The organism is Vibrio sp. 10N.261.55.A10 (assembly GCF_041470825.1).
Lineage (GTDB): Bacteria > Pseudomonadota > Gammaproteobacteria > Enterobacterales > Vibrionaceae > Vibrio > Vibrio crassostreae_C.
In genome coordinates this window covers 1-57671 of record NZ_JBFRNC010000045.1, presented here as the reverse complement: position 1 = coordinate 57671, position 57671 = coordinate 1, and the positions used below count along the sequence as shown (strand labels likewise).

Annotated in this window: 58 protein-coding genes (1 of these 58 running past the window's edge); 36 read left to right on the top strand and 22 right to left on the bottom strand. The window is 45.0% G+C overall.

Annotated elements, in window-relative coordinates; all coding sequences use genetic code 11:
* Both glnD and map read right to left on the bottom strand, forming a co-directional pair.
* Window positions 1-1647, bottom strand: partial view of a bifunctional uridylyltransferase/uridylyl-removing protein GlnD gene (glnD, locus tag AB4274_RS14440; RefSeq protein ID WP_372112407.1) — the 5' portion only. It extends 975 nt beyond the left edge of the window; only the first 1647 of its 2622 coding nucleotides appear in the window; the start codon lies at window positions 1645-1647; its stop codon lies beyond the left edge, outside the window.
* 138 nt (window positions 1648-1785) lie between these two features.
* Window positions 1786-2664 carry a type I methionyl aminopeptidase gene (gene map, locus AB4274_RS14435; protein WP_017060743.1) on the bottom strand — a complete coding sequence of 293 codons (879 nt, stop codon included), beginning with the start codon at window positions 2662-2664 and terminating at the stop codon, window positions 1786-1788.
* 457 nt (window positions 2665-3121) lie between these two features.
* Between map and rpsB the strand changes: the two genes are divergently transcribed.
* From rpsB to AB4274_RS14330, 21 genes are all read left to right on the top strand, one after another.
* Window positions 3122-3853, top strand: coding sequence for a 30S ribosomal protein S2 (gene rpsB, locus AB4274_RS14430; protein ID WP_009847420.1), 732 nt, complete (start codon window positions 3122-3124; stop codon window positions 3851-3853).
* A gap of 138 nt (window positions 3854-3991) precedes the next feature.
* Window positions 3992-4837, top strand: a complete 846-nt coding sequence (tsf, locus tag AB4274_RS14425; protein WP_010436487.1) for a translation elongation factor Ts — start codon at window positions 3992-3994, stop codon at window positions 4835-4837.
* Between the two features lie 155 nt (window positions 4838-4992).
* On the top strand, window positions 4993-5724 hold the full coding sequence (pyrH, locus tag AB4274_RS14420; RefSeq protein WP_017060742.1) for a UMP kinase: 732 nt from the start codon (window positions 4993-4995) through the stop codon (window positions 5722-5724).
* A gap of 98 nt (window positions 5725-5822) precedes the next feature.
* Window positions 5823-6380: a ribosome recycling factor gene (gene frr / locus AB4274_RS14415; protein ID WP_017060741.1), complete on the top strand. Its 558-nt coding sequence runs from the start codon at window positions 5823-5825 to the stop codon at window positions 6378-6380.
* Between the two features lie 98 nt (window positions 6381-6478).
* Window positions 6479-7231, top strand: coding sequence for an isoprenyl transferase (locus AB4274_RS14410; RefSeq protein WP_017063364.1), 753 nt, complete (start codon window positions 6479-6481; stop codon window positions 7229-7231).
* Between the two features lie 15 nt (window positions 7232-7246).
* Window positions 7247-8089 (top strand): phosphatidate cytidylyltransferase, encoded by an 843-nt coding sequence (locus AB4274_RS14405; protein ID WP_371720846.1) that lies wholly within the window; start codon window positions 7247-7249, stop codon window positions 8087-8089.
* Window positions 8090-8140: 51 nt separating this feature from the next.
* Complete coding sequence (gene ispC, locus AB4274_RS14400; RefSeq protein ID WP_017060737.1) at window positions 8141-9349, top strand: 1-deoxy-D-xylulose-5-phosphate reductoisomerase; 1209 nt, start codon at window positions 8141-8143, stop codon at window positions 9347-9349.
* Window positions 9346-10704, top strand: coding sequence for a sigma E protease regulator RseP (gene rseP, locus AB4274_RS14395; RefSeq protein ID WP_048616174.1), 1359 nt, complete (start codon window positions 9346-9348; stop codon window positions 10702-10704). The genes ispC and rseP overlap by 4 nt, the downstream gene beginning before the upstream one ends.
* A gap of 48 nt (window positions 10705-10752) precedes the next feature.
* The gene (gene bamA, locus AB4274_RS14390; RefSeq protein ID WP_048606669.1) at window positions 10753-13158 is read left to right on the top strand and encodes an outer membrane protein assembly factor BamA; all 2406 of its coding nucleotides are present in this window, start codon (window positions 10753-10755) and stop codon (window positions 13156-13158) included.
* Between the two features lie 27 nt (window positions 13159-13185).
* Complete coding sequence (locus AB4274_RS14385; RefSeq protein WP_017063367.1) at window positions 13186-13686, top strand: OmpH family outer membrane protein; 501 nt, start codon at window positions 13186-13188, stop codon at window positions 13684-13686.
* Between the two features lie 5 nt (window positions 13687-13691).
* Window positions 13692-14723 carry a UDP-3-O-(3-hydroxymyristoyl)glucosamine N-acyltransferase gene (gene lpxD, locus AB4274_RS14380; protein WP_372112404.1) on the top strand — a complete coding sequence of 344 codons (1032 nt, stop codon included), beginning with the start codon at window positions 13692-13694 and terminating at the stop codon, window positions 14721-14723.
* Between the two features lie 93 nt (window positions 14724-14816).
* The gene (gene fabZ / locus AB4274_RS14375; RefSeq protein WP_009847408.1) at window positions 14817-15269 is read left to right on the top strand and encodes a 3-hydroxyacyl-ACP dehydratase FabZ; all 453 of its coding nucleotides are present in this window, start codon (window positions 14817-14819) and stop codon (window positions 15267-15269) included.
* A 1-nt stretch (window position 15270) separates the two neighbouring features.
* Window positions 15271-16059: an acyl-ACP--UDP-N-acetylglucosamine O-acyltransferase gene (gene lpxA / locus AB4274_RS14370; protein ID WP_017066405.1), complete on the top strand. Its 789-nt coding sequence runs from the start codon at window positions 15271-15273 to the stop codon at window positions 16057-16059.
* A gap of 129 nt (window positions 16060-16188) precedes the next feature.
* Window positions 16189-17385, top strand: coding sequence for a lipid-A-disaccharide synthase (lpxB, locus tag AB4274_RS14365; protein ID WP_017066406.1), 1197 nt, complete (start codon window positions 16189-16191; stop codon window positions 17383-17385).
* A gap of 33 nt (window positions 17386-17418) precedes the next feature.
* Window positions 17419-18039, top strand: a complete 621-nt coding sequence (rnhB, locus tag AB4274_RS14360; RefSeq protein WP_017063371.1) for a ribonuclease HII — start codon at window positions 17419-17421, stop codon at window positions 18037-18039.
* A 113-nt stretch (window positions 18040-18152) separates the two neighbouring features.
* Entirely contained in the window at window positions 18153-21632 is a 3480-nt protein-coding gene (gene dnaE / locus AB4274_RS14355; RefSeq protein ID WP_136982700.1) for a DNA polymerase III subunit alpha, read from the top strand.
* 45 nt (window positions 21633-21677) lie between these two features.
* On the top strand, window positions 21678-22637 hold the full coding sequence (gene accA / locus AB4274_RS14350; protein ID WP_017060731.1) for an acetyl-CoA carboxylase carboxyl transferase subunit alpha: 960 nt from the start codon (window positions 21678-21680) through the stop codon (window positions 22635-22637).
* A gap of 124 nt (window positions 22638-22761) precedes the next feature.
* Window positions 22762-24096: a tRNA lysidine(34) synthetase TilS gene (tilS, locus tag AB4274_RS14345; protein WP_372098325.1), complete on the top strand. Its 1335-nt coding sequence runs from the start codon at window positions 22762-22764 to the stop codon at window positions 24094-24096.
* Window positions 24097-24142: 46 nt separating this feature from the next.
* Window positions 24143-24466 carry a cytochrome c gene (locus tag AB4274_RS14340; RefSeq protein ID WP_170791809.1) on the top strand — a complete coding sequence of 108 codons (324 nt, stop codon included), beginning with the start codon at window positions 24143-24145 and terminating at the stop codon, window positions 24464-24466.
* Between the two features lie 130 nt (window positions 24467-24596).
* Complete coding sequence (gene glnB / locus AB4274_RS14335) at window positions 24597-24935, top strand: nitrogen regulatory protein P-II (RefSeq protein WP_017063373.1); 339 nt, start codon at window positions 24597-24599, stop codon at window positions 24933-24935.
* A 61-nt stretch (window positions 24936-24996) separates the two neighbouring features.
* Window positions 24997-25839: an endonuclease/exonuclease/phosphatase family protein gene (locus AB4274_RS14330; protein WP_372112402.1), complete on the top strand. Its 843-nt coding sequence runs from the start codon at window positions 24997-24999 to the stop codon at window positions 25837-25839.
* 106 nt (window positions 25840-25945) lie between these two features.
* Here the strand turns inward: AB4274_RS14330 and AB4274_RS14325 are convergent, their stop codons facing one another.
* The 3 genes from AB4274_RS14325 to gloB form a co-directional block, all read right to left on the bottom strand.
* Entirely contained in the window at window positions 25946-26632 is a 687-nt protein-coding gene (locus AB4274_RS14325; protein ID WP_017060727.1) for a YIP1 family protein, read from the bottom strand.
* On the bottom strand, window positions 26629-28203 hold the full coding sequence (locus tag AB4274_RS14320; RefSeq protein WP_372112400.1) for a LysM peptidoglycan-binding domain-containing protein: 1575 nt from the start codon (window positions 28201-28203) through the stop codon (window positions 26629-26631). The genes AB4274_RS14325 and AB4274_RS14320 overlap by 4 nt, the downstream gene beginning before the upstream one ends.
* A 70-nt stretch (window positions 28204-28273) precedes the next feature.
* Complete coding sequence (gloB, locus tag AB4274_RS14315; RefSeq protein ID WP_372112398.1) at window positions 28274-29032, bottom strand: hydroxyacylglutathione hydrolase; 759 nt, start codon at window positions 29030-29032, stop codon at window positions 28274-28276.
* A 53-nt stretch (window positions 29033-29085) separates the two neighbouring features.
* Between gloB and AB4274_RS14310 the strand changes: the two genes are divergently transcribed.
* Window positions 29086-29868, top strand: coding sequence for a class I SAM-dependent methyltransferase (locus AB4274_RS14310; protein WP_017060724.1), 783 nt, complete (start codon window positions 29086-29088; stop codon window positions 29866-29868).
* 98 nt (window positions 29869-29966) lie between these two features.
* Here the strand turns inward: AB4274_RS14310 and rnhA are convergent, their stop codons facing one another.
* Window positions 29967-30431: a ribonuclease HI gene (gene rnhA, locus AB4274_RS14305; protein ID WP_017060723.1), complete on the bottom strand. Its 465-nt coding sequence runs from the start codon at window positions 30429-30431 to the stop codon at window positions 29967-29969.
* Window positions 30432-30487: 56 nt separating this feature from the next.
* On the opposite strand from rnhA, the gene dnaQ reads away from it, so the two are divergent.
* Window positions 30488-31255, top strand: coding sequence for a DNA polymerase III subunit epsilon (gene dnaQ, locus AB4274_RS14300; RefSeq protein WP_017060722.1), 768 nt, complete (start codon window positions 30488-30490; stop codon window positions 31253-31255).
* A 9-nt stretch (window positions 31256-31264) separates the two neighbouring features.
* Complete coding sequence (locus AB4274_RS14295; RefSeq protein ID WP_372112396.1) at window positions 31265-32512, top strand: TIGR03503 family protein; 1248 nt, start codon at window positions 31265-31267, stop codon at window positions 32510-32512.
* A 128-nt stretch (window positions 32513-32640) separates the two neighbouring features.
* On the opposite strand, the gene fadE is transcribed toward AB4274_RS14295, so the two are convergent.
* Complete coding sequence (fadE, locus tag AB4274_RS14290; protein ID WP_029235127.1) at window positions 32641-35106, bottom strand: acyl-CoA dehydrogenase FadE; 2466 nt, start codon at window positions 35104-35106, stop codon at window positions 32641-32643.
* Window positions 35107-35435: 329 nt separating this feature from the next.
* On the opposite strand from fadE, the gene lpcA reads away from it, so the two are divergent.
* Together lpcA and AB4274_RS14280 are read left to right on the top strand one after the other, a co-directional pair.
* Complete coding sequence (lpcA, locus tag AB4274_RS14285; protein WP_017063379.1) at window positions 35436-36011, top strand: D-sedoheptulose 7-phosphate isomerase; 576 nt, start codon at window positions 35436-35438, stop codon at window positions 36009-36011.
* Between the two features lie 67 nt (window positions 36012-36078).
* On the top strand, window positions 36079-36924 hold the full coding sequence (locus tag AB4274_RS14280; RefSeq protein ID WP_372112394.1) for a class II glutamine amidotransferase: 846 nt from the start codon (window positions 36079-36081) through the stop codon (window positions 36922-36924).
* 120 nt (window positions 36925-37044) lie between these two features.
* On the opposite strand, the gene purN is transcribed toward AB4274_RS14280, so the two are convergent.
* Window positions 37045-37719 (bottom strand): phosphoribosylglycinamide formyltransferase, encoded by a 675-nt coding sequence (gene purN / locus AB4274_RS14275; RefSeq protein WP_372112393.1) that lies wholly within the window; start codon window positions 37717-37719, stop codon window positions 37045-37047.
* 132 nt (window positions 37720-37851) lie between these two features.
* Window positions 37852-38892: a phosphoribosylformylglycinamidine cyclo-ligase gene (gene purM / locus AB4274_RS14270; RefSeq protein ID WP_008222945.1), complete on the bottom strand. Its 1041-nt coding sequence runs from the start codon at window positions 38890-38892 to the stop codon at window positions 37852-37854.
* Window positions 38893-39061: 169 nt separating this feature from the next.
* Between purM and upp the strand changes: the two genes are divergently transcribed.
* Complete coding sequence (gene upp, locus AB4274_RS14265) at window positions 39062-39688, top strand: uracil phosphoribosyltransferase (RefSeq protein WP_017060716.1); 627 nt, start codon at window positions 39062-39064, stop codon at window positions 39686-39688.
* Window positions 39689-39829: 141 nt separating this feature from the next.
* Here the strand turns inward: upp and AB4274_RS14260 are convergent, their stop codons facing one another.
* On the bottom strand, window positions 39830-41068 hold the full coding sequence (locus tag AB4274_RS14260) for a uracil-xanthine permease family protein (RefSeq protein ID WP_017060715.1): 1239 nt from the start codon (window positions 41066-41068) through the stop codon (window positions 39830-39832).
* Between the two features lie 277 nt (window positions 41069-41345).
* On the opposite strand from AB4274_RS14260, the gene AB4274_RS14255 reads away from it, so the two are divergent.
* Window positions 41346-42596 carry a DUF2066 domain-containing protein gene (locus AB4274_RS14255; RefSeq protein WP_372112391.1) on the top strand — a complete coding sequence of 417 codons (1251 nt, stop codon included), beginning with the start codon at window positions 41346-41348 and terminating at the stop codon, window positions 42594-42596.
* A 110-nt stretch (window positions 42597-42706) separates the two neighbouring features.
* Here AB4274_RS14255 and AB4274_RS14250 read toward each other — a convergent pair whose 3' ends face one another.
* From AB4274_RS14250 to AB4274_RS14235, 4 genes are all read right to left on the bottom strand, one after another.
* Window positions 42707-43144 (bottom strand): DUF2069 domain-containing protein, encoded by a 438-nt coding sequence (locus AB4274_RS14250; protein ID WP_017060713.1) that lies wholly within the window; start codon window positions 43142-43144, stop codon window positions 42707-42709.
* Window positions 43141-43734 (bottom strand): NAD(P)H:quinone oxidoreductase, encoded by a 594-nt coding sequence (gene wrbA / locus AB4274_RS14245; protein WP_017060712.1) that lies wholly within the window; start codon window positions 43732-43734, stop codon window positions 43141-43143. The genes AB4274_RS14250 and wrbA overlap by 4 nt, the downstream gene beginning before the upstream one ends.
* Before the next feature lie 6 nt (window positions 43735-43740).
* Entirely contained in the window at window positions 43741-44091 is a 351-nt protein-coding gene (arsC, locus tag AB4274_RS14240; protein ID WP_017060711.1) for an arsenate reductase (glutaredoxin), read from the bottom strand.
* A 123-nt stretch (window positions 44092-44214) separates the two neighbouring features.
* Window positions 44215-45669 carry a M48 family metallopeptidase gene (locus tag AB4274_RS14235; RefSeq protein WP_017060710.1) on the bottom strand — a complete coding sequence of 485 codons (1455 nt, stop codon included), beginning with the start codon at window positions 45667-45669 and terminating at the stop codon, window positions 44215-44217.
* 178 nt (window positions 45670-45847) lie between these two features.
* Here AB4274_RS14235 and AB4274_RS14230 point away from each other — a divergent pair, with 178 nt between their 5' ends.
* Window positions 45848-46087 carry a sulfurtransferase TusA family protein gene (locus AB4274_RS14230; RefSeq protein WP_017060709.1) on the top strand — a complete coding sequence of 80 codons (240 nt, stop codon included), beginning with the start codon at window positions 45848-45850 and terminating at the stop codon, window positions 46085-46087.
* Entirely contained in the window at window positions 46080-47156 is a 1077-nt protein-coding gene (locus tag AB4274_RS14225) for an AI-2E family transporter (protein ID WP_017063383.1), read from the top strand. The genes AB4274_RS14230 and AB4274_RS14225 overlap by 8 nt, the downstream gene beginning before the upstream one ends.
* Window positions 47157-47292: 136 nt before the next feature.
* Here AB4274_RS14225 and bcp read toward each other — a convergent pair whose 3' ends face one another.
* Both bcp and AB4274_RS14215 read right to left on the bottom strand, forming a co-directional pair.
* Window positions 47293-47763: a thioredoxin-dependent thiol peroxidase gene (gene bcp, locus AB4274_RS14220; protein WP_017060706.1), complete on the bottom strand. Its 471-nt coding sequence runs from the start codon at window positions 47761-47763 to the stop codon at window positions 47293-47295.
* A gap of 12 nt (window positions 47764-47775) precedes the next feature.
* A complete protein-coding gene (locus tag AB4274_RS14215) occupies window positions 47776-48318 on the bottom strand; it encodes a glycine cleavage system protein R (RefSeq protein ID WP_017060705.1) in 543 nt (180 codons plus the stop codon).
* Window positions 48319-48672: 354 nt separating this feature from the next.
* On the opposite strand from AB4274_RS14215, the gene dapA reads away from it, so the two are divergent.
* Window positions 48673-49551, top strand: coding sequence for a 4-hydroxy-tetrahydrodipicolinate synthase (gene dapA / locus AB4274_RS14210; RefSeq protein WP_017060704.1), 879 nt, complete (start codon window positions 48673-48675; stop codon window positions 49549-49551).
* Window positions 49552-49599: 48 nt separating this feature from the next.
* Window positions 49600-50646 (top strand): outer membrane protein assembly factor BamC, encoded by a 1047-nt coding sequence (bamC, locus tag AB4274_RS14205; RefSeq protein WP_372112389.1) that lies wholly within the window; start codon window positions 49600-49602, stop codon window positions 50644-50646.
* Window positions 50647-50807: 161 nt separating this feature from the next.
* Here bamC and AB4274_RS14200 read toward each other — a convergent pair whose 3' ends face one another.
* From AB4274_RS14200 to AB4274_RS14185, 4 genes are all read right to left on the bottom strand, one after another.
* On the bottom strand, window positions 50808-51017 hold the full coding sequence (locus AB4274_RS14200; RefSeq protein WP_017060702.1) for a DUF2897 family protein: 210 nt from the start codon (window positions 51015-51017) through the stop codon (window positions 50808-50810).
* A gap of 8 nt (window positions 51018-51025) precedes the next feature.
* Entirely contained in the window at window positions 51026-51700 is a 675-nt protein-coding gene (locus AB4274_RS14195; protein WP_017063385.1) for a M15 family metallopeptidase, read from the bottom strand.
* 45 nt (window positions 51701-51745) lie between these two features.
* Window positions 51746-52882, bottom strand: a complete 1137-nt coding sequence (dapE, locus tag AB4274_RS14190; RefSeq protein WP_372112387.1) for a succinyl-diaminopimelate desuccinylase — start codon at window positions 52880-52882, stop codon at window positions 51746-51748.
* A gap of 98 nt (window positions 52883-52980) precedes the next feature.
* Window positions 52981-53328, bottom strand: a complete 348-nt coding sequence (locus AB4274_RS14185; protein WP_017060699.1) for an ArsC family reductase — start codon at window positions 53326-53328, stop codon at window positions 52981-52983.
* A gap of 205 nt (window positions 53329-53533) precedes the next feature.
* On the opposite strand from AB4274_RS14185, the gene AB4274_RS14180 reads away from it, so the two are divergent.
* Window positions 53534-53821 carry a helix-turn-helix domain-containing protein gene (locus AB4274_RS14180; protein ID WP_004734273.1) on the top strand — a complete coding sequence of 96 codons (288 nt, stop codon included), beginning with the start codon at window positions 53534-53536 and terminating at the stop codon, window positions 53819-53821.
* A 91-nt stretch (window positions 53822-53912) separates the two neighbouring features.
* On the opposite strand, the gene AB4274_RS14175 is transcribed toward AB4274_RS14180, so the two are convergent.
* Together AB4274_RS14175 and AB4274_RS14170 are read right to left on the bottom strand one after the other, a co-directional pair.
* Window positions 53913-54245 carry a DUF4156 domain-containing protein gene (locus tag AB4274_RS14175; RefSeq protein WP_372074693.1) on the bottom strand — a complete coding sequence of 111 codons (333 nt, stop codon included), beginning with the start codon at window positions 54243-54245 and terminating at the stop codon, window positions 53913-53915.
* A 12-nt stretch (window positions 54246-54257) separates the two neighbouring features.
* On the bottom strand, window positions 54258-54602 hold the full coding sequence (locus AB4274_RS14170; protein WP_017060697.1) for a DUF2956 domain-containing protein: 345 nt from the start codon (window positions 54600-54602) through the stop codon (window positions 54258-54260).
* 109 nt (window positions 54603-54711) lie between these two features.
* On the opposite strand from AB4274_RS14170, the gene AB4274_RS14165 reads away from it, so the two are divergent.
* From AB4274_RS14165 to AB4274_RS14155, 3 genes are all read left to right on the top strand, one after another.
* A complete protein-coding gene (locus AB4274_RS14165; protein WP_017060696.1) occupies window positions 54712-55173 on the top strand; it encodes a DUF2919 domain-containing protein in 462 nt (153 codons plus the stop codon).
* A gap of 65 nt (window positions 55174-55238) precedes the next feature.
* Window positions 55239-56162: a Dyp-type peroxidase gene (locus AB4274_RS14160; protein ID WP_137001211.1), complete on the top strand. Its 924-nt coding sequence runs from the start codon at window positions 55239-55241 to the stop codon at window positions 56160-56162.
* A 121-nt stretch (window positions 56163-56283) separates the two neighbouring features.
* Window positions 56284-57417, top strand: a complete 1134-nt coding sequence (locus AB4274_RS14155) for a flagellin (protein WP_372112385.1) — start codon at window positions 56284-56286, stop codon at window positions 57415-57417.
* The last annotated feature ends 254 nt before the right edge of the window (window positions 57418-57671 follow it).

Sequence of the window (57671 nt, the reverse complement as noted above, 5' to 3'; positions counted from 1 at the left end):
ACGACGTTGAGCCGTTACTGACATCAATAGGTGATTTTGTACCAACCACGCGACTTGTTTGGCTTCAGGCTTCGATAGCCCGTGTTCAATACAGAAAGAGTAAGCCTCAACCGCACCTATCTCAGAGTGGTCTCCGCCGCGGCCTTTGCCGATGTCATGGAAGATAGCGGCAAGGATCAGCAACTCTTTCTTCTGTACTCGAGGATAGACTTCACAGCAGATAGGGTGCTTATCGTGGTTTTCGATTTGACCAAAGCGGTTGATGTGCTTGAGCAGGCGGATACTGTGCTCATCCACGGTGTAAACATGGAATAGGTCAAACTGCATCTGACCAACGATCTGGCTCCACTGCGGTAAGTACGCAGAGAGCACGCCCAATTTGTGCATTAAGCTAAAGGCTTTGTGCAGGGCATTAGGGTGGCGAACTAGATCCATGAACTTGTCACGAGCTTCAGGAATGGTATGCAGGAATCGGTTCAATCGACGGCGTGCCGTACGCAGTTGTCGCAATGTTGGTGGACTTACCCCTTCGATAGTCGAGTCATTGGCGATATGGATGAACATATCGAGAATGGTTTCTGGTCTTGCTTGGAATAGGGCAGGCTTGCGCGCTTCGATCAACGAACCTCGACGTTGGAAATCACTATCGAGAATTTCAGCGTCTTGGGTTTGACCGCCATTGATGATCGCTTGATCGAACAGCTTAAGCAGCATCTTATTCAGTTCAGCAACACGACGAAGGGTTCGGTAGAACTCTTTCATCATCATCTCAACACCACGGTTTCCTTCACCCGTATAACCCAGATGTTCAGCGACTTGAGCTTGATGCGCGAACGTTAAACGGTTGTCGTAACGGCGCAGTTCAATATGCAATGCAAAGCGAACACGCCATAAAAAATCTTGGCACTCAACGAGCTCACGATATTCAGCATCGGTCAGAAAGCCGTATTTGCTCATCTCTAACAAAGAGGTCGCGCCGAAGTGGCGACGCGCAACCCAGCTCAGGGTATGGATGTCTCTGAGCCCTCCCGGAGTCGATTTGATGTCCGGTTCTAAATTATAGGTGGTGTCGTGGTAGCGAGCATGACGCTCTCTCTGTTCTTGAATCTTGGCTTTGTAAAACGTCTCACTTGGCCAAAATGAATCGGAATGAATCTTCAGTTTTAGTTCTTGGAAAGTGTCTTCACTACCACATAACAATCGCGACTCTTGTAGGTTGGTCGCGACGGTTAAATCATCGGTGCCGATATCGAGACACTCAGTAATAGTTCGCACAGCATGGCCAACTTCGAGCTTTAAATCCCAAAGTAGAGTAATGAATTGACTGACCTTTTCACCAAGAGCTGGTGGTAGTGTTTTTTGCGAGACAATGAGAATATCAATGTCAGACAAAGGATGCAGTTCGCCACGACCATAACCACCCACTGCGACAAGTGAAATATGAGGCAGTTTGTTGAATCCGAAATTTTCCCACAAACGATTGAGAAGTAAATCCATGTATTCGGAGCGCAGTAGAACCAAATCGGTGACGGGATGGTGGTTCAGAAATTCATTTTTTTGATACTGCGTGAAGATCTCGAGCTGATTTTTTAATTCGCAGATTTCAATTTGTTCGTCATTGAACGTAAGAGGGCATTGATAAGGCATAGTCTGCTATCCGTGCAAGCAAATGAGAATAGTAAACAATTTAACAGAAGCTGATGGAAAATCGAAATTGAGTGGATAAAAAATATCCTCGACAATGCGAGGATATTTTTAAAAGGCTGATGCGCTCAGTTCGGTGAACTAAGCGTTCTTCATGATACGTGGGATTGTATCATCGCTGCGCAGTGTTAGTACTTCACAACCAGTATCAGTTACAACCAGAGTGTGCTCCCATTGAGCCGAGTTCTTGCTGTCTGCTGTGTATACTGTCCAGCTATCTTCGTCATCAAGACGACAGCCAAACTTACCCGCGTTGATCATTGGCTCGATAGTGAAGCACATGCCTGCTTTTAGCACGGTGCGATCGCTGTTCTTGTAGTGAACTACTTGTGGATCTTCGTGGAATTCAGAACCAATGCCGTGACCACAGTAATCTTTAACAATAGAGAACTTAGCGCGTGGGTTGTTCTTGTTGTTTGTTTTGATGTACTTCTCGATAGCAGTACCGATTTGACCAAGTTGAACACCTGGCTTAACTTGGCGCATGCCTTCGTAAAGTGCTTCTTGAGCAACCATGCACAGACGCTTGTTTGCAGGTGAAACCTCACCCACTAGGAACATCTTAGAGGTGTCACCGTGGTAGCCTTGAGGGCGAGTACTAAGATCGGCATTTGCGTCATCAGGGATGATAACTGTGATATCAACGTTCAGAATGTCGCCATCTTTGAGTACCGCAGGTTTGAATTGACCTGTGCTACCCGTTTCGTCTTGTGACGCGGGAATGCCGTGACACACAATATGATTGATAGACGTACAGATAGACTTAGGGAAACCGTGGTAATCGAGTGGCGCAGAGTATGCACCTCTTTCTAGAGCGTACTCATGACAAAGCGTATTGAGCTCTTCCGTCGTGGTACCCACTTGGATGTGAGGTTCGATCATCTCAATAATGTCAGCGGCCAGCTTGCCGGCGACGCGCATTTTTTCAATTTCTTCAGCAGTTTTAATTTTTACAGCCATTGCATATCTCTTAATTTGGTAGCACCTAAGTGTGCATATTGGGGCTATTCTATCAGTGCAGCAATTTAGCGCAACATTCCCATGCCCATACATTGCTGGTGGATACTGCTCAACGTGAGTGAATCGTGATCAATTTATTGAGACAGAAGTGAATGAATAGCGACACTATTTATAGGTGAAATTCGCCGATAGGGATCAGTATAGCAGTCGCCATTTTTAGAATTTTTTCTAGCCATAGATAGACAAAATATGGTATAAAGCGCGCCGGACATCAGGACTGTTTTCTCCAATTGGCGAAACAAGCTTTGTGTCCACTAACTTATTTCTTTAAATCACACACATTCCGACACATGTTCCGGGGTGCCTCAACAACATAGATAACGGCTGAAAAGTGGTTAGTTGTTAGGGGTCGGATTCATGGGGGATGTGGAGGCCTAACCCCATAGAGGATTTTAAAATGGCAACTGTATCAATGCGCGATATGCTTAAAGCTGGTGTTCACTTCGGTCACCAAACTCGTTACTGGAACCCAAAAATGAAGCCATTCATCTTTGGTGCTCGTAACAAAGTACATATCATCAACCTAGAAAAAACTGTACCAATGTTCAACGACGCTCTAGCTGAAATTGCTAAAGTTGGCGAGAAGAAAGGTAAAGTTCTTTTTGTTGGTACTAAGCGCGCTGCATCTGAAGCTGTTAAAGAAGCTGCTATCAACAGCAACCAGTTCTACGTTAACAACCGCTGGTTAGGCGGTATGCTAACGAACTACAAAACTGTTCGTCAGTCTATCAAGCGTCTGAAAGAACTTGAAGCGCAAGCTCAAGACGGTACTTTCGACAAGCTTACTAAGAAAGAAGCTCTAATGCGTACTCGTGAAATGGAGAAGCTAGAGAAATCTCTTGGTGGTATTAAGAACATGGGCGGCCTTCCAGACGCTCTATTCGTAATCGATGCTGATCACGAACACATCGCAGTTAAAGAAGCAAACAACCTAGGTATCCCAGTTTACGCTGTAGTTGATACTAACTCTAACCCAGACGGCGTTGACTTCGTTATCCCAGGTAACGATGATGCAATCCGTGCAGTACAGCTTTACCTAAACGCTGCTGCAGACGCGGTTAAAGAAGGTCGTAACAAAGATGTTGCTGCTGTAGCTGCTGAAAAAGACGGTTTTGTAGAAGCTGAATAATAGCGGCTCTGAGCCATATTTAGTTCATATTAAGCGGTCATAATCGGTGGCTTAACGGACTGAATACAGTCAATATCAGGGGCCAATTAATTAGGCCCCTGTTTTTTATCTTTTTTAGAATTTACTGAGGAATAGAGAATGGCAACTGTAACTGCAGCTCTAGTTAAAGAACTTCGTGAACGCACAGCTGCGGGCATGATGGAATGTAAAAAAGCACTTGTTGCTGCTGAAGGCGACATCGAGCTAGCAATTGAAAACATGCGTAAATCTGGCGCAGCGAAAGCAGCTAAAAAAGCTGGTAACGTTGCTGCTGAAGGCGCAATCATCATCAAAGAAGCAAACGGCGCAGCTGCTCTTCTTGAAGTTAACTGCCAAACTGATTTCGTAGCTAAAGATGCAGGTTTCCTTGCATTCGCTAACGAAGTTGCTGAAGTTGCTCTAGCAGAACGTCTAGAAATCGCTGCTCTTCAAGCTAAATTTGAAGAAGCGCGTATTGCACTAGTAACTAAGATCGGTGAAAACATCAACATCCGTCGCGTACAATTCGTTGAAGGTGTTGCACTAGCTTCTTACCGTCACGGCGAGAAAATCGGTGTTGTTGTTGCTGGTGAAGGCGAAGCTGAAACGCTTAAGCACGTTGCAATGCACGTTGCTGCATCACGTCCTGAGTTCCTAAACCCAGAAGACGTACCTGCAGACGTAGTTGAGAAAGAAAAAGCAGTTCAAGTTGAAATCGCTATGAACGAAGGCAAACCAGCTGAAATCGCAGAGAAAATGGTTGTTGGCCGTATGAAGAAATTCACGGGCGAAATCTCTCTAACTGGTCAAGCTTTCATCATGGAGCCTAAGCAAACTGTTGGCGCTATCCTGAAAGAGAAAGGCGCTTCAGTATCTGACTTCGTACGTCTAGAAGTTGGTGAAGGCATCGAGAAAGCGGCTGAAATGAGCTTCGCTGACGAAGTTGCTGCGGTACAAAAAGGTTAATCCTTAGCGTATTGTTTGAAAAAGACCGTGGCAAATGCTGCGGTCTTTTTATGAATAATGAATTATTTCCGACTTTTAGCTGTTATGAATGCAAACTGAGCTCTTCAGTTTTTATCCATGACTGTTAATCATCAACTCTTTGGAAGGTAAACTCCATGACTACGAACCCTAAACCAGTGTATCAACGTATTCTGTTAAAACTTAGCGGTGAAGCGCTACAAGGCGAAGAAGGTTTTGGTATTGACCCAACGATCCTTGATCGTATGGCTCAAGAAGTAAAAGAATTGGTTGAACTAGGCGTTCAAGTTGGTGTTGTTATCGGTGGCGGTAACTTGTTCCGTGGTGCTGGTCTTGCTGAAGCTGGCATGAACCGCGTTGTTGGTGACCACATGGGTATGCTTGCAACGGTAATGAACGGCCTTGCAATGCGTGACGCTCTTCACCGTGCTTACGTAAACGCACGTGTAATGTCTGCAATCCCTCTTAAAGGTGTGTGTGACGACTACAACTGGGCAGATGCAATCAGCCAACTACGTCAAGGTCGCGTTGTGATCTTCTCTGCTGGTACGGGTAACCCATTCTTCACTACGGATTCTGCTGCATGTCTACGTGGTATCGAAATCGAAGCTGACGTAGTTCTAAAAGCGACAAAAGTAGATGGTGTATTTACTTCTGACCCTGTAGCAAACCCAGACGCAGAGTTGTATGATACGTTGTCTTACAACACGGTTCTTGATAAAGAACTTAAAGTAATGGACTTGGCTGCATTTACGCTAGCACGTGATCACAAAATGCCAATCCGTGTATTTAACATGAATAAACCAGGCGCACTACGTCGCGTGGTTATGGGTGAAACTGAAGGTACATTAATCAGCGACGCTGACTAATTTTTCGGGCTTACTGAGGTGTTGTACCTTGGTAAGCTTATCCTTATCACTCCAAATAAAAAGCTTTCTTGAAGAAAGAACATAATCAAGGTGAAATTGTGATTAACGAAATCAAAAAAGACGCTCAAGAGCGCATGGTAAAAAGTGTTGATGCACTAAAAAACAGCCTGCAAAAGATTCGTACAGGCCGTGCGCACCCGAGCCTACTTTCTGGTCTTACTGTTGAGTACTACGGTGCTCCAACGCCTTTGACTCAAGTAGCTAACGTTATCGCTGAAGATGCACGTACACTAGCTATTACAGTGTTTGATAAAACACTGACTCCTCTAGTTGAAAAAGCAATCCTGACATCTGACCTAGGCCTAAACCCTATGTCTGCGGGTACAGTTATCCGTGTTCCACTTCCACCGCTAACGGAAGAGCGTCGTAAAGACCTAGTTAAAATCGTTCGTGGCGAAGCTGAAGGTGGCCGTGTTGCTATCCGTAACATCCGTCGTGACGCGAATGGCGATCTAAAAGCACTTCTTAAAGATAAAGAAATCTCTGAAGATGAAGATCGTAAAGCACAAGACGAAATTCAAAAGCTAACTGACGCTGCGGTTAAGAACGTAGACGAAGTTCTAGCTGTTAAAGAAAAAGAGTTGATGGAAGTTTAATTTTCCATATTCTTTTCTTTCCGGAAAAACGCTGTACTCACGGTGCAGCGTTTTTTTATGCTACTCTGTTCGACTATTAGAATTTGATTCACTCTTTTATGCATAATTCTCAAGCGTTCACAGACTCTCTTCCTAAACACATTGCTATCATTATGGATGGTAATGGTCGCTGGGCAAAAGCTCAGGGCAAGCCTCGCGTCTTTGGCCATAAAAACGGTGTTCAAGCCGTTCGTAAAACTATCTCTTCTGCAGCCAGACTTGGCATTAAAGCCGTTACTCTTTTTGCATTTAGTAGCGAAAACTGGCGTCGTCCTGAAGAAGAAGTCGGTATCTTGATGGAACTGTTTATTTCAGTGCTGTCGAGTGAAGTTAAAAAGCTTCATAAAAATAATCTACAACTTCGTGTTATTGGTGATAAAAGTCGTTTCAATGATCGACTACAAAAGAAGATAGAAGAAGCGGAAGCTTTGACTAGCACCAATACGGGTATGGTTATTAATATTGCAGCTAACTACGGCGGTAAGTGGGATATTCAGCAAGCAATGACCTCTATTGCTCAACAGGTAAAGTCTGGTGATATTAATGTAGATGACATTGATGAAGCTATGATTACACAGCACCTGACAATGGCAGATATTCCTGAAGTCGATCTACTTATCCGTACCAGTGGCGAATGCCGCATTAGTAATTTTATGCTTTGGCAGTTGGCTTACGCCGAAATGTATTTCACTGAACAATTCTGGCCAGACTTTAATGAAGACAGCTTAGTAGAAGCTGTGACTTGGTTTGTTAACCGTGAGCGTCGTTTTGGATGCACCGGTGAGCAAATTAAAGCTCTGATGGACAGTTAATAAGGATTTTTTGGTTTGAAACAACGAATTATTACGGCGTTGATTTTAGCTCCCCTAGTTATTCTAGGTATTTTCGAGTTATCACTTCCTACATTTATTCTTTCACTAGCGGTAATCTCGCTATTGGGTTTTTGGGAGTGGACTCAGTTTGTTGAAAGCAAATCACGTTATGTAGCGTTGATTCCAACGGTTGTGGTAAGTGCTGCAAGTTTTGCTTTTATCCCTTTTGATGCATTTAGCCTTAATAACTTGTCTACTGCTCACTACGCCATTCTAACGATTGGCTCGATTTGGTGGGTAATCGCGAGTGGCATGGCGGTGACTTATCCTAAGTCTATGCCTGCATGGAAAGCCTCTTCTCTTCTTCGTCACGCCTTTGGTGTGCTGACTCTGCTGCCATTCTTCTGGAGTGTGGTTATCCTGCGTGCTAACGGTATCGATGCTGATCCTTACCACGGTGCTAAACTGGTGATGTTTGTTTGCTTGCTTGTTTGGGCTGCAGATAGCGGCGCATACTTTTCAGGAAAGAGTTTTGGTAAGCGTAAAATGGCACCAGCGGTAAGCCCTAATAAGACGATTGAAGGTCTTATCGGTGGCATTATTACTGCGGTGATCGTGGCTTGGATCTTTGCTGACTTGTTTGACATCCAATTCACAAGCCCACTTCACATGATTGTTATTACCCTTGTGACCGTTGTTATTTCTGTTCTAGGTGACCTTGTTGAAAGCATGTTTAAGCGTGTTTCTGGGGTGAAAGACAGCAGTAATCTGATTCCTGGTCATGGTGGTATACTAGATAGAATAGATAGCTTAACGGCTGCATTCCCTGTCTTTGCTCTGCTTTATTTAGCATTCTAATAAAAAAGGGCAGTGATTCTGCCCTTTATTACATTTCTACGGTCATATGTGATGCGAAATCTAACTATCCTTGGCGCTACCGGCTCAATTGGTGCAAGTACACTAAAAGTCGTTGAGCAAAACCCAGATCTCTATTCAGTGGTTGCACTGGCTGCAGGCTCGAATGTTGAAAAGATGCTGGCGTTAGTTGAAAAGTGGCAACCAAGCTATGTTGCTATGGCTTGCTCTGATGCAGCGTCTCAACTGACTGAAGTGTTGTCCGTGAGTTACCCTAACGTAAAAGTACTTTCAGGCACTGAAGGCATGTGTCAGGTTGCTTCTCTAGAGGAAGTGGACACGGTAATGGCCGCGATTGTTGGTGCCGCTGGTTTACTTCCTACTATGTCTGCGGTTAAAGCGGGCAAGCGTATCTTGCTTGCAAACAAAGAAGCTTTGGTGATGTCTGGGCAGTTGTTTATCGACGCCGTGGAAAAATACGGTGCAGAGCTGCTTCCTGTCGATAGCGAGCATAATGCTATTTTCCAATGCCTTCCGCAGAACGTACAAACTAACCTAGGCCGCTGTAACCTTGAAGAAAACGGCATTAACCATATTCTTCTGACTGGTTCTGGTGGTCCTTTCCGTTATACCGATGTGGCTGAACTCGAATCAGTGACTCCTGAACGCGCAATTGCACACCCTAACTGGTCTATGGGGCCTAAGATCTCTGTCGATTCTGCGACTATGATGAATAAAGGGCTAGAGTACATTGAAGCGAAATGGCTATTTAATGCTTCTCAGGAGCAGTTAAAGGTCATCATTCACCCGCAGTCTGTGATTCACTCGATGGTTCAGTACAAGGATGGCTCTGTGCTTGCTCAAATGGGCGAACCAGATATGGCAACGCCAATCGCTTTGACGATGTCTTACCCTAATCGTACCGAGGCGGGTGTTAAGCCTTTAGACTTTACTAAAGTGGGTGAGCTTACCTTCTTAGAACCAGATTTCAGTCGTTACCCGTGTTTGAGGTTAGCGATTGAAGCGTGCTACTTAGGTCAGCATGCGACAACAGCCATTAATGCAGCAAACGAGATCGCGGTCGATGCTTTCTTGAACAATCAGGTGAAGTTTACCGATATTGCTGTCATTAACGAACACGTTATGAGCAAAGTATGTGAACAACATAACTCTGAGGGTTTAGATAGCTTGGAAAGCCTTCTCGAGCTCGATAATATGTCTCGTCAAATAGCCATTCAATTTATTAAAGAGCAGCTAGCATGAGTGGAATTCTGTGGAACTTCGCATCTTTTATCGTAGCGCTTGGCATTCTGGTTGCTGTTCATGAGTTTGGACACTTCTGGGTCGCTCGTCGTTGTGGTGTGAAAGTTGAAAAATTCTCGATTGGTTTTGGTAAATCAATCTGGAGCAAAGTTGGCCGTGATGGCACAGAGTACAGCTTGTCTGTCATTCCATTGGGCGGCTACGTTAAGATGCTTGATGGTCGTGTAGACGACCTTTCTGAAGACGAGCAACAATACGCTTTTGATAAGAAGCCATTGTGGAAAAGAACGGCGATAGTTGGTGCAGGTCCTGCATTTAACTTTATCTTTGCCGTCTTTGCCTATTGGCTTGTATTTTTGATTGGCGTGCCGGCGGTTAAACCCGTAATTGGTGAAGTTACTCCGCAATCTATTGCTGCACAAGCCGGAATTGAAACTGGAATGGAACTTAAATCTATTTCGGGAATCAAAACCGCAGATTGGGAATCAGTCAATATGGGTTTGATATCGCATATTGGTGATCAGTCCATGACTGTAACGGTAGCTTCTCAAGACGATATCGGCTTTGAACAACAGATGACATTGGATATTTCAGACTGGTCATTCAACCCAGAAACTGAATCTGCAATGACAACGCTGGGCTTTAGACCGTATTCTCCAGAGATATCGACAGTGCTCGCTCAAGTCATTGATGACGGTGCGGCATACGATGCAGGGGTAGAAGCTGGCGACAAAATTGTTGAGATTAATGGGCAGCCTATTGAACAGTGGCAGTCGGTTGTTGAGTTAATCCGTTCAAACCCGATGACACCCTTGGACCTTGTAGTCCTACGAAATGGTACTGAACAGTCATTAGTTATGACGCCAAAAAGCCGCGAGCTTTCTGATGGTTCCACAATCGGCTATGCAGGTATTGCTCCAGAAGTCGCAGAATGGCCAGAAGATTATCGCTTTGAGTTACAATTTGGTGTAATTGAGTCAGTAGGAAAAGCATTTGATAAAACAGGTCAAATCATTGGTTTGACGCTGACAATGCTTAAGAAGCTCATCGTTGGTGATGTTGGCTTAAATAACTTGAGTGGCCCGATTTCAATAGCCAAAGGTGCAGGGACAACCGCCGATTACGGTTTGGTTTACTTCTTAGGCTTTTTGGCTCTGATTAGTGTTAACTTGGGGATTATTAATTTGGTTCCGCTGCCTATGCTTGATGGCGGACATTTGCTCTTTTTCGCTATTGAGGCCGTTACTCGTAAACCGGTGCCTGAAAAAGTTCAGGAAATGGGATACAGAGTGGGAGGTGCAATCCTCTTCTCTTTGATGGCTCTGGCAATATTTAATGATTTTACTCGTCTGTGAATGGTTTCTCACAGGCATTGGTAGTAGCAAGGAATAATTAGAATAAGTATGGCGATTAAGCAAATTCTGTTCGCAAGTCTATTGGCCACTAGTGTGGCTGCGAACGGAGCACAAAACTTTGTGGTTCAAGATATCAAGATCGAAGGTTTACAGCGTGTTGCACTTGGTGCAGCTCTACTGAAAATGCCAGTGCGTATTGGCGATGAAGTGGATGAAAGCGATGTATCTGAGATCATTCGTGCACTGTATGCTTCAGGTAACTTCGAGGACGTTAAAGTTCTTCGCGATGAAGGTGTTTTAGTTGTTCAAGTAAAAGAACGACCGACCATCGCGAGCATTTCATTCTCAGGTAACAAAGCGATCAAAGAAGAGCAGCTTCAGCAGAACCTAGATGCGTCTGGTGTTCGTGAAGGTGAAGCGCTTGACCGCACTACGCTGAGTAACATTGAGAAAGGCCTTGAAGATTTTTACTACAGCGTGGGTAAGTACAACGCGACAGTAAAAGCGGTTGTGACACCTCTGCCACGTAACCGTTCTGACCTTAAGTTTGTGTTTACTGAAGGCGTATCCGCTAAGATTCAGCAAATCAACTTTATCGGTAATGAAGTCTTCTCAGACTCTGAACTGCTTAGTCGTTTCAATCTGAATGTTGATGTTGCATGGTGGAATTTCCTTGCAGATGAAAAATACCAGAAGCAAGTCTTAGCCGGTGATATCGAAGCGCTGAAATCTTACTACCTTGACCGTGGTTACCTGAAGTTTAAGGTCGACTCTACGCAGGTGGCGATCTCTCCAGACAAGAAAGGTGTTTACATCACACTTGGCCTAGACGAAGGCGAAGCTTACACGGTTAAAGATGTCTCTTTCCGTGGTGAGTTAATCGGTCGTGAGGCTGACTTCGAAGCGTTAGTGCCATTTGAAGACGGCGATACTTATAACGGCTCTTCGGTAACGTCTTTGGAAGAGAACGTAAAACGAATTCTTGGTGAATCTGGTTATGCGTACCCACAAGTTCGCACGATTCCTGAATTTGACGATGAGACCAAAGAAGTGTCGTTGGTTATCAATGTAGAAGCGGGCAGCCGTATCTACGTTCGTGATATTCGATTCACGGGTAACAACTCAACGAAAGACGAAGTACTGCGTCGTGAAATGCGTCAAATGGAAGGCAGCTGGCTTAACTCTAAGTCAATTGATACCGGTAAGAGCCGTCTTAACCGTTTAGGTTTCTTTGAAACGGTTGATGTACAAACAGTGCGTGTTCCTGGCAGTGAAGACCAAGTTGATTTGGTCTACAACGTTAAGGAAGCAAACTCAGGCAGTATCAACTTTGGTGTTGGCTACGGTACTGAATCAGGTGTTAGTTTCCAAGTTGGTTTACAACAAGACAACTTCGCGGGCTCTGGTAACCGTGTTGGCGTAAGTGCCATGATGAACGATTACCAAAAGAACGTAAGCTTGGACTACCGTGACCCATACTGGAACCTTGATGGTGTGAGCTTGGGCGGTAAGATCTTCTACAACGAATTCGAAGCCTCTGAAGCGGGTATCGTCGACTATACCAACCAAAGTTATGGTACCAGCCTAACATGGGGTTTCCCTATGGATGAGCTGAACCGTCTCGAGTTTGGTGTTGGCTATACGCACAACAAGATCGGTAACGTTCCGACCTACATCCAAGTTGAACAGTTCGCGAGAAGTATTGACCAATATGGTGACGAACACATTCTAACCGATGATTTCGACATCAATATCTCTTGGACTCGTAACAATCTTAACCGTGGTTTCTTCCCAACCGAAGGTAACCATCAACGTGCTTTTGCTAAGGTGACGGTACCCGGTTCTGATGCTCAGTACTTCAAAATGCAGTACGATGTAAAACATTACATCCCGCTGACCAAAAAGCATGAGTTCACACTATTGATGCGTGGCCGATTAGGCTATGGTAATGGTTATGGTCAAACGGATGGTAACGATAACTTGTTCCCATTCTACGAGAACTATTACGCAGGTGGTTTTACAACCCTACGTGGTTTTGGCTCTAACTCGGCAGGCCCGAAAGCCGTTTACGGGAACAGCACGGGTAACAACCCTACATACGATTCAGCTACTGATGACTCAGTAGGTGGTAACGCGGTTGCTTTGGCAAGTTTAGAGTTAATTGTACCAACGCCGTTTGCTTCTGATGAAGCGCGTAGCCAGATTCGTACCAGTGTCTTCTTTGACATGGCGAGTGTATGGGATACCGAATTCGTAGACCGCGGCGCACCAAATAGTGGCAGCCAGTACTACTACGATTACTCTGATCCAACAAATTACCGTTCATCTTATGGTGCCGCTCTTCAATGGATGTCACCGATGGGCCCACTGGTTTTCTCTCTAGCGAAACCAGTTAAAATTTACGAAGGTGATGATGAGGAATTCTTCACATTTACCATTGGTAGAACTTTCTAATATTTAAAGGACAATATTTTGAAAAATATGATTAAAGCAGCAGGTTTAGGCCTTGTAGTTCTTAGCTCTTCTTTCTTTGCAACAGCTGCTGAAGCTGCGCAAAAAGTGGGTTATGTAAACACTGCACAAGTATTCCAGGCTCTACCTCAGCGTGAAGTTGTTCTTCAAAAAATGCAGGAAGAGTTCAAAGATAAAGCGGCTGAGCTACAGAGCATTCAAGCTGAAGCGAAAACGAAGATTGAAAAGCTTAAGCGTGATGGCGAGCTACTAGGCCCTGAAGAAGTTGAGAAACTTCGTATCGAAGTAGGCCAACTGGACAGCAAGTACAAAATCAAAGCTCAAGCACTAGAAAAAGCAAGTCAACGTCGTGAAGCACAAGAGAAGCAGAAGCTGTTCAAAGTGATTCAAGATGCTGTAACTAAAGTTGCAGAGAAAGAAGGCTACGACATGATCGTTGATATTCAAGCTCTACAATACGGTAAGCCTGAATACAACATCTCTGAGCAAGTAATTAAATCACTGAAATAAGTTTTATGAAGAACCTGACTTTAGCCGAATTGGCAACGATTACTGGGGGAGAGCTACACGGAGACGGTACGATTACTGTCTCAGCAGTCGCTCCTATGGATAAAGCGCAAGAAGGCAACATTACGTTCCTTTCTAACGTGAAGTACAGCAAGCACCTAGGTGACTGTAAAGCATCCGCTATTATGGTTAAAGAGAGTGAGCGCGAACTGTGTAAGACCAACGTTATTGTGGTTAGTGACCCTTACGTTGCTTTTGCTAAGGTTGCTCAAGCGCTTGATACTACTCCTGCACCCGCAGCGGCTATTGCTGATTCTGCTTCAATCTCTAGCGATGCAACTATTGGACAAAATGTGTCTATTGGTGCGAACGCTGTGATTGAGTCTGGTGTGGTACTTAGTGATGATGTGATCATCGGTGCTGGTTGCTTTATTGGTAAAAATGCAAAAATTGGCGCAGGCACTAAGCTGTGGGCTAACGTAAGTGTTTACCATGAAGTGGTGATTGGAGAAGCATGTCTGATCCAATCAAGTACTGTTATTGGCTCTGATGGCTTTGGTTATGCGAACGAGAAAGGCGAATGGGTTAAGATCCCGCAAGTCGGCTCGGTTCGCATCGGTAACCGCGTAGAAATTGGCGCGTGTACTACCATCGACCGCGGCGCATTAGATGACACAATCATTGAAGACAACGTTATCCTAGATAACCAACTTCAGATTGCTCACAATGTTCACATCGGATATGGTTCTGCTCTTGCGGGTGGTACTATCATCGCAGGCAGCACGACGATAGGTAAGTACTGTATTATTGGTGGCGGCAGTGTGATTAATGGTCACATTGAAATCGTTGATGGCGTTACAATCACCGGTATGGGGATGGTAATGCGCAGCATCACTGAGAAAGGCATGTACTCTTCAGGTATTCCTTTACAGCCAAATAAAGATTGGCGTAAAACAGCAACGCGAGTTCATCGTATTGATGAAATGAACAAGCGTTTGAAAACCGTTGAAAAACTTATTGAGAAGAGCGCGGAATCATAATTCCAGCATTTCTAATAAAAGGCTCGCGTACAGCGAGTCTTTTTCGTTTATAATCCTTCTAATTAAATAAAGAATATACATAGGAATACGACTTTGACTACTGAACAGACAACGATGAACATTACTGAAATTCAGGAACTACTACCTCATCGCTACCCATTCTTAATGGTTGATCGTGTGACTAGCTTTGAAAAAGAAAAAACACTGACCGCAATTAAGAATGTTTCTGTTAACGAACCTCAGTTCACAGGCCACTTCCCTCAGCTTCCTGTATTCCCAGGCGTGTTGATCTTAGAAGCAATGGCACAAGCAACAGGCCTTCTAGCATTCAAATCTTTCGGTGCGCCTTCTGGCAACGAGTTGTACTACTTTGCTAGCGTAGATAAAGCTAAATTCCGTAAGCCAGTAGTACCAGGTGACCAACTGGTTATCGAAGTTGAATTCTTAAAAGAACGTCGTGGCATCGCATCGTTTAATGGTGTTGCTAAGGTTGACGGCGTAGTTGTATGTTCAGCTGAACTTAAATGTGCTCGTAGAGAGTTTTAATATGATTCATGAAACAGCGAAAATTCACCCGGCAGCAGTAATCGAAGGTGATGTAACTATCGGTGCTAACGTGACGGTTGGGCCTTTCACTTACATTGCTGGTAATGTGACAATTGGTGACGACACTGAAGTGATGTCGCACGTTGTGATCAAAGGTCACACAACCATTGGTAAAGAAAATCGTATCTTCCCACACGCTGTTATCGGTGAAGAAAACCAAGATAAGAAATACGGCGGCGAAGACACAACAGTTGTAATCGGTGATCGCAACGTAATTCGTGAAGCGGTTCAAATCCATCGTGGTACGGTTCAAGACAAAGCAACCACAGTGATTGGTGATGACAACTTACTTTGTGTTAATGCTCACGTAGCGCACGATGTTATTGTTGGTAACCACACTCACATTGGTAACAACGCTATTCTTGGCGGTCATGTAACGGTTGGCGACTACGCTGGTGTTATGGCACTTTCTGCGATTCACCCATTCTGCTCAATTGGTGCTTACGCATACATTGGTGGCTGTTCTGCAGTTGTTCAAGATGTACTGCCGTACGTGCTTGCACAGGGTAACCACGCGGCTCCATTCGGCCTTAACCTAGTAGGCTTGAAGCGTAACGGATTTGAGAAACCTGAAATTCGTGCACTACAGAAAGCGTACAAAGAGCTATACCGTTCAGGTAAAACACTTGAAGAAGCGAAAGTGGCTTTAGTTGAAATGGCAAAAGAGTTTACTTCGGTAGCGCCTATGCTTGAAATGCTAGAGAACTCTGAGCGCGGTATTATTCGTTAATACTCGATATGGTTATGTACCAATCAATGTGAGTATGGCAATAACTACTTCATCAGAATGGTATAACAAAAAGATCGCTACTCGTTAGGCGGTCTTTTTTGTTTTAGGCAACAAGGGAATTGAAAAACTATGGCACAGCAAGAAGCAGCAACCAATAGCTCGGACTTCGTTTCGAATGAACCATTGCGCGTAGGCATTGTTGTCGGCGAACTGTCTGGCGATACGCTTGGTGAAGGCTTTATCAAAGCGATCAAATCACAATACCCGAATGCAGAGTTCGTTGGCATTGGCGGGCCGAAAATGAAAGCCCTAGGTTGTGAGTCTCTTTTCGAGATGGAAGAGCTGGCCGTTATGGGCTTAGTTGAAGTGCTTGGCCGTTTACCTCGCTTGTTAAAAGTAAAAGCAGAGCTGGTTAAGTATTTCACTCAAAATCCACCCGATGTCTTTGTCGGTATCGACGCGCCTGATTTCAACCTAAGGCTTGAGTTAGACCTTAAGAACGCTGGTATCAAAACGGTGCATTACGTGAGCCCTTCAGTGTGGGCTTGGCGTCCAAAGCGTATCTTTAAAATCGACAAAGCAACCGACTTAGTCTTGGCTTTCTTGCCGTTCGAAAAAGCGTTCTACGATAAATATAACGTTGCCTGTGAGTTTGTTGGTCACACGTTGGCAGACGCGATTCCTTTAGAGCCTAGTAAACAAGATGCTCGAGAGCTGTTAGGTCTTGATCAAGACAAGCAGTGGTTAGCCGTATTACCGGGTAGTCGTGGTGGTGAGATGGGTTTGATTGCTCAGCCATTTATCGAAACTTGCCAACGTATCAAGCAGAAGTATCCGGATATCAATTTTGTTGTTGCGCTCGTTAACGAGCAGCGTAAAAAGCAGTTTACTGAAATCTGGCAATCGACCGCACCTGAGCTTGAATTCACGTTAGTCGAAGATACGGCAACCAACGTGATTACCGCCGCTGATTCTGTGCTCTTGGCTTCAGGTACCGTGGCTCTTGAATGTATGTTGCTTAAACGCCCTATGGTGGTTGGTTACAAAGTAAATAAGCTGACGGGTTACATTGTTAAGAAGTTGGCGATCACTGAGTTTGTGTCACTGCCGAATATTTTGGCTGGTGAAGAGATCGTGAAAGAGCATATTCTTGAAGAGTGCCACCCAGACTTTTTGTTCCCGTCTGTCGATAAAATGCTATCAGCCGATAACAGTGCCTTGATCAAACGCTTTACCGAGATGCATCACTGGATCCGCAAAGACGCAGACAAACAAGCCGCTAACGCAGTATTGAAATTGATTGACCGACCTTTTGTTGAAGCATAAAGCGCTTATTTACAGAACATTAAGAGATTAGTTATGGCAGTAAAAGAAAAAAAAGAGCTTCCTCCATTTGAATACCCGCAAGGTTACCAGCTGTTTGCTGGCGTGGATGAAGTAGGGCGTGGCCCTTTGGTTGGCGACGTGGTGACCGCTGCGGTTATCCTTGATCCAAACAACCCAATCGAAGGCTTGAACGACTCAAAGAAATTGTCTGAGAAAAAGCGTCTTGCGTTACTTCCTGAAATCAAAGAGAAAGCTTTGGCGTGGTCTGTCGGTCGTTGTTCTCCACAAGAAATTGATGAGTTGAATATTCTGCAAGCGACGATGGTTGCTATGCAGCGAGCTATCGCGGGGTTGAGCGTTCAACCTGATATGGCGTTGATAGATGGAAACCGAGTCCCAGAACTGCCGATGGATGGTCTTGCGATTGTGAAGGGGGACTTGCGAGTGGCTGAAATCAGTGCGGCGTCTATTATCGCAAAAGTCGTTCGTGACCAAGAGATGGAAGATCTTGATAAACTTCATCCAGAGTTTGGTTTTGCTAAGCATAAAGGTTACCCGACCAAAGCGCATTTCGAAGCGATTGAAAAACATGGTGTAACCGAGCATTACCGCAAGAGCTTTAAGCCAGTAAAACGTATTCTTGGTATAGATTAGAGCTTTACGTTAACTAGAGCTTAGCATCGAATAAAGTTGCTAACTTGTATTAGAAAAAAATAGAATACACACAGTTGTAATCCTAGGCTCAAACCTAGAACTCAGGAAAAATAATGTCAGATCCAAAATTTGTTCACCTACGCGTACACAGTGACTTTTCGATGGTGGATGGCCTATCCAAGGTGCCACCATTAGTTAAAAAAGTCGCTGAAATGGGTATGCCTGCTCTAGCATTGACCGACTTTACCAACCTGTGTGGTTTAGTGAAGTTTTACGGTACTGCCCATGGGTGTGGGGTTAAACCTATTATTGGTGCTGACTTCTTGATGCAGTCTCCAGAATTCGGTGACGAGTTGACCAAGCTCACCGTTATCGCAACGAACAATAAAGGTTATAACAACCTAACGTTACTCATCTCAAAAGCTTACCTTCGTGGTCATGTTCAACATCAGCCTGTTATTGATAAAGAGTGGCTAATTGAGAATGCAGAAGGCCTGATCATTCTATCGGGCGCCAAAGAAGGTGAGATTGGTAAGGCGTTGCTGAAAGGTAACCGTGACTTGGTTGCAAGCAGCGTCGAGTTTTACAAAACGTACTTCGCCGATCGTTTTTACTTGGAACTGATTCGTACCGGACGACCAGATGAAGAGTCATACTTACACTTTGCGTTAGAGCTTGCTGAACAGGAAGACCTGCCTGTTGTCGCAACCAACGAAGTGGTTTTTCTAACTGAAGACCTGTTTGATGCCCATGAAATCCGCGTGGCAATTCATGATGGTTTCACTATGGTCGATCCTCGTCGTCCTAAAAATTACAGCGCGCAACAGTATCTTCGTAGCGAAGAAGAGATGTGCGAGTTGTTCTCCGATATCCCTGAAGCACTTGAGAACAGTGTTGAGATTGCTAAGCGTTGTAATGTAACGGTTCGTCTGGGCGAGTACTTCCTGCCTAACTTCCCAACGGAAGGTTTGGCGATTGAAGACTTCTTGATCAAGAAATCTGAAGAAGGCCTTGAGCGACGTCTAGCGTTCCTATTCCCAGATGAAAAAGTGCGTGCTGAGCGCAGACCGGAATACGATGAGCGACTCAAGATTGAGCTCGAAGTTGTTAACAACATGGGTTTCCCAGGTTACTTCTTGATCGTAATGGAGTTCATCCAGTGGTCAAAAGACAACGATGTGCCAGTAGGTCCTGGCCGTGGTTCTGGTGCCGGCTCTCTAGTCGCTTACGCCTTGGATATCACCGATCTCGATCCACTTGAATACGATCTACTTTTCGAACGTTTCTTGAACCCAGAACGTGTATCCATGCCCGATTTCGATATCGACTTCTGTATGGATAAGCGTGACCAAGTTATTGATCACGTGGCTGAAATGTACGGTCGTGATGCCGTTTCTCAGATCATCACCTTTGGTACCATGGCGGCAAAAGCGGTAATCCGCGATGTAGGCCGTGTATTGGGCCACCCGTTTGGTTTCGTCGATCGAATTTCAAAGCTTGTACCGCCAGACCCGGGTATGACGCTAGAGAAAGCATTCCTTGCTGAACCTGCATTGCCAGAGCTTTACGATGGCGATGAAGAAGTTCGTGAGCTGATTGATAAGTGTCGCATCCTTGAAGGTTGTACGCGAAATGCCGGTAAGCACGCAGGTGGTGTTGTTATCTCACCCACCACGATCACCGATTTTGCGCCAATCTATGCCGACGCAGAAGGTAACTTCCCAGTAACGCAGTTCGATAAGAATGACGTTGAAACGGCTGGCTTGGTTAAGTTCGACTTCTTGGGGCTGCGTACCCTGACCATCATCGACTGGGCGTTAGGCCTAGTGAATCCACGTTTGAAGAAAGAGGGGAAAGAACCGGTTCGTATCGAGTCGATTCCTCTTGATGACCAAGCGTCATTTAACCTATTACAAAATTCTGAAACCACCGCGGTATTCCAGCTGGAATCGCGTGGTATGAAAGACCTGATCAAACGTCTACAACCGGACTGTTTTGAAGATATTATCGCATTGGTAGCCTTGTTCCGTCCGGGTCCTCTGCAATCAGGCATGGTAGATAACTTTATCGACCGTAAGCACGGCCGAGAAGCGGTTTCATACCCAGATGAAACGTGGCAGCACGAATCGCTTAAAGAGACACTAGAACCTACGTACGGCATCATCCTGTACCAAGAACAGGTAATGCAAATCGCACAGATCCTCGCTGGTTATACGCTTGGCGGAGCGGATATGTTGCGTCGTGCGATGGGTAAGAAAAAGCCAGAAGAGATGGCAAAGCAGCGTGGTACCTTTAAAGAGGGCGCTGAAGCCAATGGTGTTGATGGCGAACTGGCCATGAAGATCTTTGACTTGGTAGAGAAATTTGCGGGCTACGGCTTTAACAAATCTCACTCGGCCGCATACGCACTGGTTTCTTATCAAACGCTATGGCTGAAAACGCACTACCCAGCGGAATTTATGGCTGCGGTAATGACAGCGGATATGGATAACACCGAGAAGGTTATCGGCCTTGTTGATGAATGTTTCCGTATGAAGCTCAAGCTTTTACCACCAGATATCAACTCGGGTCTGTACCGCTTTAACGTGGATGAAGATGGCGCGATTGTTTATGGCATCGGTGCGATCAAAGGGGTCGGTGAAGGCCCTATTGAAGCGATTATTGAAGCGCGAAATAAAGGTGGTTACTTTAAAGACTTATTCGACTTCTGTGCACGTCTTGATCTGAAGAAGGTTAATAAACGTGTTATCGAAAAGTTGATTCTATCCGGAGCCTTAGATAGATTAGGTCCTCACCGAGCGGCGATGATGGCATCTTTGAAAGATGCGGTGAAGGCAGCGAGTCAACATCACCATGCCGAGTCTTTTGGTCAATCTGATATGTTTGGCGTGTTGACCGACGCTCCGGAAGAGGTTGAACACAAGTATACCCAAGTGCCTAAATGGCCTGAGAAGATTTGGCTTGAGGGTGAACGTGAAACGCTTGGTTTGTATTTAACTGGTCACCCGGTTAACGCTTACATCAAAGAGTTAGCGAAATACACTAGCTGTCGTTTGAAAGATGCCACGCCAACGCGTCGTGACCAATCACTAACAATTGCAGGCTTGGTGATTGCTGCGAGAGTGATGACGACGAAGCGCGGCACGCGAATTGGTTTGATGACACTTGATGACCGTTCGGGCCGAATGGAAGTGATGTTGTTCTCGGATGCGCTCGATCGCTACGCAGAATTGCTCGAAAAAGACAAAATTGTGGTCGTTTCCGGACAGGTCAGCTTTGATGATTTCAATGGCGGGCTTAAAATGTCCGCGCGCGAGGTCATGGACTTAGGAAGCGCCCGTGAGAAATATGCTCGTGGGGTGTCGATATCTATCGACCAATCCCAAATTAACGGTCAATTTTTTGAACGCTTTAGTCAAATCTTAGAACCTTATAGAGCCGGAACGGTCCCAGTCAATGTATACTACCAGCGTGCCGACGCTAGAGCGCGGTTAACATTGGGCACAGAATGGCGTGTGACGCCAAGTGATACATTACTAGACGAATTAAAACAGCTGCTTGGAAATAGCCAAGTAGAACTCGAATTTAACTAAAATTTAGCTTCGCGAATGCGGAGCTGAATCAACAAGGATTCATAGATGAGCCTGAACTTTCTAGAATTTGAAAAGCCTATCGCTGAACTTGAAGCAAAAATCGAAGCGCTACGTGACGTTTCGCGTCACGGTGGTGACACAGCGGTAGATCTAGACAAAGAAATCGAACAACTAGAGAAAAAAAGCTTAGAGCTTAAACAGAAAATCTTTAGTGACTTAGGTGCATGGCAGGTAGCTCAACTTGCTCGTCACCCTCAACGTCCTTACACCAAAGATTACCTGGAGCATGCATTCACAGAGTTTGAAGAGATGGCGGGCGATCGCGCTTACGCTGACGACAAAGCTATTGTGGGTGGTATGGCTCGTCTAAATGGCCGTCCTGTTATGGTTATTGGTCACCAGAAAGGTCGTGAGACTAAAGAGAAAGTGATCCGTAACTTTGGTATGCCAAAGCCAGAAGGTTACCGTAAGGCGCTACGTCTAATGGAAACTGCTGAGCGTTTCAACATGCCTATTATTACTTTCATCGACACAGCGGGCGCATACCCAGGTGTTGGTGCTGAAGAGCGTGGTCAATCTGAAGCTATCGCTAAAAACCTAAAAGTGATGGCTGGCCTTTCAGTTCCTGTTATCTGTAACGTTGTGGGTGAAGGCGGTTCTGGTGGCGCACTAGCGATTGGTGTTGGTGACTACGTGAACATGCTTCAGTACTCTACGTACTCAGTAATCTCTCCAGAAGGTTGTGCTTCAATCTTATGGCGCGATTCAGATAAAGCACCACAAGCAGCTGAAGCGATGGGCCTGATTGCTCCTCGTCTTAAAGAGCTTGAGCTTATCGACGAAATCATTCCTGAGCCTCTAGGTGGCGCGCACCGCGACCCTGCACAAACCGCTCAAAACATGAAAGACATGTTAGTTAAACAGCTAGAAGAGCTAGAGCAGTTTGATAACGAAACGCTGCTTGAGCGTCGTTACCAGCGTCTAATGAGCTACGGCTACTGCTGATAACTTGCCTTAGCGATAAGGCTAGCTATACGAACAAATGATGAAAGGGTTGGACTCAGTGCCAACCCTTTTTTATTATTAAAACATTATCCCTTAACACACGATCTCTTGGTTTATTAGCCTCATGACACACTTAATTGATACCTTCACATCTGTACTTGATCAAAGCGCGCTTAAGCCTTGTCGGTTGATCGTCGCTTTCAGTGGTGGTGTCGATTCACGAGTGTTGTTGGAGTTGGCTGCCCAATTCGCTAAGTCCCATCACATCGATTGCTGTGCGGTACATGTTCACCACGGCTTAAGCAACAATGCTGATTATTGGGCAGAGCAGTGCAAAACATGGTGTGATGCTGTGTCGGTATCCTTGTTCATTGAACGAGTCTCGCTAGATATTAGCCGTGGAGAAAGCGTTGAAAAGCTGGCTCGAGACGCGCGATACCAAGCCCTTAAAAAGCATATTAGACAAGGTGATGTGTTAGTGACAGGCCAGCACATCGATGACCAAGTCGAGACCTTCTTGTTAGCTCTTAAGCGTGGCAGTGGTCCGAAAGGGCTCTCTTCAATGGCGAAAGTGATGCCATTTTCAGGTGCTCATATCGTTCGCCCACTGCTGTCGGTGACGAGAACGGATATTGAAGGGGCGGCGCGCGATATGGCTTTAACTTGGATAGAAGATGAGAGTAATCAAGACGTTCGCTTTGACCGTAATTTTATTCGTCATCAAGTCACTCCGACACTGACCGAGCGTTGGCCTAGTTTTCGAGAATCGGTCAGTCGTAGTGCTCAGCTATGTGCAGAGCAAGAGTTACTGTTGGATGAGTTGTTAGAATCTCACTTACAACAAGCTTTGACTGAGAAGCACAGCTTAAGTATTGAGGTATTATCTCAGCACTCTGATTTACTGCGTGCACGCTTATTAAGAATGTGGCTGAGCCGCTGTAATCAACCGATGCCGAGCCAAAAGCAGCTCAAACTTATATGGGATGAGGTGGCATGTGCTCAGGCAGACGCCAACCCTAAGCTGGTGTTGAATGAGGTTGAGGTTAGACGTTTTAATCATCAGCTCTATGTCGTCAAAGAGACCAAAGACTTGTCGAACTGGCAAAGTGATATCTCGATGGAAGAGAGCTTAGTTTTGCCTGACGGTTTAGGGGAACTACACTTAACTTCAGCGGCGAGTGATGGTGTATCTAACCACTGTGATGCGCAACATTTTAGTCTCAACACAACGAGAGGAACACTGCGAGTGATATTTAACCCTGAGGGATTGTCAGCACACCCTGTTGGGCGCGGTCATAGCAGGAAGCTTAAGAAGTTGTTTCAAGAGTACCAAGTACCCAGTTGGTTAAGACGCAGAACGCCGATATTAATGGATGGCGATCGAGTGATCGCTGTTTTAGGCTTATTCGTAGATAAAAACTACGAAGGTCAAGATTGTGAAGCGCTTTGGAGCAAGTAGAAAAAGTTTATGTCACAATTCACCGTCACTTTAATAAAAATAATTAATGGAATATGCAATGAAGAAAATTACACTAGGATTAGTTCTTGGATTTGGACTATTGAGTGGTAACGCTCTGGCGGCTGATGTTGCTGCGGGTCAAGCTAAAGCAGCAATCTGTGCGGCATGTCATGGTGCAGACGGTATCGCAGTGATCCCTGGCTATCCAAACCTTAAAGGTCAAAACGAGCAATACATCGCTTCATCAATTAAGGCCTATAAGAATGGCCAGCGCACCGGCGGTTTGGCCGCTGTAATGCAGGCTCAAGCTTCAATGCTGAGTGATGAAGACATCGCGAATCTAGCCGCTTACTACGCAAGCCTTAAGTAAAACCTTCTCAAAGCGCTGATTAAACAAGATGATAAATTTCGAGCCAGAGCTTTAAAGCTCTGGCTTTTTTCATTGAATGTTTACTATAGCTAACCGATAATGAGCCATTCGCACAGTTTAAGGGATGAACATGAAAAAGATTGAAGCCATTATCAAGCCATTCAAACTTGATGATGTACGTGAAGCACTTGCAGAAGTGGGTATTACGGGGATGACAGTATCTGAAGTTAAAGGCTTTGGACGTCAAAAAGGTCATACTGAGCTATACCGCGGCGCAGAGTACATGGTCGACTTTTTACCTAAAGTGAAACTAGAAATCGTTGTGACCGACGAAGTGGCTGACCAATGTGTTGATACCATCATCGAGACGGCTCAAACAGGTAAAATTGGTGACGGTAAGATCTTCATTACTGAAGTTGAACGTGTGGTACGTATTCGTACTGGCGAAGAAGACGAAGACGCCGTATAAAAAAACTATTACCCTAAAAGGAGCGTTTATCGCTCCTTTTTCATTTCTGGTAGGGTGTTGTATGTTTAAGAAAACCATCATTGTTATCACGTTATTGATAACGCTTGCTGTCGTTAGTTTTCATTTTATCTTCGTGATCCCGAATAAACCCAATCTAATCACTTCCTCTCAAAGTACCAGTAACGACATCTACAGTTGCTACCAAAACTCTGCACCGAAAGCGATTGATGTGTCTGATGGCTTAGACATTACGGTGTGGAATATCTACAAGCAAAACCGAAATAATTGGCAGAGTGAGTTAAATAAGCTGTCGGCAGGTAGCGATTTAGTCTTGCTGCAAGAAGCGAGTATGACAGAAGGACTTCGCCAATGGGTAACGAGCGGCCAGTGGGGAAGCACACGTGTTAATGCGTTTGAGGCCTTTGAGCAAAGTGCTGGGGTACTCAACCTAGCAACTCATTTGCCGATTGAAGCGTGTGCTTATACTCATGAAGAACCTTGGCTTCAACTACCTAAATCTGCGCTTTGGTCGCGTTACCAACTAAGCAATGGCGAAGAGCTGGCTATGATTAATATCCACGCTGTGAACTTTACCTTTGGTACGGAAGATTACGAGGCTCAGCTCAGGAGCTTAACTGACAATCTGCAAAAGTATCGTGGGCCGGTTATTTTTGCTGGGGACTTTAATAGCTGGAGTGAAGCTCGCTTTGCTGTATTGAAAGATGCGTTGGAGAAGGTTGGTTTGACGGAAGTTGCCTTTGAGCCAGATAACAGAACTCAGTTCATTACAGGACTGGTGCTCGACCACGTGTTTTATCGAGGGCTATTGGTAGAAAAAGCAAAAGCGCCCATTACGGACGCTTCTGATCATAACCCTATGCGAGTGACCTTTAAGGCTAAATAGTGATTAGCTATTAGTCATTGGAACTTAACCATTCGCACGGTGGTTACCTTGGGAAATCTAACGGAACATTAGGCTAGAGAGTTTTCGCTAGCCTTATCTCTTCAACTTAAAAGATTAAAATGTAGAGCGCCCAGATTAGGTAGTAGCCAACCCATGGTAAGCCTGAAATCACAAGCGCTTGCCCGCGTTCAAACTCAGTCCACGTTAATACCGCAGCATAACCTAGCACGATGTACCATGGCAGAAGCAGTGGTAATGAGCTAGCAAACTGCGACCAATCATTGGTTAACGGTAACTTGATCAAGCCATTTAAGCTGTTCAAGTCGGCAGCGTAGTTCATCACATGTCCATGCTTGAGTATCAGGCTTGCGTAGCTTGCTACATCACCTAAAACAGCTGGGAATATAACAACAGATGCCGCTGCAAACCATCGCCAAAAGCTGTGCTGATGTTGGCTTGGCTTGGTTGCTAGGTTAAACCAGAATGCCAATAGAACGATGGTTAATGTTCGGCCAAATACGTCGCTGATGATTTCACTTGCGAGTAAGGTATTGCTGTCAAGTAACGCCAATTGGTCAGGGTTCGTTTGAGCCAGTTGCTGCGATAGCTCTGCACTTAACCAGGCAAAATCTACATTCGAAAAATAAGCACCCCAAAACAAAAATGGGCTGAGCATTAATACGACGTAGGGTTGCCATCCCCAAGCACTTCGTTGATAAAGCGCTAAGAAACAAGCTGTTGGTGAACGGAATATATCCAACAGCATGACGAGTGGGTTACTTGACGGGTTCATACACTTACCTTAGTTACATCAACATACAGCTTCAGTTTTTGTCCTGGCTGTAGGTATTTTTTGTTCTGCAAAGTGTTCCATTTTACAACATCTGTACTTTTTACTTTGAACTTTGATGCAATACCGCTGACTGTGTCACCTGATCTTACGTTATAAAAGATCGTACGGATGATGGCGCCGTCTGAGCCATTTTTCCAAATGACCAGTTCTTGACCAACTCTAAGCGTGTCGCGTGGTCCCATGCCATTCCACTTAGCCAGTGATTGATGAGAGACCTTATTTGCGCGTGCAATCGTCCATAGGCTGTCCCCACTTCTTACAGTATGGCTAAGCTTATATTGACCACGACTCTTTGACTGTGTGCTTGCTAGGCGATTTGAAGCGCTTAGGGCGTATGTCTTGTCGTCTTTGGTGGATGTTGGGATAAGTAAGTGCTGGCCAATACGAATATTGTTGTTGCTCAAACCGTTCGCAGAGCGGATCACTTTGCTGGTGGTGTTATATTTGCCTGCCAGTACGCTAATGCTGTCACCAGATTGAACCTTGTAACGCACCAACTTCATGCCTTTGCCTTTATTGGCAGCGACTTCTTTGTTGAATTTCTCAACTGAATCTAAAGGAAGTAATAGTTGTTGGTGTTTCTCTGGTGCCGTTGCCCATTGGTTGTAAGCCGGGTTGTAACCTTGAAGTTCTTTGACAGGAATGCCTGCGTAGTTCGCAGCAATGGCTAAATCAAGCTGTTCTTCAGGGTTAACCAGAGTCAGCACTGGCTTATTCGGGATCGCCGGAATATCGATGCCATACTTTTCTTGGTTGGCAATGACATCTGCTAGAGCAAGCAGTTTAGGTACATAGCTGCTGGTCTCTTTTGGTAAGTCCAAAGAGAAAAAGTCGATTGGCTTGCCAAGCTTCTTGTTCTTGCGGATTGCGCTGTTTACTCGACCACCACCACTGTTATAGGCAGCAATCGCATGATTCCAGTCGCCATCGAAACGTCGGTTAAGATCTGAGAGGAAGTCCAATGCGGCGTCGGTAGAGGCGGCAACATCGCGGCGGCCGTCATACCAAAAGTTCTGTTCAAGCCCGTAGTCTTTGCCAGTGCCTGAAATGAATTGCCATAGACCAGCAGCACTGCCATGAGAGTAGGCAAACGCATCGAAAGAGCTTTCTACAACGGGTAGTAGTGCCAATTCTAGTGGTAAGCCTTTTTCTTCAATCTTAGTCGTGATCAGATACAAGAAAGGTTCAGCACGCTTTGATACTGTTTTTAGATGACTCGGGTGCTTGAGATACCAAGTTCGGTAGTAGTCGACCTTCTTTTGGTCTGGCACTTCCATTTCAAGTTGCATCGCAATGCGTTTCCAAACATCTTCTTGTGTTTGTGGAGTAACGACAGGTGCTTCAACTTTTTGATCTTCTTTGGCTGTTGCTTCTGATGAAACGTTCGCTTGAGAAACTTCTTTAGTAGGAGATGTGTTGGTTTGCTCGGAAGCTTGGTCTGGATTCTCTGACTGAGTTAATTGGCAACCAGAAAGTAGTAATACCAAAGCCCAGCTGTACTTAACTCGCATGTTACAGCCTTTTTAATTAACGGCCGATGATAATACTTGCCACCCCCTATGAGTGACAAGTCTGTATTTGTTAAAATTCGTTCTTCCACGCACGTAAAGCGGTGAATACCGATAAAGGATCGGTCTGCTCGGTGCGATTAGACACTGATTTCACTACACTTGGCTCGGTATAGCGCAGGAAGGGGTTCACAAACTTCTCTTGTCTCAAATTTGTGGGGATGGTCGACTTATTTTGAGCGCGAAGTCGGTTCACTTGGTCGCGATATTGCTGCAAATGTTGGTTATCAGGCTCTACGGCTAATGCGAAAGCGATATTGGCTGCAGTGTACTCATGTGCACAATAAACTTCGGTTTCTTGAGGCAGAGCCGTGATCTTATTCAGTGCATCGAGCATCTGTTGTGGTGTGCCTTCCATGATTCGGCCACAGCCCGCAGAGAACAACACATCACCACAAAACAGTTTGGCATCGCCCACATAACCAATATGACCCGCAGTATGGCCACTGAGCCCTAGGACGAGGAATACTTCGCCAAACAGTTCTAATTGATCACCATCATCGACCGGATGAGTTAAGGTAGGGATAGGTTCATTCCTTGGACCGACAACATCCACGCCGGGAAATTGTCTAACGAGTTCTGGAACACCACCAATGTGATCGTGGTGGTGGTGTGTAATCAAGATTGCATCTAAAGTTAGCTCATGGTGTGCCAAGTACTCTAATACTGGAGCCGCATCACCAGGGTCGACGACAGCACAACGGCGATCGCTATTTTGAATCAGCCAGATGTAATTGTCGTTAAATGCAGGTATGCTTTTGATATGTAACATTATTGGTTCTCCAGTCACTATTAGTGCGACAGAATAAGTGAGACAGATTATTGATGAAGCCAGCACGTAGCAGAAAGAAGTTTGAACGTCCTTACACTTGGGCGCAATTGCACAATGGGGACTGGTTGAGAGAATCTATTCAAACTCGACTCGATGAGTGGTGCCCAAAGCTATTTGGTTACCATATGCTCAAGCTCGGTGGCCTCAGTAGTGAGATTTCTAGCTGCACATGCAACATTCAACATCAAGTAAACCTAGATATCCAGAACCCATTACATAATGTGATAGCGGATGGCTATAATTTACCCTTTTTGGAGAAAAGCTTTGATGTTGTAGTACTGAGTCATCAGCTAGATTATAGCAATGACCCGCATCGCTTATTGAGAGAAGTCGATCGAGTGATGATGGACGATGGCTATATCATTATCACGGGCTTCAACCCAATCAGTGTCACTGGGCTTGCCAGTTTGATGCCTTGGCGAAAGAACAGCTTGCCTTGGAGTGGGCGTATGTACACGCCAAGTCGAATTAAAGACTGGTTAGGTGTACTTAACTATGAAGTAATTCATTGTGACACCTACGCGCTGTTTCCGATGAGTAAGTATCAAGCGATGTGGACGTGGTTGGAGAACAGCTTAGGTGGTTGTGCATCCTTCGCCGGAAGCCAATACTTTATTGTTGCTCGTAAGCGTACTTACCCGCTAAAACCCATCAAACCACATTGGCACCTTAAGCGACGTTTCTCGCCTGTTGGGGCAAGTTTTAGAACCAATACGCGCCGTACAATGGATTCAGCCAAAGCGTCATATCCGCTAAAAACAGAAAAAGCCGATTAGTTGTCGGCTTTTCATCTATCAATTCGATTGAGAAATTGTCAATTAGTTTAAGAAATTATAAATCGCTTTCTGAAATGTGCGTCTAATTAAAAAGACGATTAGCTTGGTTGATAGCCCGTATCTTCTAGAGTCGGATTCTCCGCTGCATTTCGCGCTAAATCATCACACATTTCGTTTTCTCTGTGTCCCGCGTGTCCTTTTACCCAGCGCCAATCAACGCTATGGCGAGCGGTTTCTTTATCGAGCCTTTGCCACAGATCGGCATTTTTAACCGGTTTCTTGTCGGCTGTTTTCCAGTCACGCTTTTTCCAGTTATGAATCCACTGTGTGATGCCTTGACGCACGTATTGGCTATCTGTGGTCAGAATCACAGAGCAAGGTTCTTTGAGGGCTTGGAGAGCAACGACAGCGGCGAGCATTTCCATACGGTTATTGGTTGTTAGCGTGAAACCTTCTGCTAGCGTCTTCTCGACTTTTTTGTAGCGAAGTACGATGCCATAGCCGCCGGGACCAGGGTTGCCTAAACAAGAACCATCAGTGAAAATTTCAACTTGTTTCGTCATGATTTGATACTATTACCTCAAGCACATTATCGGCATAGTCTGACACAGTTATCCTTATGAATACCAGTAGCACTCCAGAACAAAGCACGAACGAAAAAAACAGTTCGAACGAAAATAAGCGCATTGTTGTACTCGATACCGAAACCACCGGTATGAATACAGAAGGTGGCCCTCACTATATGGGTCACCGCATCGTTGAAATTGGTGCAGTAGAGATCATCAACCGTAGGCTGACCGGGCGTCATTTCCACGTCTACATCAAGCCCGATCGTGCGATTCAAGAAGAGGCGATTGGCGTTCACGGTATTACCGATGAATTCTTGATTGATAAGCCTGAATACCAAGACATTCATAAAGAGTTTCTCGACTTTATCAAAGGTGCGGAGCTGGTGGCTCATAACGCGCCCTTCGATACGGGCTTCATGGACTATGAGTTTGAGAAGCTCAACCCAGCGATAGGTAAAACGGATGACTACTGTAAAGTTACCGATACCTTGGCAATGGCGAAGAAGATATTCCCAGGTAAAAGAAACAACCTAGATATCTTATGTGACCGTTACGGTATCGATAACTCGCACCGTACTCTCCACGGCGCATTGCTCGATGCGGAGATCCTAGCCGACGTCTACTTATTGATGACGGGTGGTCAAACTTCGCTGCAATTTAACGCTGGTCAACAGGAAGGCGAAGCCGAAAGCATACGAAGAGTAGAAAGTGGTCGAAAATCCCTAAAGGTTTTACGAGCTACGGCCGATGAAGTAGAAGCGCATCAAAGTCGTTTAGATCTCGTCGAGAAAAGCGGAAGCTGCCTCTGGCGTCAGTAGGGAGAAAGTATGTTAAGGGTATTGGCTACCGGTTGCTTATTGCTGTTAAGTTTTGGCTTACATGCAGCAACAGAATCCGTTATGAGTTTATTGGACAACCGTTTTAGAGTTGATCCCAGTATTGAACAAGTCACCTTTGTGATTTATCGAGCCGATAACTCTAAACCTGTCGTTTTGGTTCGCCCTGATGGCAAGAAATACTACTCTTGGCGCAATGCTGATAATGTCCGTTGGTACGAAGAATCGTCCATGGACATTATCTCTATCGACAATCCGATGCCCGGCCCTTGGCAAGCGATAGGTAAAGTTTCCCCTAAGAACAATATCAAGCTGCTGTCTCATCTTGTTTTGGATGCTAATGAGTTCTCAGATAAGTTGTATCAAACAGAGCGCATCAAATTTACCGCTCGACTGACTTCTGATGGCAAGCCGCTGGTGCTGCGCGATTTTCTCGATCGCGTGAAGCTTAAGGTTACCTTTACTAAGTTTGTTGAAAACGAAGAGTCTTTGGTGAGAGAAGCGCGCCCGGTGCCGGTTGTGATGGGCGAGTTTGCCGATGATGGCGCTGATCTTGATGAAAAGGCCGGAGATGGTGTGTTCACTGTCTCTTTGCCAATTGATATCGAGCCCGGTAAATACCGAGCGCGTATTACCTCTGGTAATGGCGTGTTCCTGCGAGCGCAAGAGCAAGAAGTCTTGGTTTACCCAACACCGATCACTAGCACTTTCATTCAATCACGAAAAGAGGGTTTACCTCATACTATTGTGGTGTCTGGTGAACAGGGGATGATCGCACCGAGCTCGTTAGCGGTTCATGTTGAGCACAAGGCTCCTGATGAATATGTGATGTACAAGCAGGGGCAAGCTGAAGTCGACGCAATGAAAGTCGCTTTAGAGGTGCCTTATAATGGCGATTTAGGAATTTATAATTGGTCAGGGATGGTTTATGCCACTGATGCTTCAAGTCAGCGCCCGCTGATTTTTCCAATTACCGAGCAGTCGTACAGCGTTGTTGAAGATATCGACTTAGCAGAGTCACGACGTCTTCAAGAAGAAGCTCTTGCTGAACAGAAGCGTATCGCAACAGAGTTGATGATCCTTCAAAAACGTGAAGATGACAGACAGCGCAGTATGATCATTATTGCGGTGGGTAATGTGGTCGCTATTCTATTGGGCTTATTGATTTGGTTTGTGGTTCGTAAGGTCAAGGCGAAGAAAAAAGCGTTACCTGAGATGCAGCTCAAGGCGCCCAAGTAACTCGCTTAGATGATTAGATTGTCTAGAGAGAATAAGCTGCTAGATAAAGCATTGGAATTTGTGGCAACGAAATCATGAACAAAAAAACGGGACTCATAGTAGTCCCGTTTTTGTTTCTTTTTCTGGCCTTAAGCGACGTTATCAATCGATTGGTCTGGGTACTGAGATTTTGCTGCAAGCTCCTCTGGTGAGAAGTCATCCACGTTAATCGTGTACAGTCTATGTTCCTCAGCGCTAATCAGAAGATTTGCTTCGTCTTGCGTTAAGATACCTTTCTCAAGTCCCAACTGAGCAACAAGATCAAGTCGTAAGAAGGCACGTTTTTGATGTGTCTCTTTGCAGACTTTGTCGAACAGAGGTTCAGCTTGAAGAATCACTTCTAGCGCTTTTTCAATCTTACCTACTGGGTTGTATTCCGTCGCTTCTAGGTATTGGCCGCGACCTATACGAGAGCGTGTTTCGCTTGGTGTTTGTAGAATGTGCGCAACTTTGCTATCGAGCTTGTCGTTTGGAGCACGACGGATACGACCAAATGGCATTAGCACAACACGAAGCAGACGACCAATCACAGGGTTAGGGAAGTTCGCTAAGAATTCATCAATCGCCACTTCAGTCTGACGTAAGCTATCTTGCATCCCCCAATGTACTAACGGTAGATCTTCAGCGTGGCTGCCTTCACTTTCAAAGCGCTTCAACGTTGCTGAACCGAGGTAAAGTTGACTTAAGATATCACCCAGTCTTGCTGATAAACGTTCTCTACGCTTCAGTGATCCGCCTAGAACTGCCATTGAAATATCAGACAGTAGCGCTAGGTTTGCACTGTAGCGGTTTAGCTGTTGGTAGTAACGCTGTGTCTGTTTATCTGTTTTATTTGAAGGTGTTGGCGCATCAGAACCACGACCATCGGTTAAACCAAACCACAAGCTGCGGACTAGGTTGCTCATCGTAAAGCTAACGTGCCCTGCTAACGCTGAATCAAACTTATCAAGCGCATCGCTGCTTTCAGAATAAGCCGCTTCCATTTCGTTCAGTACGTAAGGGTGACAGCGAATCGCACCTTGACCATAGATGATCATTGAACGAGTCAGGATGTTTGCGCCTTCAACCGTAATCGCGATAGGCGAGCCTTGGTAGCCACGAGCTAGGAAGTTCGATGGGCCTAAACAAATGCCTTTACCACCGACGATATCCATCGCATCAATGATGCTGCGCTGGCCACGGTGAGTACAGTGGTACTTAACGATTGCAGAGATAACCGAAGGCTTTTCACCAAGGTCGATGCCCGCAACGGTTAGGTTACTTGCAGCGTCCATTACATAAGCGTTACCTGCAAGGCGTGCAAGTGGCTCTTCAACCCCTTCCATGCGGCCAATAGGCTGTTTGAACTGACGGCGGATACGAGCGTAAGCGCCAGTTGCAAGCGCGGCAGACTTGATGCCACCAGTTGAATTTGAAGGCAGTGTGATACCACGACCAACCGACAGGCACTCAACCAGCATACGCCAGCCTTGACCGGCCATTTTCTGACCGCCAATGATGAAATCGATAGGCACGAAGATATCGTCGCCTTGCGTCGGGCCATTTTGGAAAGGTACGTTTAGTGGGAAGTGGCGGTTGCCAATCTCTACGCCTTTTAAATCCGTTGGGATAAGCGCACAAGTGATACCAAGATCTTTTTGATCACCAAGCAGGCCATCCGGGTCACGAAGTTTAAAAGCTAAGCCTAATACCGTCGCGACAGGCGCGAGAGTGATGTAACGCTTGTTCCAAGTTAGGCGCATGCCGAGTACTTCTTCGCCTTGCCAGTCGCCTTTACAAACCACACCGTAATCTGGAATAGAGCCAGCGTCTGAGCCAGCTTCTGGGCTAGTTAGTGCGAAACAAGGGATCTCTTTACCTTCCGCTAGGCGAGGCAGGTAGTGGTTTCTTTGTTCTTCTGTACCGTAGTGTTGTAAAAGCTCACCAGGGCCTAATGAGTTAGGTACGCCAACTGTCGATGACAATACACTAGAAACGCCTGTTAGCTTCTGTAGAACCAAAGATTGAGCGTAAGCTGAGAACTCTAAGCCGCCGTATTTTTTCTTGATGATCATGGCGAAGAATTTATGGTCTTTCAGGTATTGCCATACTTCTGGTGGCAAATCAGCAAGCTCATGAGTGACTTGGTAATCATTGACCATTTCACACACGATATTTACTGGACCATCTAAAAACGCTTGCTCAGCTTCAGAGAGTTTCGGGTCAGCAATGTTCTGAAGTTTCTTCCATTCAGGTTTGCCTTTGAACAGCTCTGCTTCCCACCATACTGTGCCGGCTTCTAGTGCTTCTTTTTCTGTCTGAGACATCGCCGGTAGAACTTTCTTAAATAAAGAGAGTGCTTTTTGGCTGATCAGTGTCTGACGAATGGTCGGTACAGCAAAGATCGCAACGGCTAATAGATAGCAAAGCCAGCCGGTAACAGCCACGCCGCCAAGCAGTGTTAATGCTACCATTGCGCCGGTTAATACAACTAATGCACGTACCAGACTAACTCTATGGTAAAGACAGACGCCTAAGATGGCGGTCATGCCGAGTAGGGAGAGCAATATGTTCATGATCGATTTCCTTTTCAGAGATCACTTATTGTTATTAAGTTTTAGGTAAGAGGTCTAACCAGTTAAGTGTAAACAAAATATTAAATATTTGTAAAACTCCAAGGTGAGTAAAAAGTGATCTCAATAGAGTTAAAATTCTAATTGTGAGAGGTTGGTGGCGAATATTTGGACGGATTTACAACGACAAGTTAATTAAGGTGGCAATCTTTGGGCTTAAGTGTCGACACTATTTCATGTTTGTGGGTAAACTCAGGTAAAAGAGGGAAAAACCCTCAGCTCTCATTTCACGTACCTTAAGTTGCGTAAAAAAAATATAAGAGATAAGCCTTATGTACCAAGACCTAATCAAAAGTGAATTGAACGAAGCTGCTGACGTTCTTAACAAGTTCTTGAGTGATGATCACAACATTGCTCAAATTGAAGCGGCTGCAAAACTGATTGCTGACTCATTCAAACAAGAAGGCAAAGTGCTTTCTTGTGGTAACGGTGGCTCACACTGTGATGCGATGCACTTCGCGGAAGAGCTAACAGGCCGATACCGTGAAAATCGCCCGGGCTACGCTGGCATTGCGATTTCAGACCCTAGCCACTTATCTTGTGTGAGTAATGATTTTGGCTACGACCACGTGTTTTCTCGCTATGTAGAAGCGGTGGGTCGTAAAGGTGATGTGTTGTTCGGTCTGTCGACTTCAGGTAACTCTGCCAATATTCTAAAAGCGATTGAAGCGGCTCAAGCGAAAGGCATGAAGACGATTGCATTGACGGGTAAAGATGGCGGTAAAATGGCGGGTTGTGCGGATATCGAAATCCGAGTACCACACTTTGGCTACGCAGATCGCATCCAAGAGATTCACATTAAGATCATCCACATTGTGATTCAGCTTGTCGAAAAAGAGATGGAATAATAGTTTTACAGACATTTGGAGCCCAGCTTTTTGGCTCCATTGGTTTTAATAGGGAGTAGATTAAACCATGTGTGAATTGCTCGGTATGAGCGCGAATGTGCCAACTGATATTTGTTTTAGCTTTACTGGTCTTATGCAGCGTGGAGGCAACACTGGCCCGCATCGTGATGGCTGGGGTATTACCTTTTATGAGGGAAAGGGTTTTCGTACCTTCAAAGATCCGAATCCGAGCTGTGAATCTAAGATCGCTGAGTTGGTTCAAAACTACCCAATTAAAAGCCAAGCTGTTGTCAGTCATATCCGTCAAGCCAACCGTGGTGGCGTTAATCTAGAAAATACACACCCTTTTACCCGTGAGCTTTGGGGGCGATATTGGACCTTTGCTCACAATGGTCAATTATCAGATTACGATGATCTGGTGAGTGGGCGTTTTAGACCTGTCGGCGAAACGGACAGTGAGCTCTCTTTTTGTTGGCTACTGAAACAACTAGAAGAACGTTTTCCTGAACCACCTCAAGACATGGAAGGCATGTTTCGTTTCGTGGCTGAGTGTTGTGACAAGCTACGCGAGAAAGGCGTATTTAACATGTTATTGAGTGATGGTGAGTATGTGATGACTTACTGTACTAACCATTTGTACTGGATAACCAGACGCGCACCTTTTGGTAATGCGAGCCTGATTGATGAAGATGTTGAGATAAACTTCCAAGAAGAGACTACGCCAAATGATGTGGTGACGGTGGTAGCAACTCAACCTCTTACGGACAATGAAGAGTGGTTTAGAATGAAGCCGGGCGAATATGCGCTGTTTCATTTTGGTGAGCTGATTGGCAATAACCATCAAGCGTTGGAAGATGTCGCTTATGCGCCGAAGAAGGTAGCAAGCCAAGCGCCAACTGAACCATTGAGCTGAGCTAAGTATCCCGAATAGTATTATTTGAACCGTATAAAAAAGGCCGCTTACTGCACTAACCAGTCAGTAAGCGGCCTTTTTGTTTTTCAGCAATTTGTTGTCTGAGAGTCGTTTGACGAATTACTCTTCTGCGTAACCGTGTTTACCTAATGCTTTACCGTCTAACACAGCCTGTCCATTGACCATTGATAAACGGTCTTCCGCGAACCACTTGCAGACCATAGGGTAAATGCAGTGTTCTTGAGTCAGCACTCGGCTTGCCAACATATCAGCATCATCATCTTCAAATACCGGCACCTTAGCTTGCAAGATCACAGGGCCGCCATCGAGCTCCTCGGTAACAAAGTGGACGCTAGTACCGTGTTCTTTGTCTTGCGCATCAATGGCACGCTGGTGGGTGTGTAGGCCTGGGTATTTCGGCAACAGAGAAGGGTGGATGTTGACCATTTTCCCTGCATAGTGACGAACAAACTCTGAACTCAGGATTCGCATGTAGCCAGCGAGTACGATTAAATCTGGCTGGTAAGCATCGATCTGAACCATCAATTCATGGTCAAACTCTTCACGTGAACCAAAGTCTTTTGGATTCACTGAATGAGCGTCAACACCTGCGGTTTTCGCTCGTTCTAATCCAAAAGCCTCTGCTTTGTTTGAGAAGACAGCTTTAATCGATGCATCAATCATATCGCTATCGCAGGCATCTAAAATAGCCTGTAAGTTACTTCCGCTTCCTGAAACTAACACAACGATGTTTTTCTGAGAGTGACTGGTTTTATTTGAGTGATTGTTTTTCATAGAGTGGGTCATACGATTGATTAACTGAATTGTTTACAATGTACCTACATAAACTAAGGTTTTCTGCGGGCTAAATAGCAAAATGAGGACCATTAGGTCCTCATTGATTAACTAAGTAAGTGAGCGTATCACTTATTTAATTTCAACTTGCTCTTCGCCAGCTTCAGCGTTTGCGATCTCACCGATAACCCAAGCGTTTTCGCCTTCAGCTTTCAGTAGTTCAACAGCAGCGTCTGCTTGATCTTTAGGTAGAGCAACAACTAGGCCTACACCACAGTTGAAAGTGCGGTACATTTCGAATGTCTCCACGTTACCTTTCTCTTGTAGCCAGTTGAAGATAGCAGGCCATTCCCAGCTCTTGCCATCAATGACTGCTTTAGTACCTTCAGGAAGTACGCGTGGGATGTTTTCCCAGAAACCACCACCTGTGATGTGTGAGATAGCATGAATGTCATGCTCTGCAATCATCTTAAGTGCCGATTTGATGTAAATCTTAGTTGGTTCTAGTAGGTGCTCACCGATAGTGCGACCTTCTAGTTCTTCACTCTTATCAGCACCAGAAACTTCTAGGACTTTACGAATTAAAGAGTAACCGTTTGAGTGTGGACCACTTGAGCCAACAGCGATAAGTGCGTCGCCTGCTGCTACTTTAGTGCCGTCAATGATGTCCGCTTTTTCTACAACACCAACACAGAAGCCAGCTACATCGTAGTCGTCGCCTTCGTACATGCCTGGCATTTCAGCAGTTTCACCACCGATAAGTGCACAACCAGCTTGAACACAACCTTCAGCGATGCCAGAAACAACGTCTGCTGCTGTGTCTACATCTAGCTTACCTGTTGCGTAGTAGTCTAGGAAGAATAGAGGCTCACCACCTTGAACGATTAGGTCGTTCACACACATTGCCACTAGGTCGATACCAATGGTGTCGTGTTTTTTCAGATCCAAAGCAAGGCGAAGTTTAGTACCAACACCATCAGTACCTGAAACAAGTACTGGCTCTTTGTATTTCGTTGGAAGTTCACATAGGGCGCCAAAGCCACCAATACCGCCCATTACTTCAGGGCGACGAGTGCGTTTAACAGCACCTTTAATACGGTCTACTAGTGCATTACCTGCGTCGATATCAACACCAGCGTCTTTGTAGCTTAGAGAAGAAGTATTACCACTCACGGGATAGTCCTCGAACTTAAGTTGGATGTGAAAACGGCGCTATTCTAACAGGGCTTGAATATGAAGAGCAAACGTTTGCGCGGTTTTTTTTATTAGAATAAAGATTCTGAAATAACCTTAGAGTTCGTGTATAATCTACAGGTTTGTTTAAATATTGCCGGAGTTGGAAATGAAAGTTGTTGAAGTGAAACACCCGCTAGTAAAACATAAAATTGGCCTGATGCGTGAAGGTGAGATTAGCACTAAGCGTTTTCGTGAGCTAGCGACAGAAGTGGGTAGCCTTCTAACATACGAAGCGACATCAGACTTTGAAACTGAGCGTGTGACGATTAACGGTTGGAACGGTCCAGTAGAAGTTGACCAAATTAAAGGTAAAAAAGTAACGGTAGTGCCAATCCTACGTGCTGGTCTAGGCATGATGGACGGCGTTCTTGAGCACATCCCAAGTGCACGTATCAGCGTTGTTGGTATCTACCGTGACGAAGAAACACTTGAGCCAGTACCATACTTCAACAAGCTTGCATCTAACATCGATGAGCGTATTGCTCTAGTGGTAGACCCAATGCTTGCGACAGGTGGTTCTATGATCGCGACTATCGACCTGATGAAAGAGAAAGGTTGTAAGCACTTTAAGATTCTTGTGCTTGTTGCTGCTCCTGAAGGTATCGCTGCTCTAGAAAAAGCGCACCCAGATGTTGAGCTTTACACGGCTGCAATCGATGAGAAGCTAAACGACAAGGGCTACATTGTTCCTGGTCTTGGCGATGCTGGCGATAAGATCTTCGGTACTAAGTAATTCGGTTTCAGCTTAAGTGACTCTAAACAGTTCCTTAACTCGCTGAATTAACGGTATTAATAAAAAGGGAGAGCATTCGATGCTCTCCCTTTTTTGATCTTGTTAGGTTGTGATTCTTTGGAATCTAGCCTTACCGACTCATTAATCGATTTGAGCTTTATCTACCACAGTGTTGTCACCTAGCTCTTCTGGAAGTACTAGGTTAAGTAGAATCGCAACGATACCGCACAAGCTTACGCCCTGTAGGCTAAAGTCACCGATACCAAAGGCCATGCCGCCAATACCAAAGACTAAAGTAATGCCCACAATCACAAGGTTACGTGATTTGTGTAGGTCAACATTGTTTTTGATTAGCGTGTTAAGACCAACGGTTGCGATAGAGCCAAACAGTAGAATCATGATGCCGCCCATTACTGGAACCGGAATCGTTTGAAGTAGTGCGCCTAGCTTACCAACTAATGCAAGAACGATGGCAGTAACTGCAGCCCAAGTCATGATCACAGGGTTGAATGCTTTGGTAAGCATTACTGCGCCTGTTACTTCACTGTACGTAGTGTTTGGCGGCGCGCCCAGCATTGAAGCGGCAATGGTTGCCACACCGTCGCCAGTAATAGTGCGGTGTAAACCTGGTTTTTTAAGGTAGTCTTTACCGGTCACGTTAGATATCGCAAGCATATCACCTACGTGTTCAACGGCAGGTGCAATCGCGACAAATACCATAAAAAAGATAGCGTTGATGTTGAACTCTGGCGTTGTGAAGTTTGGCAGTGCTAACCAAGATGCTTGCGCTACTGGAGTGAAGTCTACCGCGCCGTATACCAAGCTGGTGATGTAACCCGCAACAATACCACCGAAGATTGGCAGTAGCTTAAGGAAGCCTTTTGAAAACACACTGATGACAATCGTCACTAACAGTGAAATCGAAGAGATCCACAGGGCAGCGTCTGCATCAACAAGCTGAACCGCACCATCGCCTGTCTTACCTAGCGCCATGTTAACTGCAACAGGTGCAAGACCTAAACCGATAACCATGATCACAGGGCCAACAACGACTGGTGGAAGCAGTTTATGGATGAAGCCAACGCCACGAACTTTAATTAACGCGCCCATTAGTACATACACAACACCTGCCGCCATTAGGCCGCCCATGGTTGCACCGACACCCCAAGTTTGAATACCAAACATGATAGGCGCGATGAATGCAAAAGAAGATGCTAAGAAGATTGGCACTGAACGGCGTGTAATAAGTTGGAATAAAAGGGTACCGATACCTGCGCCAAAGAGTGCAACGTTGGGGTCAAGTCCTGTTAGTAGCGGCACGAGTACAAGCGCACCAAATGCTACAAACAGCATTTGCGCACCTTGCAGAGCATTTTTCATGTTATGTCCTTAAAATGGTCGTTATATGAAAAGCGAAAAATAAAATTCGCGGGATTCTATCACTTGGCAATCGATTGCTACACCAAATAGATCAAATTTATTTATCTTAGTGATGTTTTATATCCATCTAAGCCCTAGAAATTCAGTTTATAAGTGAGCGATTTATCATGGCCAGGTGATATTTTGTGGTTATTAAACACAGTGGGCGCTATCGACCTTGCCCCTCAATCCATAGTTGCTTATCATCTAGGCACAAGATTTGAATATTAGGATCAGTATGCGCTACATAGCATTGTTGTTGATGGGACTATTAGCCTCTCCGAGTTATGCCTTAACTCAAGTAGATATTTTTAGTGCTGAAGTTGCGATTAACGCTGAAGACAAACAGCCAGAACAAGTGGCAAGAAATACAGGTATGGAGCAGGTATTGATACGTGCGACTGGCCAAACTGATGTCGCTTCGAATGAGACGATTCAAAAGGCGATGCGCAAGAGTTCGCAGTACATGTCTCAAATGAGTTTTGGCGAAAGCAATGACCAATCAACATTGCGTATGCGTTTTAACGGTGCTCAAATCCGTTCTCTGTTGACTCAAGCACAGTTACCTTACTGGCCTGACACGCGTTCAAACATCCTTGTTTGGCTTGTGGAAGAGGACAACTACGACAAGAACATCGTATGGGAACACTCTAACTCACAGTTAGCAGCTAGCTTACAAGCTAACGCAAAAGAGCGTGGCTTGCCTCTAACGCTGCCTGTGGGTGACTTTGACGATATTACGGGTATTGCGACTTCTGATTTGTGGGGTAGCTTTGTTACGCCAATCAGTAAAGCGAGTCAGCGTTATCCTGTTGATGCTGTGTTGGTGATAAAGGCTCAATCTTCAGGCCTACGTTGGGCTCTATACGATCAAAAGCCAAGTCAATTGACGAGTGCACCAACATCGCCTGTAAGTGGTTCACTATCGGGTAACAGCGACACGACTTCTAAGAAGTTAGTTGACCAAATCAGTAACTACTACGCAGGCAAAAGTGCTGTGACGGTAGCGAGTGAGTCATCAGAATCGATTTTAACGCAGTTTATTAGCCTGAATAATGCTCAAGACTTCTTCCAGTTAGAGAACGCACTTAAGCGTCTAAACTCGGTGGCAAGCCTAGATATTCTGAAGATTCAGAACAACGAAGTCACTTTCCGAATTCACTTATTGTCGACTCAACAAGAGTTTGAGCAAGAAGTAGCAAGTATTCGCCAAGTTGCGAAGGTTGAAGAATCTTACATTGAGCCTGAAGTGAGCCCTGAATTTGAAACTCAAGACAACACAATGTCTGTAGGTGATGATTCAACAGACGCTGCTGAAGTCGTTGGTGACGAAACTGACTCAGGCGTACAAGTGATTAAGGGCAACGAGGTATCTGAGCTAACGAATACGCCTGACGCAACGTTAGAGGATTCTAGTACAGAAGATCTAACCATCACTGCGCCAGTACATGCTAAGCCAAGCTTGGTATACGAGTGGGTTCGCTCATAATTGTCAACTGACATGACTGATTGAAATGAAAACTTGAAAAAAGCCCTGCAAGAGCAATCTCGCAGGGCTTTTTGTTTGTAAGCGGTCAGTTTAAAAGCATGGGCTCAATATTATTGCTCGAACTTAGCTTTTTCTCTCTTTTCTACTTCAGAAAGACGCTTCAACTTGATGCCTAACTCTTTGGCTCTAAAGCGAGTAAATAAGATATTGCCCGCGAAACCTAGAGTCGTCAGAAGCAGTTCTACAGCCGCTAATAAACGTTCACCATCGTCTACATACAAGATAGTTAATGCGTGTAGGAAATAGAGCATCAAGACGAAATTTGCCCATGCGTGCGTATAAGGTTTTCCTGCTAAAATGCCCGGTAATGGCAATAACAGCGGGATAGCCCAAGCAATCGCCAGTGTGACATTACTGAGATGAGGGTGCGGTGAAAGCGTCATCTGCCAAGCCACCACCCAGAATAAAAGCGACAAGTTGCCCGCTAAAGCAAGGTAGCGAAATAGCTTGGTTTTGGGAGACATAGCCTTCTCTGGCATATACATCATTGAGAAATTCCCTTCTGATTTATTGCGATGCGCGCTAGGCGTTTACCTAGGTTTTGCGCCAACTCAATCTCTTCTTTGCTAAGTGAAGCGCTCTCTCCAGTACTGCTTGCACCATAAGGCGTACCACCAGTTTGAGTGGTGTGCAGCGCCGGTTCTGAGTAGGGGATGCCCACGACTAACATGCCGTGATGAAGCAGGGGCAACATCATGCTTTGTTGTGTTGTCTCTTGACCACCATGCAATGATGAAGAAGAGGTAAATACACAACCTGGCTTATCGATGAGATCACCATTGATCCACATTGATGTCGTGCTATCCCAAAAGTGCTTCATTGGCCCGGCCATGTTACCAAACCAAACCGGACTGCCTAGCGCCAAACCATCACAAGATCGAAGTTCTTGTAACGAGGCAATAGGATCGGTTGGTTGATAACGCGAATCAGGCTGCTCTTCTACTGTGTACACGTCGTTCACCGTCCTTAGCATAGCTTCACAGTTTGGGATAGACTCAACCCCTCGTGCAATCTGCCTTGCTAGAGCTTGTGTGTTGCCGTGGCGACTGTAATAAAGAACAAGAATGTTAATGCTCATATTGGATTACAGAATCTCTAGCACTTGCTCTGGTGGACGACCAATTTTTGCTTTGTTGTTCGCGACAACGACTGGGCGCTCAAACAGTTTTGGATTGGTTGCCATCGCGGCGAAAAGATCTTCATCAGTAACTGAAGCATCGCCAAGGTTTGCTTCTTTGTAGTCCGCTTCTTTGGTGCGCATCATGTCGCGAACACTGTCAAAACCAAGCTGAGTGAACAGTACTTTCAGCTGTTCAACTGTTAACGGAGTCTCTAGGTATTTGATTACCTCTGGCTGTACGCCGTTTTCCTGAAGCACTTCTAGAGTTTGACGGCTCTTTGAGCAGCGTGGGTTATGATAAATCACGACAGACATGGTTCTTCCTCATTATTATTTTTGATTTAATTGTTTAGCTGAAGCCACCATAGGTGACTTCTTTTTTTTGTGTAACGTTGAGCTTTCTTTTTATACTGGCAACGAGCGTTACCAGTAAACACTCTATTGTAGCGACAAGAAGCGCTCTCGTTGAATCATTAGCTGATCAATTCGAGCGTCGTAGCGTGCTTGTTTTAGGCTTCCTAATTCTGCGATTTGGCTTGCTTGCGTGTAGTACTGAATCGCTTTGTTCCAGTTGGCTTGCAGTGCCAAAATTTCTGCACGAGCAGCCAGTTCTTCGTCGCTATTACCAAGGCTCGTATTTACTTTTGAAAGTAAGTGCCAGCCATTGGTGTCATTCGGGTTATCGTGCGTGTAACGCTGCAATACGCGAACCGCTTCTTGAAGATCTTCATTTTCAATCAGTGCGTTGGCGTAGTTAATGGTCAGAACCGGGTTGTTTGGTTGACGAACCAGTGCCGATTTAAGTTCTTTAATCGCAATCTCAGGCTGCTTCTTCTCGATGTGCAGATCCGAAATAGCATCTAGATAAAACAGGTTGGTTGGATCGCTGTTAATCAGCTTGTTCAGGATGGGCTCTGCTTTGTCTAATTTTTTAGAGTCTAGGTAAACCAGTGCTTGGCCATATTCTAATGACGGAACCAAAGCTTTAGGGGCTTTCTTTAGCTGACGCTCAAACCAATCAAGAGCAGCATCATTATTAATGCCAGCATAGCGCGCAACAATGCGGGCTCTTGCTAGGTGGTAGTCCAGAGAGGGAGCCAGTTTCAGTGGCGGGTAACTACGAGCACGAGCACGTGAATCGGTAATTCGGTCTTCTGGTAATGGGTGAGTCAGTAGCATTGGCGGTGGTGTGCTCGCATAGCGATATTCATCAGCTAAACGGCCAAAGAAACGTGGCATCGCATTCACATCAAACCCAGCTTTTGCTAGCGTGTTGATACCAAAGCGGTCGGCTTCTTTTTCATTACTACGGGTGTAGTTGATTTGGCTTTGCATATTACCCGCAGTCGTTGCCGTTAGGGCTGCAATGCCGGCTTCAGGAGCTGCAATTGCCAGTAATACAGAGGCTGCTAGCGCTGCAATGGTTGCTGGAGAGCGGCGCGCTTGGTCTTCCATACTACGCGCTAAGTGACGTTGGGTTACGTGCGCGATTTCGTGCGCTAATACAGAAGCTAATTCACTTTCAGATTGTGCATGCAGGAATAGACCTGAGTGCAAAGCAACATAACCACCAAAGAAAGCAAAGGCGTTGATGTTGCGGTCACGGATCATAAAGAACTGGAAAGGTGTCTTTACATCATTTGCGTTCGCGACCAGACGATGGCCAAGAGTATCAATATATAGATTTAGAACTGGGTCGTTTACGATAGGCTGGCTACTTCTGATGATGCGCATGTAGGCATCACCATAGATAAGCTCTTGGTCGATAGTGAGTGTGCCGCCAGCAGCGGTACCGATATCTGGTAGCTCCAAACTATTGGTATTCGCCATAGTTGGGGTGCTTAATGTAGCTGCGATGCATAAGCAAGCAATTGAGCGAGCGCGTTTAAACATATTAGTCAGTAATACTCCGTTTCTTCTGACAGTAAGACAAGTGCAATGGAAATTGGTTCTTTATCTGATTTAACCTTTGCCAAGTGCGTGCGCTATCATGAAGGAGGATGAATGAATGATGGCGCGTTTTCAAAAACAGATTACAATACGACCCTTATAATAAGCATCGAGCTCAAGAATGACACCTAATATTCTAGATTTACGCCAAGAGCGCTGTCCAATGGCGCTATTATTAGCCAAGCGTCACAGTGTAAAGTTAGAAGTAGGGCAGTCATTGTCAATTTATGTGTCTGATAACAGTTCGATGAAAGATATTGTTACTTATTTGTCTAAGCAAGCCTATGACGTCATCACTGAGGTTTGCTCTAATTACCATCATCTCCTCGTCACTAAAAAGGAATTGCAGTCAGATGCTTGAAATGGTCAATCGTTGGTATAAACGACGTTTCTCTGATCCCCATGCTGTCAGTTTGGTTGCCATCATTCTCTTCGGCTTTATTACGATCTACTTCTTTGGTCACCTAATTGCGCCACTCTTGGTTGCAATTGTGTTGGCTTATTTGCTTGAGTGGCCTGTTACCCAACTTCAAAGACTCGGTGTTCCAAGAACGCCTTCGGTGATGTTGGTGATCATGATGTTCTTTAGCGTGATGCTACTTGCGATCTTTGGCTTGGTACCAACCATTTGGCAACAAGTGGGCAATCTAATTAATGATATCCCAAGCATGTATGGCAGCTTGCAAAACTTCATTGCGACGATTCCTGAACGCTATCCAGAATTAGCTAACCTGCAGATCGTTGAGTCCATTATGTCTAACGCCAAGAACAAAGCGTTAGGTTTTGGTGAAAGTGTTGTCAAAGGTTCTCTTGCTTCTCTTGTGAGCTTAGCGACCTTAGCGGTTTACTTGATTCTTGTACCACTGCTTATTTTCTTCTTGTTAAAAGACAAAGAAGAGATGATCAGAATGGCGAGCGGTGTACTTCCTCGAAATCGTCGTTTAGCGACCAAAGTATGGGAAGAGATGAACCAGCAAATCTCGAACTACATTCGCGGTAAAGTCTTAGAGATTTTAATTGTTGGTGGTGTCAGCTACGTAACCTTTGCGATTCTGGATCTGCGTTATTCAGTCTTGTTGGCTGTCGCGGTTGGTTTCTCGGTACTGATCCCTTATATCGGTGCGGCAGCTGTGACTGTTCCGGTAGCGATCGTTGGTCTGTTCCAGTGGGGATTAGAGCCTCAGTTTTACTGGTTGCTTCTCGCTTACGGTATTATCCAAGCGCTAGATGGTAACGTGCTCGTTCCGGTTCTTTTCTCTGAAGCGGTGAACCTGCACCCAGTGGCTATTATTGTTGCCGTGTTAGTGTTTGGTGGGTTGTGGGGATTCTGGGGCGTGTTCTTTGCTATCCCGTTGGCAACGTTAGTTAAGGCGGTTTGGAATGCTTTACCGAGTCACGCATTAGACGATGACCCCGAACATCAAAAGTAATTGATCTTGTTATAGAAAAAGGCCGAACATCCATGATGTTCGGCCTTTTTGCTCTTAGCTTAATCATTAGCTTAATGAGTGTTGCTCTTGCCTTAGAGAGTGGTGAATCTAAGTCATTAACTCACTCAAATCGCCCTTAAGCTTCTTGATTGAAGTAATCTAGAACCACTTCGTGGTGAGTCTTAGTCTTGAACTTGTTGAAGACATGTTCAATCTGACCTTCTTCATCAATTAGGAAGCTAATACGGTGCAGACCGTCGTAGATTTTACCCATGAATTTTTTCTCGCCCCAAACGCCAAACTGTTCAGCAACGCTGTGGTCTTCATCAGATAGCAGGGTGAAGTTTAGAGATTTCTTCTCAACGAAGTTTGGTAGACGTTTTACTGGGTCAACACTCACACCTAGAACAACCACGTTTAGGTCATCAAGCTGTGTTTTGATATCACGCAGGCCTTCCGCTTGCACAATACAACCTGGAGTCATTGCTTTAGGGTAAAAATAGAAAAGTACTTTTTTACCTTTGAAGTCACCAAGAGATACGATATTGCCATCTTGATCTGGAAGAGAAAAAGCAGGTGCTGGAACACCAGCCGTTAGCGTATTCATGACATTTCCTTTTTAAAGACTGTTTTTGATAAAGTTGAGCGAGCCTTGGACTGATAGGCTCTGACACAGCGAATCGAATTCTTCTTGTAGCTGCATCAAGTTACATTCTGATTGCACAGAAGCGGTAATAGAGATATGGAATTGGTCGTTGTCGAGTTGAACCTTAGATTTATTGATGGTTCGTGCACTTAACGAATCGAGGCCGATGTTTCGGTCTGCGAAGAACTGGGTAAACTGCTCAGTAAGTCCGATTTTATCGTCTGACTCAACGAACACCTCTACTGTGTAAGAGTTCTCAATAACATCATGAGTTGAGGTTCGCTTCATAATCGTAATCAAGTCGTGCTCTTGTCCAAGCAACGGCAAGGTGGTTTCAACGCGGGTAATGTTGTTTGCCTTTCCAGACAGCAGCATGATAAGCGTAAATTCTTCGCCAAACAGGGCGATACGGCTATCAATAATGTTACAGCCTGATTGGGTGACTAAATGAACCACTTGGTTGCATACACCTGGGCGATCAGTGCCCACAGCTGTGATTACTAGATGTTGAGTCATAAAATCACGTCTCTTTATATTCCATTGATTCATGCATGTTAGCACAGTTAGCTCGTGGAATAAGCGTGCGTGCGGGGCTTTTTATGTGTGCAACCAATGATAAGAATATCGAGCGCGTTAAAAAATGAGATAGAGCGATGAGAGCACAGCTTACTTGTTACTGACAAGTGATGTGCTATCCGCTAGATTGAGTGCAGGTTACCCAAATTCTAGGTAGAACACCGTTAGAAGTCGTTTTACCTCAAACATACGACAATATTTAATGCAGATGTTGCCGGTAAGCCACTTTAATGTCTTGTGTTTATTGATTGGCTTACAGTAACATGCAAAAAGAATAAATTAAGGGAGATAGACATGTTTTCAGGAAGTATCGTTGCGCTAGTTACGCCATTTAATACAGATGGTGAAGTGGATTTCGACAGCCTTAAAAAGTTAGTTGAGCACCATATTGCTGCAGGTAGTGATGGTCTGGTTGCGGTTGGCACAACAGGTGAGTCTTCAACACTCACTATTGAAGAGCATGTCAAAGTCGTCAACAAGATCGTTGAATTTGCTGATGGTCGTATTCCCGTTATCGCTGGTACAGGTGCAAATGCAACTCATGAATCTGTTCTATTCAGCCGTTTGTTGAATGGTTCTGGTATTGCTGGTTGCCTGAGCGTAACGCCTTACTACAACAAACCGACTCAAGAAGGTTTGTACCAACACTACAAAGCGATTGCTGAAGTCAGTGACGTTCCACAAATTCTATACAATGTTCCAGGTCGTACTGCGGTAGACTTGTTGCCAGAAACGGTTGCTCGTCTTGCTGAGATCGAAAACATCGTTGCACTGAAAGATGCGACGGGTGATCTCGACAGAATTGCAATTCACCGTGAACTTTGTGGCGAAGACTTTATCTTACTAAGTGGTGATGACTTAACAGGCCTAGAATTTGTTAAGCGTGGTGGCGATGGCGTGATCTCTGTAACGAACAATGTTGCAGCCGCTGATATGGCAACCATGTTCAAGCTAGCAAAAGAAGGTAAGTTTGAAGAAGCGGAAGCGATCAATGAGCGTTTGATGCCTCTACATAAGAATTTGTTCGTTGAGTCTAACCCTATTCCCGTAAAATGGGCGGTTCATAAAATGGGTCTGATTGCTGAAGGTGGCTTACGTCTACCGCTGACTGAACTGTCAGAGCCAGCTCAACCTGTTGTTGCTCAAGCAATGACTGAAGCGTGCATTTACTAAAACGTATGAAGTGATGCCGAAGCGAACCTTCGGCATTTAGGAGTATAAATGAAGTATTCTCACCAGCTAGTGATTGGGTCACTGGCTGTTTTCGTTCTTACAGCATGTTCTGGCAACCCGACTCAACGTCGCCAAGCCAAAGATGATTTCGAATACTTAGAAACACCTGAGTTTTCACAATGGCAATTGCCTGTAGATGCTCAGCCTCAGTTCTACCCAAATTTTGACATCCCAAGCGGTGAATTCAGTGGTGGTACTGGTCGTGAAGTGGATATTCGTCCACCGCAACAGGTTCTTGAACTGATCCCGGGTGCTCGTGCTGAGCGTCAAAACGGTGAAGTGACACTATGGCTTCTTCGCGCAGAAGAGGCAGACCGCGTGTGGCAAACGGCTGTAGATATGCTGGCTCAACGTGGTATTGGTATTCGTGAGCAATCAGAGAATGAGATTGAGACCGATTGGGTAACTTGGGTTTCTGAAGATGAAGACGTAGAGATTGGTAGTCGTTACTCTATCTCTCGCTTCCAAGCAAACAACCGTCATGGCTTCAAGATTAATCTGATTGATTGGCGTGAAGGTACTGAAGAGAAAACAGTAACGGCAACCAATAAAGAGCGTTACAACGCGTTCCTGACCAACCTAGTTATGGCTAAGTACGATGAAAACCTTCGTGCTGAAGCGGCGCTGAAAGCGCAAGAGTTGGTGAAGCGTATTCCAATTTCAATGGGTGCTGACCGTAGTGGTTTCCCTGTGATTATTGCTCGTACGCCATACAATGTATTCTGGCAGCGTCTGCCTAACTTGTTGCCTGAAATGGGCTTTGAGCTTGAAGAACGCAATCAATCTCAGGGTACGGTGAAGGCGAAGTACGCAGCACCAGATGATGAGTTCTGGGAAGAAATTGGCCTACAGCCTATCGACTTAGCGCCAGGCACTTACAACTTCCTATTTGGTGACCTTGGCAACCGTACGTCAATCAACGTAACGGATCCATCAGGTAAGCCAGTAGAAGAAGAGCTGCTTAAGTCTATGGTTCCGGTATTAGCGCATATTGCTGACCAAACCAAAGATGACAAAGAAGCGAAAGCTGAGTAGTCATTCAAGCCGTCACAAGCTGAGTTAAATCAGCCTTGTGATTAGCAAAAGCAAATAAAAAAGAGGACACACTGTGTCCTCTTTTTTATTGTATTCGTTGTCATCAGGCTACATTGGTCAATCAAAATTGGTCAATCAAGCTGATTAGCCAAAGCAAAAGGCTATGCGTCTTTATTGTCTTTGGATTCTTCTTTTTCAGCTTTCTCTTGGTTAAGTTTATCCGAGCGATTGAGCTTATCTAAATCTCGCTCAGTTTTACCACGCCCCGTCAGATCCATATTGGCTGTCTGTTTGAGCGCTGCGATGTTACCCACAACAACGCTAACTACGATGATGATGATAACCCAAGGGTTTGTAAGCCACTCCAACATAAGCGCTCCTAATGACTGATATTCGCTACGAAGCGTGCATAGATCTCGTCTAGCTGCTCCATAATAATCTCATACCCTAATACTGGCTTAGATTGGAGTTGCTTGCCAAGTAAAGTCGGAGATAACTGTGATAAACACGACTCCGATACTTTGCGATGGCTGATATGCCATGGTTCGATCGCCACACCACCCAAATCTTGGCTGTAAGGAAAGAAGAAACCAAATTGTGCAGCATGAACTGATAGCCATTGGTAAAACGATTGCTGGTGGCCTGTAAGGTATTCCCATGGTTCTAATTGCAGATGTATGCCTTCAGGTAAGTGGTTACGAGCAAAGACATCGAAGTCACAACCCCAATGATGACGACTCGCGCCGGGAAGCGCAGACCATCTCAGGATAGCCGATAGCTTTTGTTGTTCGGTCAGTTTTGAAGCATCAAGAGGTTGGCTTTCTGAATCTAATATCGGAGCTTCGCCAGAAAACTTACGGTTCCAAATCAGAGATTGCCTTTCATAGTCGCGAAAGCCACTGGCAATCTCCATTTTAAAACCAGCGAGCTGAGCAGCTTCAATCAAATTATTCAGGTCATTCTTAACCTCACTGTGGACCAAGAAGGTCTTGGTGCCGATCAGGCTAGGCTCTAGATGAGAATCTGATTGTCCGGTAAGCTGCTCTGGTGTCATAACGAGTCTCTCAATAATTGGATGCTATGAATCGCTGATGAAAGACTATTTAGCGAATAGGTTCACTAATGTTCTTTCGTACATGTCAGTTAGCTTTTCTAAATCGGCTACCTTCACGCATTCGTTAACCTTGTGAATCGTTGCATTCACAGGGCCTAGTTCAACCACTTGTCCGCTCATACGTGCAATAAAGCGACCATCAGATGTACCGCCAGTCGTTAGCAGTGCTGGTTTCACATCATTGACGTGACCCACTGCATCAACAATAGCATCAAGCAGTGAACCTGCGTCTGTTAAGAACGGGTCGCCATTGAATGTCCATCTTAGGTCGTATTCGAAATCATACTTGTCGAGTGTCGTTGTGATGCGCTCAACGATGATGTCGTTGCTTAACTCTGTACTAAAGCGTAGGTTAAACTGAACATTAAACTCACCAGGGATCACGTTTGAAGCACCAGTACCCGCACTCACATTTGGAATTTGGAAACTGGTTGGCGGGAAGTAATCATTACCTTTATCCCACTCAGTTGTTGCTAGCTCATTAATAGCAAGCAGAGAGCTGTGTACTGGGTTGTTTGCTAGGTGAGGGTAGGCAACATGACCTTGTGTGCCTTTAATCGTTAGGTCGCCAGTGATAGAGCCACGACGGCCGTTCTTCACGACATCACCCACGAACTCAGTGCTCGATGGTTCACCAACGATACACATATCGATGTTTTCACCGCGCGCCATTAATGCTTCAACAACACGTACAGTACCGTTGATGAAAGGACCTTCCTCATCTGAAGTGATCAGGAAACCAATTGAGCCTGTGTGGTCTGGGTGTTTGGCAATGAACTGCTCGACGGCAACAATCATTGAAGCCAGAGAGCCTTTCATATCAGCAGCGCCACGGCCATGTAGGAAACCGTCTACGATAGTCGGTTCGAATGGCTTAGTGTTCCACTGTTCGATTGGGCCTGCAGGTACCACATCAGTGTGACCAGCAAAAGCAAACAGAGGCGCTTCAGTACCACGACGAGCCCAGAAGTTGGTCGTATCTTCAAATACCATCACTTCGATTTCAAAACCGAGTGCTTTTAAGCGTTCAATCATCAGGTCTTGGCAGCCTGCATCTTCTGGTGTTACCGATTGACGGCTGATTAGGTCTTTTGCCAGAGCCAAAGTTGGGCTATCTGTCATCCTTGAATTCCTTGTTTAAATAAAACGTCTAGTCATTAATTTTTAGGCGCTGATTCACTGATCAACGTCCTGTTGTCTGTCTATGTAAATACAACGATCTAAGCAAAAATAGCCGCGTATTGGTCGGCTTTAAATCCGATGTGAAGCTTCCCCTCAACTTTTAAGATTGGGCGCTTGATCATTGCAGGTTGTTCAACAAGCAAAGTCACCGCTTTTTCTTCTGTTAGGGTGTCTTTCTGTTCTTGAGAAAGTTGGCGATAAGTCGTACCACGTTTGTTTAGCACAAGCTCCCAACCTAGCTCAGAGCAGAAGCTTGTTACTAGCTCTTCTGTGATGCCTTGTTTGCGATAATCGTGAAATTCGAACTCGATACCTTCAGCTTCGAGCCATTTCTTTGCTTTTTTAATGGTGTCGCAATTTGGGATACCAAACATGGTGATAGTCATTATTCTTCCTTTGAGTGATTTTATTTCATTGTTATGAGTTGAATCCTATCAGGAAGCAGCAACTCAGACAAAATAGAGTGATGAATATTTCATAGAGTGAAAAAAAAGCGTAAGAAAATGTCACTATTGGAGACTTATTGATCAGCCTCAACATGTTGTCAGCGAAAAAAGAAATAATTGAGCTGCACATATATAGGAGGTGTCAATGGAGTTGAGTCCTGTTTTTGCAAGGCGGCTATATTTAGCATTGTTAGTGGAAAGCCTTGATAGGCCAAATGTGCCTAAACTCATCGAAAAAACGGGGTGGCCTCGTCGTACTATTCAAGATGTACTCAAGGCGTTACCGGGGATCGGTATCGAACTTATGTTTGTTCAAGATGGGCGACGTCATAATGATGGCTATTACCAGTTATCCGACTGGGGGCCATTTGACAGTCAATGGGTTATCCAGCGTAAAGGCGATATAGCAACAAGCCTTGGATTTAGTGCATAAGCCAGCGAAAGCTGGCTTTCTTTTTTTAGAATAGAAATAGTAGGGAGCATCTCGCTAATATGAGTTGTGAGCTACCCCATTACGTTTCTATTTACTTACACAGATAGGCAGTTCCCAGCATAGTCACGGATGTGGAAAAATCTTGGGGAAGTGTGAATATCACGGTATCTGCGCCTAGCTCAATCGTATTCGACTTGAGTTGATTCATGGCGCCTTGAATCAATGTGTCATTTGGGTAAAACAGGTAGTTGTACCAATGGCCTTCGCTGCCTGTGACTTCCCCTTTATACTGACATTTATCGATATTAATCACGCCATGGTAATCCATTTGCACGTTGGCAGCTTCGCTATGAGGCGTTGATGTCGGTGTCGTGCAACCGAGTAACACGCTACTCATAGCCAAAGCGACTAATTCCTTTTTCATACGTTTACCCTGCTATTGCATCAAATAAATCGCGAAGCCTACCCAGCTTGCGAACAGTAGTAACCACGGCAGTTTAGTGGCGTGATTTGATGGTGTTTCAACACTTGTTTCGATCGTGTCTTCTTGGTGTTGATTAGCTTGTTGAGTCTGTTTTTCTTTCTGTACGCGCTTCTTCGCTTTATCGGCTTGGCGGCTGCGTTCTTTTTGCTGTTTCTTGTACAGTGCGATGCCTTTCTCGATACCCTGAGCAATCAGTTTAGTTTGTTCTTTGGTTTGAGCTGGCTTTTGAGTCGCTTTGGCTATCTTCAGTGCTTCCTGTTGAGATTCAACAGAGGGCGTATTAGTTTTGTTTTTCATACTGAGTTCGACAATTAAAACGGATTGGCTACTAAGATAACGCAAAGCTAGTTAAGTATGAATGATTTGCGTTAAAGTGTTGGTTTGAAAATAAGTGAAAGTGAGATTTGTGCGGTACTCCATAGAACAATACGACAAGCACGGCTTTTTGAAAGCTCCAATCTTGCTCTGGCTAGGTTGGTTGTTTCTTGCGAAAGCCTTGGTCGTTTTCATTGTTGCAGGCGCAAGCCGAGAATCGGGAACCGATATTCTTGAGATAATCTACCCAGACCATCAGATGTTTTATGTCGGGATCGCGTTGAGTGTGCCTAGTTTGCTGCTGATGTGGTTATTTGGGCTAAGATCGCCAGATAGAAAGCGCCTTAACAAAGTCGTGTCATGGGGACGTTGGGTTACCATGATGGCTATCTTGGCACAGGGCTCCCATACGATTTATTTAATCTATTTGGATAACGGATGGTTCCGTTGGTCAAATGGCATCACCCTATTGTTGCTGCTGTGGTTAGCGCTTTATCTAACCAATAGCCATGCTGCAAGGGATTGCTTTAAAGTGGTTGAGCTCGAAGACTGATTCTCATCAAAACATTTGTCCCATTCACAATTATACTTAGAAGCTAAAACTGGAAGGAATAATCTATGCTTAATGTTTCAAATGAGCAGCCTAACGTTCAAAGTGCTATTTTGCCTGAAGCTGGGCCTTTCGCGCTTTACGTTCAACTTAAAGTGAACGCTAATACTGCTAATGTACTAGCAGAAATTCAAAAGCTTCCGACTCTAATCGACGAACTAAACCAAACTCAGCCTGATGCGAACTTAACGGCATCGGTTGCGTTCTCAAAAGCTTTTTGGGATAGGTTCGAGCAAGCAGCGCCCGCTGATTTGATCGACTTCCCTGTGCTGGGTGAAGGTGATATCACAGCACCGAGCACACTGTCTGACGTTCTGATTCACTGTCATTCAAACCGACATGATCTGCACTTCTTTATCTTGCGTAAATTGCTATCTGAAGTAGCAGCTGATGTTGAAGTGGTTGATGAAACTTATGGTTATCGCTTCCTAGACTCTCGTGACATGACAGACTTTGTTGATGGCACTGAAAACCCGAAAGACGCACAACGTGCTGAAGTCGCTATTGTGCCTGAGGGTGAATTCGCTGGTGGTAGTTATGTAATGGTGCAGCGTTTTGTGCATAACCTGCCAGCTTGGAATCGTTTGAATGTATCGGCACAAGAGAAAGTGATTGGCCGAACTAAACCTGATTCAATTGAGTTAGATGATGTTCCTGCGGCGTCTCACGTTGGCCGTGTGGATATCAAAGAAGAAGGCAAGGGGCTTAAGATTGTTCGCCACAGTCTACCTTACGGTACTGCTACGGGCGACCACGGCTTATTGTTCATTGCTTACTGTAACGTTCGTCATAACTTCGATGCGATGTTAGAGAGCATGTACGGCGTAACTGATGGCAAAACAGACCAACTGCTTCGCTTTACTAAAGCGGTGACTGGCGCGTATTACTTTGCTCCTTCAACTGAGATGTTGAGTGCATTAACGATTAAGTAAATCACCTCATCTGCAGCAAAGAAAGGGAGCCTCAGGGCTCCTTTTTTATTAAAGCTTTATATGAACTGGTCGATATAAGAGCAATCGTGAGTTTTATTCATCTTTTTGTAAGCGAAGGTCTATGGCTATAACTGTCAATACGAATGTCTCGGCGTTAGTGGCTCAGAGAAACCTCTCTAACGCTAATAACATGCTGAACCAATCTTTGGAGCGCTTAGCTTCAGGGAGCCGTATTAATAGTGCAAAAGACGATGCGGCTGGCTTACAGAACTCAAATCGATTAGAAGCACAGATGAGTGGCATTGATGTTGCTGTTCGAAATGCTAACGACGGTATCTCCATTATGCAGACTGCAGAAGGGGCGATGAATGAAACCACTAATATCATGCAGCGCATGCGAGACTTATCCCTACAAGCGAGTAACGGCTCGAATAGTTCATCGGAACGAATCGCTATTCAAGAAGAAGTCACCGCGTTAAATGACGAGCTGAATCGAATTGCCGAAACCACTTCATTCGGTGGTAAAAAACTCCTTAACGGCAGTTTTGGGCACACCTCGTTTCAAATCGGCGGCAGTTCGGGCGAAGCTGTGCAGATTGGTTTGAAAAGCATGCGTACTGATGACATCAACATGGGCGGCTTTAGCTACGTTGCTAATGGCATGGCCAGTGATTCATGGGAAGTGAAATCAAACCAGAATGATATGACGATGTCGTTTACCGATCGTTTTGGTCAGCCACAAGAGATCACCATCAACGCGAAAGCGGGCGATGATATCGAAGAGTTGGCGACTTACATTAATGGTCAAACGGATCTCTTATCGGCTTCTGTTAATGATGACGGACAACTTCAGATTTATATGTCAGGTGAAGATACCGCGGGTACCATCTCTTTTTCAGGTTCATTAGCCAGTGAGCTTTCGATGTCAGCGGGCTATTACGAGTCAGTTAATGACATCAATGTAACGGATGTGGGTGGTGCTCAGCGCGCCGTCTCTATTTTGGATACGGCGATGAAGTATGTCGATAGCCATCGCTCTGAATTAGGGGCAATGCAAAACCGCTTTGATCATGCCATTAACAATCTTGAAAACGTTCATGAGAATTTGGCGACATCAAACAGTCGAATCAAAGATACCGACTACGCCAAAGAAACCACTCAAATGCTCAAGCAACAAATACTGCAGCAAGTGAGCACAACGATACTCGCTCAAGCCAAGCAAGCGCCGAATCTAGCTTTAACGTTATTAGGTTAATGAATTACCTACAATCTTATAAAAGCATTTCAGCTTGGCCGGTGCTTTTTGGCGAATAAAAATACAATTTCTCACTCGACTGACTTCCCGGCAACTTTAGCGATTTTCTCATCTTTTTTCGATAATTTTACGACCAGTCACGCTTTCTTCTGTTTTACCGCTATTTCTTTAAATTTGTTGTTTTTTTCCTAAAGGTTTCGCCAATCACGCCGTTATTAAAAGTAACTTAGAGATAACTACTTGGTTTTCCGAGA

Coding starts and splice junctions, on each gene's coding strand:
- map (WP_017060743.1), bottom strand. CDS start 2,664: ATGGCTGTAAAAATTAAAACTGCTGAAGAAATTGAAAAAATGCGCGTC.
- rpsB (WP_009847420.1), top strand. CDS start 3,122: ATGGCAACTGTATCAATGCGCGATATGCTTAAAGCTGGTGTTCACTTC.
- tsf (WP_010436487.1), top strand. CDS start 3,992: ATGGCAACTGTAACTGCAGCTCTAGTTAAAGAACTTCGTGAACGCACA.
- pyrH (WP_017060742.1), top strand. CDS start 4,993: ATGACTACGAACCCTAAACCAGTGTATCAACGTATTCTGTTAAAACTT.
- AB4274_RS14410 (WP_017063364.1), top strand. CDS start 6,479: ATGCATAATTCTCAAGCGTTCACAGACTCTCTTCCTAAACACATTGCT.
- ispC (WP_017060737.1), top strand. CDS start 8,141: ATGCGAAATCTAACTATCCTTGGCGCTACCGGCTCAATTGGTGCAAGT.
- rseP (WP_048616174.1), top strand. CDS start 9,346: ATGAGTGGAATTCTGTGGAACTTCGCATCTTTTATCGTAGCGCTTGGC.
- bamA (WP_048606669.1), top strand. CDS start 10,753: ATGGCGATTAAGCAAATTCTGTTCGCAAGTCTATTGGCCACTAGTGTG.
- AB4274_RS14385 (WP_017063367.1), top strand. CDS start 13,186: ATGATTAAAGCAGCAGGTTTAGGCCTTGTAGTTCTTAGCTCTTCTTTC.
- lpxD (WP_372112404.1), top strand. CDS start 13,692: ATGAAGAACCTGACTTTAGCCGAATTGGCAACGATTACTGGGGGAGAG.
- lpxA (WP_017066405.1), top strand. CDS start 15,271: ATGATTCATGAAACAGCGAAAATTCACCCGGCAGCAGTAATCGAAGGT.
- lpxB (WP_017066406.1), top strand. CDS start 16,189: ATGGCACAGCAAGAAGCAGCAACCAATAGCTCGGACTTCGTTTCGAAT.
- rnhB (WP_017063371.1), top strand. CDS start 17,419: ATGGCAGTAAAAGAAAAAAAAGAGCTTCCTCCATTTGAATACCCGCAA.
- dnaE (WP_136982700.1), top strand. CDS start 18,153: ATGTCAGATCCAAAATTTGTTCACCTACGCGTACACAGTGACTTTTCG.
- accA (WP_017060731.1), top strand. CDS start 21,678: ATGAGCCTGAACTTTCTAGAATTTGAAAAGCCTATCGCTGAACTTGAA.
- tilS (WP_372098325.1), top strand. CDS start 22,762: ATGACACACTTAATTGATACCTTCACATCTGTACTTGATCAAAGCGCG.
- AB4274_RS14340 (WP_170791809.1), top strand. CDS start 24,143: ATGGAATATGCAATGAAGAAAATTACACTAGGATTAGTTCTTGGATTT.
- glnB (WP_017063373.1), top strand. CDS start 24,597: ATGAAAAAGATTGAAGCCATTATCAAGCCATTCAAACTTGATGATGTA.
- AB4274_RS14330 (WP_372112402.1), top strand. CDS start 24,997: ATGTTTAAGAAAACCATCATTGTTATCACGTTATTGATAACGCTTGCT.
- AB4274_RS14325 (WP_017060727.1), bottom strand. CDS start 26,632: ATGAACCCGTCAAGTAACCCACTCGTCATGCTGTTGGATATATTCCGT.
- AB4274_RS14320 (WP_372112400.1), bottom strand. CDS start 28,203: ATGCGAGTTAAGTACAGCTGGGCTTTGGTATTACTACTTTCTGGTTGC.
- gloB (WP_372112398.1), bottom strand. CDS start 29,032: ATGTTACATATCAAAAGCATACCTGCATTTAACGACAATTACATCTGG.
- AB4274_RS14310 (WP_017060724.1), top strand. CDS start 29,086: ATGAAGCCAGCACGTAGCAGAAAGAAGTTTGAACGTCCTTACACTTGG.
- rnhA (WP_017060723.1), bottom strand. CDS start 30,431: ATGACGAAACAAGTTGAAATTTTCACTGATGGTTCTTGTTTAGGCAAC.
- dnaQ (WP_017060722.1), top strand. CDS start 30,488: ATGAATACCAGTAGCACTCCAGAACAAAGCACGAACGAAAAAAACAGT.
- AB4274_RS14295 (WP_372112396.1), top strand. CDS start 31,265: ATGTTAAGGGTATTGGCTACCGGTTGCTTATTGCTGTTAAGTTTTGGC.
- fadE (WP_029235127.1), bottom strand. CDS start 35,106: ATGAACATATTGCTCTCCCTACTCGGCATGACCGCCATCTTAGGCGTC.
- lpcA (WP_017063379.1), top strand. CDS start 35,436: ATGTACCAAGACCTAATCAAAAGTGAATTGAACGAAGCTGCTGACGTT.
- AB4274_RS14280 (WP_372112394.1), top strand. CDS start 36,079: ATGTGTGAATTGCTCGGTATGAGCGCGAATGTGCCAACTGATATTTGT.
- purN (WP_372112393.1), bottom strand. CDS start 37,719: ATGAAAAACAATCACTCAAATAAAACCAGTCACTCTCAGAAAAACATC.
- upp (WP_017060716.1), top strand. CDS start 39,062: ATGAAAGTTGTTGAAGTGAAACACCCGCTAGTAAAACATAAAATTGGC.
- AB4274_RS14260 (WP_017060715.1), bottom strand. CDS start 41,068: ATGAAAAATGCTCTGCAAGGTGCGCAAATGCTGTTTGTAGCATTTGGT.
- AB4274_RS14255 (WP_372112391.1), top strand. CDS start 41,346: ATGCGCTACATAGCATTGTTGTTGATGGGACTATTAGCCTCTCCGAGT.
- AB4274_RS14250 (WP_017060713.1), bottom strand. CDS start 43,144: ATGATGTATATGCCAGAGAAGGCTATGTCTCCCAAAACCAAGCTATTT.
- wrbA (WP_017060712.1), bottom strand. CDS start 43,734: ATGAGCATTAACATTCTTGTTCTTTATTACAGTCGCCACGGCAACACA.
- arsC (WP_017060711.1), bottom strand. CDS start 44,091: ATGTCTGTCGTGATTTATCATAACCCACGCTGCTCAAAGAGCCGTCAA.
- AB4274_RS14235 (WP_017060710.1), bottom strand. CDS start 45,669: ATGTTTAAACGCGCTCGCTCAATTGCTTGCTTATGCATCGCAGCTACA.
- AB4274_RS14230 (WP_017060709.1), top strand. CDS start 45,848: ATGACACCTAATATTCTAGATTTACGCCAAGAGCGCTGTCCAATGGCG.
- AB4274_RS14225 (WP_017063383.1), top strand. CDS start 46,080: ATGCTTGAAATGGTCAATCGTTGGTATAAACGACGTTTCTCTGATCCC.
- bcp (WP_017060706.1), bottom strand. CDS start 47,763: ATGAATACGCTAACGGCTGGTGTTCCAGCACCTGCTTTTTCTCTTCCA.
- AB4274_RS14215 (WP_017060705.1), bottom strand. CDS start 48,318: ATGACTCAACATCTAGTAATCACAGCTGTGGGCACTGATCGCCCAGGT.
- dapA (WP_017060704.1), top strand. CDS start 48,673: ATGTTTTCAGGAAGTATCGTTGCGCTAGTTACGCCATTTAATACAGAT.
- bamC (WP_372112389.1), top strand. CDS start 49,600: ATGAAGTATTCTCACCAGCTAGTGATTGGGTCACTGGCTGTTTTCGTT.
- AB4274_RS14200 (WP_017060702.1), bottom strand. CDS start 51,017: ATGTTGGAGTGGCTTACAAACCCTTGGGTTATCATCATCATCGTAGTT.
- AB4274_RS14195 (WP_017063385.1), bottom strand. CDS start 51,700: ATGACACCAGAGCAGCTTACCGGACAATCAGATTCTCATCTAGAGCCT.
- dapE (WP_372112387.1), bottom strand. CDS start 52,882: ATGACAGATAGCCCAACTTTGGCTCTGGCAAAAGACCTAATCAGCCGT.
- AB4274_RS14185 (WP_017060699.1), bottom strand. CDS start 53,328: ATGACTATCACCATGTTTGGTATCCCAAATTGCGACACCATTAAAAAA.
- AB4274_RS14180 (WP_004734273.1), top strand. CDS start 53,534: ATGGAGTTGAGTCCTGTTTTTGCAAGGCGGCTATATTTAGCATTGTTA.
- AB4274_RS14175 (WP_372074693.1), bottom strand. CDS start 54,245: ATGAAAAAGGAATTAGTCGCTTTGGCTATGAGTAGCGTGTTACTCGGT.
- AB4274_RS14170 (WP_017060697.1), bottom strand. CDS start 54,602: ATGAAAAACAAAACTAATACGCCCTCTGTTGAATCTCAACAGGAAGCA.
- AB4274_RS14160 (WP_137001211.1), top strand. CDS start 55,239: ATGCTTAATGTTTCAAATGAGCAGCCTAACGTTCAAAGTGCTATTTTG.
- AB4274_RS14155 (WP_372112385.1), top strand. CDS start 56,284: ATGGCTATAACTGTCAATACGAATGTCTCGGCGTTAGTGGCTCAGAGA.